The 55,157-nt window shown below is 72.0% G+C and carries 57 protein-coding genes (1 of these 57 running past the window's edge); 31 read left to right on the top strand and 26 right to left on the bottom strand.

The genetic code is table 11. From position 1 onward, the window contains the following. On the top strand, positions 1-37 hold the 3' end of the coding sequence (locus ACH4XV_RS33900; RefSeq protein ID WP_395796162.1) for an MFS transporter. 1,388 nt of this gene lie to the left of the window's left edge; the window shows 37 of its 1,425 coding nt (coding positions 1,389-1,425); its start codon lies off the left edge, out of view; it ends in the stop codon at positions 35-37. Between the two features lie 18 nt (positions 38-55). On the opposite strand, the gene ACH4XV_RS33895 is transcribed toward ACH4XV_RS33900, so the two are convergent. Next, the gene (locus ACH4XV_RS33895) at positions 56-724 is read right to left on the bottom strand and encodes a tetratricopeptide repeat protein (RefSeq protein WP_395796161.1); all 669 of its coding nucleotides are present in this window, start codon (positions 722-724) and stop codon (positions 56-58) included. Between the two features lie 314 nt (positions 725-1,038). Between ACH4XV_RS33895 and ACH4XV_RS33890 the strand changes: the two genes are divergently transcribed. Beyond that, positions 1,039-1,629 (top strand): hypothetical protein, encoded by a 591-nt coding sequence (locus tag ACH4XV_RS33890; protein ID WP_395796160.1) that lies wholly within the window; start codon positions 1,039-1,041, stop codon positions 1,627-1,629. A gap of 24 nt (positions 1,630-1,653) precedes the next feature. Here the strand turns inward: ACH4XV_RS33890 and ACH4XV_RS33885 are convergent, their stop codons facing one another. From ACH4XV_RS33885 to ACH4XV_RS33875, 3 genes are all read right to left on the bottom strand, one after another. Continuing rightward, positions 1,654-2,709 carry a hypothetical protein gene (locus ACH4XV_RS33885; protein ID WP_395796159.1) on the bottom strand — a complete coding sequence of 352 codons (1,056 nt, stop codon included), beginning with the start codon at positions 2,707-2,709 and terminating at the stop codon, positions 1,654-1,656. Positions 2,710-3,063: 354 nt separating this feature from the next. Beyond that, entirely contained in the window at positions 3,064-4,470 is a 1,407-nt protein-coding gene (lpdA, locus tag ACH4XV_RS33880; RefSeq protein ID WP_395796158.1) for a dihydrolipoyl dehydrogenase, read from the bottom strand. Between the two features lie 110 nt (positions 4,471-4,580). Next, the gene (locus ACH4XV_RS33875; protein WP_395796157.1) at positions 4,581-5,267 is read right to left on the bottom strand and encodes a helix-turn-helix domain-containing protein; all 687 of its coding nucleotides are present in this window, start codon (positions 5,265-5,267) and stop codon (positions 4,581-4,583) included. 213 nt (positions 5,268-5,480) lie between these two features. On the opposite strand from ACH4XV_RS33875, the gene ACH4XV_RS33870 reads away from it, so the two are divergent. Together ACH4XV_RS33870 and ACH4XV_RS33865 are read left to right on the top strand one after the other, a co-directional pair. After that, on the top strand, positions 5,481-6,914 hold the full coding sequence (locus ACH4XV_RS33870; RefSeq protein ID WP_395796156.1) for a pyridoxal phosphate-dependent decarboxylase family protein: 1,434 nt from the start codon (positions 5,481-5,483) through the stop codon (positions 6,912-6,914). 318 nt (positions 6,915-7,232) lie between these two features. Continuing rightward, positions 7,233-7,487, top strand: coding sequence for an acyl carrier protein (locus tag ACH4XV_RS33865; protein ID WP_395796155.1), 255 nt, complete (start codon positions 7,233-7,235; stop codon positions 7,485-7,487). A 39-nt stretch (positions 7,488-7,526) separates the two neighbouring features. Here the strand turns inward: ACH4XV_RS33865 and ACH4XV_RS33860 are convergent, their stop codons facing one another. Then, the gene (locus ACH4XV_RS33860; RefSeq protein ID WP_395796154.1) at positions 7,527-8,417 is read right to left on the bottom strand and encodes an alpha/beta fold hydrolase; all 891 of its coding nucleotides are present in this window, start codon (positions 8,415-8,417) and stop codon (positions 7,527-7,529) included. Positions 8,418-8,484: 67 nt separating this feature from the next. Continuing rightward, positions 8,485-8,844 (bottom strand): transposase, encoded by a 360-nt coding sequence (locus tag ACH4XV_RS33855; protein ID WP_395796153.1) that lies wholly within the window; start codon positions 8,842-8,844, stop codon positions 8,485-8,487. A 171-nt stretch (positions 8,845-9,015) separates the two neighbouring features. On the opposite strand from ACH4XV_RS33855, the gene ACH4XV_RS33850 reads away from it, so the two are divergent. Further along, positions 9,016-9,411 (top strand): Rid family hydrolase, encoded by a 396-nt coding sequence (locus ACH4XV_RS33850; RefSeq protein ID WP_395796152.1) that lies wholly within the window; start codon positions 9,016-9,018, stop codon positions 9,409-9,411. A gap of 62 nt (positions 9,412-9,473) precedes the next feature. Here the strand turns inward: ACH4XV_RS33850 and ACH4XV_RS33845 are convergent, their stop codons facing one another. Further along, positions 9,474-10,754, bottom strand: a complete 1,281-nt coding sequence (locus ACH4XV_RS33845; RefSeq protein WP_395796151.1) for a hypothetical protein — start codon at positions 10,752-10,754, stop codon at positions 9,474-9,476. Between the two features lie 293 nt (positions 10,755-11,047). Continuing rightward, the gene (locus ACH4XV_RS33840) at positions 11,048-11,278 is read right to left on the bottom strand and encodes a hypothetical protein (protein ID WP_395796150.1); all 231 of its coding nucleotides are present in this window, start codon (positions 11,276-11,278) and stop codon (positions 11,048-11,050) included. A gap of 75 nt (positions 11,279-11,353) precedes the next feature. On the opposite strand from ACH4XV_RS33840, the gene ACH4XV_RS33835 reads away from it, so the two are divergent. Together ACH4XV_RS33835 and ACH4XV_RS33830 are read left to right on the top strand one after the other, a co-directional pair. Beyond that, a complete protein-coding gene (locus tag ACH4XV_RS33835; protein WP_395796149.1) occupies positions 11,354-11,566 on the top strand; it encodes a hypothetical protein in 213 nt (70 codons plus the stop codon). A gap of 182 nt (positions 11,567-11,748) precedes the next feature. After that, entirely contained in the window at positions 11,749-12,987 is a 1,239-nt protein-coding gene (locus ACH4XV_RS33830) for a porin PorA family protein (protein WP_395796148.1), read from the top strand. A 72-nt stretch (positions 12,988-13,059) separates the two neighbouring features. Here ACH4XV_RS33830 and ACH4XV_RS33825 read toward each other — a convergent pair whose 3' ends face one another. Then, positions 13,060-13,950 carry a LysR family transcriptional regulator gene (locus tag ACH4XV_RS33825; protein WP_395796147.1) on the bottom strand — a complete coding sequence of 297 codons (891 nt, stop codon included), beginning with the start codon at positions 13,948-13,950 and terminating at the stop codon, positions 13,060-13,062. A gap of 84 nt (positions 13,951-14,034) precedes the next feature. Here ACH4XV_RS33825 and ACH4XV_RS33820 point away from each other — a divergent pair, with 84 nt between their 5' ends. The 7 genes from ACH4XV_RS33820 to ACH4XV_RS33790 all read left to right on the top strand — a co-directional run bounded on the left by ACH4XV_RS33820 (position 14,035) and on the right by ACH4XV_RS33790 (position 21,743). After that, positions 14,035-15,057 (top strand): threonine/serine dehydratase, encoded by a 1,023-nt coding sequence (locus ACH4XV_RS33820; protein WP_395796146.1) that lies wholly within the window; start codon positions 14,035-14,037, stop codon positions 15,055-15,057. 304 nt (positions 15,058-15,361) lie between these two features. Beyond that, positions 15,362-16,033 carry a FadR/GntR family transcriptional regulator gene (locus ACH4XV_RS33815; protein WP_078979967.1) on the top strand — a complete coding sequence of 224 codons (672 nt, stop codon included), beginning with the start codon at positions 15,362-15,364 and terminating at the stop codon, positions 16,031-16,033. Between the two features lie 428 nt (positions 16,034-16,461). Continuing rightward, entirely contained in the window at positions 16,462-17,853 is a 1,392-nt protein-coding gene (locus tag ACH4XV_RS33810) for an L-fuconate dehydratase (RefSeq protein ID WP_395796145.1), read from the top strand. Next, on the top strand, positions 17,850-18,608 hold the full coding sequence (locus ACH4XV_RS33805; protein ID WP_395796144.1) for an SDR family NAD(P)-dependent oxidoreductase: 759 nt from the start codon (positions 17,850-17,852) through the stop codon (positions 18,606-18,608). The genes ACH4XV_RS33810 and ACH4XV_RS33805 overlap by 4 nt, the downstream gene beginning before the upstream one ends. Positions 18,609-18,928: 320 nt before the next feature. Beyond that, positions 18,929-19,870: an aldo/keto reductase gene (locus ACH4XV_RS33800; RefSeq protein WP_395796143.1), complete on the top strand. Its 942-nt coding sequence runs from the start codon at positions 18,929-18,931 to the stop codon at positions 19,868-19,870. A 268-nt stretch (positions 19,871-20,138) separates the two neighbouring features. After that, entirely contained in the window at positions 20,139-20,879 is a 741-nt protein-coding gene (locus tag ACH4XV_RS33795; RefSeq protein WP_395796142.1) for an SDR family NAD(P)-dependent oxidoreductase, read from the top strand. Positions 20,880-21,137: 258 nt separating this feature from the next. Next, entirely contained in the window at positions 21,138-21,743 is a 606-nt protein-coding gene (locus ACH4XV_RS33790) for a short chain dehydrogenase (protein ID WP_395796141.1), read from the top strand. Between the two features lie 154 nt (positions 21,744-21,897). On the opposite strand, the gene ACH4XV_RS33785 is transcribed toward ACH4XV_RS33790, so the two are convergent. Then, positions 21,898-22,557: a hemerythrin domain-containing protein gene (locus ACH4XV_RS33785; RefSeq protein ID WP_395796140.1), complete on the bottom strand. Its 660-nt coding sequence runs from the start codon at positions 22,555-22,557 to the stop codon at positions 21,898-21,900. Between the two features lie 290 nt (positions 22,558-22,847). Between ACH4XV_RS33785 and ACH4XV_RS33780 the strand changes: the two genes are divergently transcribed. Next, the gene (locus ACH4XV_RS33780) at positions 22,848-23,135 is read left to right on the top strand and encodes a hypothetical protein (protein WP_395796139.1); all 288 of its coding nucleotides are present in this window, start codon (positions 22,848-22,850) and stop codon (positions 23,133-23,135) included. A 62-nt stretch (positions 23,136-23,197) separates the two neighbouring features. Here ACH4XV_RS33780 and ACH4XV_RS33775 read toward each other — a convergent pair whose 3' ends face one another. From ACH4XV_RS33775 to ACH4XV_RS33755, 5 genes are all read right to left on the bottom strand, one after another. Beyond that, positions 23,198-24,541: a hypothetical protein gene (locus ACH4XV_RS33775; RefSeq protein ID WP_395796138.1), complete on the bottom strand. Its 1,344-nt coding sequence runs from the start codon at positions 24,539-24,541 to the stop codon at positions 23,198-23,200. A gap of 79 nt (positions 24,542-24,620) precedes the next feature. Beyond that, positions 24,621-25,943: a nucleotidyl transferase AbiEii/AbiGii toxin family protein gene (locus tag ACH4XV_RS33770; RefSeq protein ID WP_395796137.1), complete on the bottom strand. Its 1,323-nt coding sequence runs from the start codon at positions 25,941-25,943 to the stop codon at positions 24,621-24,623. Positions 25,944-25,990: 47 nt separating this feature from the next. Next, positions 25,991-26,536, bottom strand: a complete 546-nt coding sequence (locus tag ACH4XV_RS33765; protein ID WP_395796136.1) for a GNAT family N-acetyltransferase — start codon at positions 26,534-26,536, stop codon at positions 25,991-25,993. An 89-nt stretch (positions 26,537-26,625) separates the two neighbouring features. After that, positions 26,626-28,062 carry a GuaB1 family IMP dehydrogenase-related protein gene (locus ACH4XV_RS33760; protein ID WP_395796135.1) on the bottom strand — a complete coding sequence of 479 codons (1,437 nt, stop codon included), beginning with the start codon at positions 28,060-28,062 and terminating at the stop codon, positions 26,626-26,628. Between the two features lie 756 nt (positions 28,063-28,818). Further along, positions 28,819-29,706, bottom strand: a complete 888-nt coding sequence (locus ACH4XV_RS33755; RefSeq protein ID WP_395796134.1) for a sigma-70 family RNA polymerase sigma factor — start codon at positions 29,704-29,706, stop codon at positions 28,819-28,821. Positions 29,707-30,168: 462 nt separating this feature from the next. On the opposite strand from ACH4XV_RS33755, the gene ACH4XV_RS33750 reads away from it, so the two are divergent. Further along, entirely contained in the window at positions 30,169-31,722 is a 1,554-nt protein-coding gene (locus tag ACH4XV_RS33750; protein ID WP_395796133.1) for an MFS transporter, read from the top strand. A gap of 143 nt (positions 31,723-31,865) precedes the next feature. Here the strand turns inward: ACH4XV_RS33750 and ACH4XV_RS33745 are convergent, their stop codons facing one another. Further along, complete coding sequence (locus ACH4XV_RS33745) at positions 31,866-33,506, bottom strand: hypothetical protein (RefSeq protein WP_395796132.1); 1,641 nt, start codon at positions 33,504-33,506, stop codon at positions 31,866-31,868. Further along, positions 33,503-34,282 (bottom strand): ATP-binding cassette domain-containing protein, encoded by a 780-nt coding sequence (locus ACH4XV_RS33740; RefSeq protein ID WP_395796131.1) that lies wholly within the window; start codon positions 34,280-34,282, stop codon positions 33,503-33,505. The genes ACH4XV_RS33745 and ACH4XV_RS33740 overlap by 4 nt, the downstream gene beginning before the upstream one ends. A 228-nt stretch (positions 34,283-34,510) precedes the next feature. Here ACH4XV_RS33740 and ACH4XV_RS33735 point away from each other — a divergent pair, with 228 nt between their 5' ends. Then, complete coding sequence (locus tag ACH4XV_RS33735) at positions 34,511-34,939, top strand: OsmC family protein (protein ID WP_395796130.1); 429 nt, start codon at positions 34,511-34,513, stop codon at positions 34,937-34,939. 108 nt (positions 34,940-35,047) lie between these two features. Here ACH4XV_RS33735 and ACH4XV_RS33730 read toward each other — a convergent pair whose 3' ends face one another. After that, positions 35,048-35,725, bottom strand: coding sequence for a class I SAM-dependent DNA methyltransferase (locus ACH4XV_RS33730; RefSeq protein ID WP_395796129.1), 678 nt, complete (start codon positions 35,723-35,725; stop codon positions 35,048-35,050). A gap of 197 nt (positions 35,726-35,922) precedes the next feature. On the opposite strand from ACH4XV_RS33730, the gene ACH4XV_RS33725 reads away from it, so the two are divergent. Then, entirely contained in the window at positions 35,923-36,585 is a 663-nt protein-coding gene (locus ACH4XV_RS33725) for a hemerythrin domain-containing protein (RefSeq protein WP_395796128.1), read from the top strand. A gap of 273 nt (positions 36,586-36,858) precedes the next feature. After that, the gene (locus ACH4XV_RS33720) at positions 36,859-37,347 is read left to right on the top strand and encodes a beta-class carbonic anhydrase (protein ID WP_395796127.1); all 489 of its coding nucleotides are present in this window, start codon (positions 36,859-36,861) and stop codon (positions 37,345-37,347) included. Between the two features lie 104 nt (positions 37,348-37,451). Here ACH4XV_RS33720 and ACH4XV_RS33715 read toward each other — a convergent pair whose 3' ends face one another. Then, on the bottom strand, positions 37,452-38,492 hold the full coding sequence (locus ACH4XV_RS33715) for a hypothetical protein (RefSeq protein WP_395796126.1): 1,041 nt from the start codon (positions 38,490-38,492) through the stop codon (positions 37,452-37,454). A 210-nt stretch (positions 38,493-38,702) separates the two neighbouring features. Between ACH4XV_RS33715 and ACH4XV_RS33710 the strand changes: the two genes are divergently transcribed. The 4 genes from ACH4XV_RS33710 to ACH4XV_RS33695 all read left to right on the top strand — a co-directional run bounded on the left by ACH4XV_RS33710 (position 38,703) and on the right by ACH4XV_RS33695 (position 40,665). Continuing rightward, a complete protein-coding gene (locus ACH4XV_RS33710; protein WP_395796125.1) occupies positions 38,703-39,149 on the top strand; it encodes a DUF4267 domain-containing protein in 447 nt (148 codons plus the stop codon). Positions 39,150-39,353: 204 nt separating this feature from the next. Continuing rightward, positions 39,354-39,746, top strand: a complete 393-nt coding sequence (locus tag ACH4XV_RS33705) for a BlaI/MecI/CopY family transcriptional regulator (protein ID WP_395796124.1) — start codon at positions 39,354-39,356, stop codon at positions 39,744-39,746. A gap of 35 nt (positions 39,747-39,781) precedes the next feature. Further along, positions 39,782-40,441 carry a M48 family metalloprotease gene (locus tag ACH4XV_RS33700; RefSeq protein WP_395796123.1) on the top strand — a complete coding sequence of 220 codons (660 nt, stop codon included), beginning with the start codon at positions 39,782-39,784 and terminating at the stop codon, positions 40,439-40,441. After that, positions 40,375-40,665 carry a hypothetical protein gene (locus ACH4XV_RS33695; protein ID WP_395796122.1) on the top strand — a complete coding sequence of 97 codons (291 nt, stop codon included), beginning with the start codon at positions 40,375-40,377 and terminating at the stop codon, positions 40,663-40,665. The genes ACH4XV_RS33700 and ACH4XV_RS33695 overlap by 67 nt, the downstream gene beginning before the upstream one ends. Before the next feature lie 42 nt (positions 40,666-40,707). Here ACH4XV_RS33695 and ACH4XV_RS33690 read toward each other — a convergent pair whose 3' ends face one another. Then, on the bottom strand, positions 40,708-41,169 hold the full coding sequence (locus tag ACH4XV_RS33690) for an ATP-binding protein (RefSeq protein ID WP_395796121.1): 462 nt from the start codon (positions 41,167-41,169) through the stop codon (positions 40,708-40,710). Between the two features lie 178 nt (positions 41,170-41,347). On the opposite strand from ACH4XV_RS33690, the gene ACH4XV_RS33685 reads away from it, so the two are divergent. The 4 genes from ACH4XV_RS33685 to ACH4XV_RS33670 all read left to right on the top strand — a co-directional run bounded on the left by ACH4XV_RS33685 (position 41,348) and on the right by ACH4XV_RS33670 (position 44,414). Further along, entirely contained in the window at positions 41,348-41,548 is a 201-nt protein-coding gene (locus ACH4XV_RS33685; protein WP_395796120.1) for a DUF1918 domain-containing protein, read from the top strand. 63 nt (positions 41,549-41,611) lie between these two features. After that, positions 41,612-42,073 (top strand): universal stress protein, encoded by a 462-nt coding sequence (locus ACH4XV_RS33680; protein WP_395796119.1) that lies wholly within the window; start codon positions 41,612-41,614, stop codon positions 42,071-42,073. 222 nt (positions 42,074-42,295) lie between these two features. Further along, positions 42,296-43,075, top strand: coding sequence for a VOC family protein (locus tag ACH4XV_RS33675; protein WP_395796118.1), 780 nt, complete (start codon positions 42,296-42,298; stop codon positions 43,073-43,075). Positions 43,076-43,298: 223 nt separating this feature from the next. Beyond that, positions 43,299-44,414, top strand: coding sequence for a PP2C family protein-serine/threonine phosphatase (locus ACH4XV_RS33670; protein ID WP_395796117.1), 1,116 nt, complete (start codon positions 43,299-43,301; stop codon positions 44,412-44,414). A 92-nt stretch (positions 44,415-44,506) separates the two neighbouring features. Here the strand turns inward: ACH4XV_RS33670 and ACH4XV_RS33665 are convergent, their stop codons facing one another. The 6 genes from ACH4XV_RS33665 to ACH4XV_RS33640 form a co-directional block, all read right to left on the bottom strand. Then, positions 44,507-45,199 carry an RraA family protein gene (locus ACH4XV_RS33665; protein ID WP_395796116.1) on the bottom strand — a complete coding sequence of 231 codons (693 nt, stop codon included), beginning with the start codon at positions 45,197-45,199 and terminating at the stop codon, positions 44,507-44,509. 132 nt (positions 45,200-45,331) lie between these two features. Continuing rightward, the gene (locus tag ACH4XV_RS33660) at positions 45,332-46,000 is read right to left on the bottom strand and encodes a response regulator (protein ID WP_395796115.1); all 669 of its coding nucleotides are present in this window, start codon (positions 45,998-46,000) and stop codon (positions 45,332-45,334) included. A 1-nt stretch (position 46,001) separates the two neighbouring features. Further along, positions 46,002-47,243 carry a sensor histidine kinase gene (locus ACH4XV_RS33655; RefSeq protein ID WP_395796114.1) on the bottom strand — a complete coding sequence of 414 codons (1,242 nt, stop codon included), beginning with the start codon at positions 47,241-47,243 and terminating at the stop codon, positions 46,002-46,004. Then, on the bottom strand, positions 47,240-48,082 hold the full coding sequence (locus tag ACH4XV_RS33650; RefSeq protein WP_395796113.1) for an ABC transporter permease: 843 nt from the start codon (positions 48,080-48,082) through the stop codon (positions 47,240-47,242). Before ACH4XV_RS33650 ends, ACH4XV_RS33655 begins: the two co-directional genes overlap by 4 nt. Continuing rightward, entirely contained in the window at positions 48,082-49,017 is a 936-nt protein-coding gene (locus ACH4XV_RS33645; protein ID WP_380042634.1) for an ATP-binding cassette domain-containing protein, read from the bottom strand. Before ACH4XV_RS33645 ends, ACH4XV_RS33650 begins: the two co-directional genes overlap by 1 nt. 273 nt (positions 49,018-49,290) lie before the next feature. Beyond that, positions 49,291-49,974, bottom strand: a complete 684-nt coding sequence (locus ACH4XV_RS33640) for a TetR/AcrR family transcriptional regulator (RefSeq protein WP_395796112.1) — start codon at positions 49,972-49,974, stop codon at positions 49,291-49,293. A 162-nt stretch (positions 49,975-50,136) separates the two neighbouring features. Here ACH4XV_RS33640 and ACH4XV_RS33635 point away from each other — a divergent pair, with 162 nt between their 5' ends. From ACH4XV_RS33635 to ACH4XV_RS33620, 4 genes are read left to right on the top strand one after another with little or no spacing between them, the layout of a single operon-like run. After that, the gene (locus tag ACH4XV_RS33635) at positions 50,137-51,099 is read left to right on the top strand and encodes a metal-dependent hydrolase (protein ID WP_395796111.1); all 963 of its coding nucleotides are present in this window, start codon (positions 50,137-50,139) and stop codon (positions 51,097-51,099) included. Positions 51,100-51,159: 60 nt separating this feature from the next. Beyond that, the gene (locus tag ACH4XV_RS33630) at positions 51,160-52,368 is read left to right on the top strand and encodes a PDR/VanB family oxidoreductase (RefSeq protein ID WP_395796110.1); all 1,209 of its coding nucleotides are present in this window, start codon (positions 51,160-51,162) and stop codon (positions 52,366-52,368) included. 31 nt (positions 52,369-52,399) lie between these two features. Beyond that, on the top strand, positions 52,400-53,275 hold the full coding sequence (locus ACH4XV_RS33625) for a M24 family metallopeptidase (RefSeq protein ID WP_395796109.1): 876 nt from the start codon (positions 52,400-52,402) through the stop codon (positions 53,273-53,275). Continuing rightward, positions 53,272-55,068, top strand: coding sequence for an SDR family oxidoreductase (locus tag ACH4XV_RS33620; RefSeq protein WP_395796108.1), 1,797 nt, complete (start codon positions 53,272-53,274; stop codon positions 55,066-55,068). The genes ACH4XV_RS33625 and ACH4XV_RS33620 overlap by 4 nt, the downstream gene beginning before the upstream one ends. Positions 55,069-55,157: the final 89 nt, after the last annotated feature.

Genomic DNA, 55,157 nt, shown 5'->3' with positions numbered 1-55,157 from the left:
GTTGCCCCGCAACGCACCTGCGGAACAGGCGAGTTGACGGCCGCGCGTGGCGGTGTCAGGCGGGCGGGACGGCCTCGGTCAGGGCGGTGCGGGCCTCCTCGATCGAGGCGGTGACGCCCTTCGCGTCGGCCGCCTCGGCGAGGGCGCTCGCCTCCTCGATCAGCGCGAGCGCGTCGTCGCGGCGGTCTTGGCCGGCGGCGATGTAGGCCAGGCCGACCAGGTTGGCCGCGACCCCGGCGGGGAAGTCGAGTTCGCGGCGCAGCCGGGTCGACCACTCCAACCGCTCTCGCGCCTGATCGAGCCGGCCGGCCCGGTGCTCGGCGATGCCCAGGTGCCGGAGCGCGTACGACATCGTCCGCCGGTCGTCGGCTCCCGTGGCCAACTCCAGGGAACGTTCGAGGGCCGGCACCGCCGCGGCGTCGTCGTCGCGGATCACCTGGTGCAGCACGCCGATCCAGAACAACGCCTCGCCCTCGCCGCGTTCGTCGCCTAGATTCCGGTACAGCTCCGCGGCACGTTCGAACAGGGCCGACTCGCGCGGATCCTCCCCGTCCGACCGGCGCTCGAGAAAGCGGGCGTGCAGGACGCGACCCCGGGACAGGGCCAAGTCGGCCTCGACAGCGTTGAGTTCCCGATCTGCGGCGGGCAACGCGGCGGCGTCGGCGCCGAATACCGACCGCTCGTAGAGCAACCTCGCCCGCTCGAAACGTTCGTCGACGCTCATCAAGTGCCCCCAGGCGTGCGCGGATCGGAAGCCGCGAGTCTAGTAGCGGGCGCGGCCCGGGGGCGCGATCTCGCGTCGGATGGCGCCGGGACGCCCCTTGGTTCGTGGCGCATCCCGCCCCCGGCCGACCCTTCCGAGGATGCGACCCAGGTCGGGGGCGGCCATCCGCCATCATCCTCCGGTCGCGCGAATTCGTGCGCCACGAAGCGCACTCGGCTCAGTCCGGCGAACGATCCGCGGGGGCGCCGCCTGCTGCGATCTTGGTCGGCGAGCGAGTCGACCCAAGTCGGCCCACCGAACACGGGACCTCCCACATGCAGCCGCCGCACCACACCGAAATCCGAGACGGAACCCCGTCCACCTCCACCACCGCCCACCCGGGCCGACTTCGCGCCGCGTGGCACGCCGCCCACGAGCCCGTGCCCGGTGTGTCCCGCCGCGTACAACTCGTCGCCTACGCCGTCCCGTTCACCGTGCTACCGGCCGGCCTCTGGCGACTCGCGGCGGTCTTCGACAACGACATCGGCATCGGCGAGCGGTGCTACATCGTCTTCCTGTCCGCCTTCTCCGAGGCCGTCGCCTTCACCGCGATCGGCCTGATCGCCCGCTGGGGCGAGGTCTTCCCGCGTCGGATCCCCATCCTCGGCGGCCGTCGAGTGTCCCCGAAGCCGGTCACGATCGTCGCCGCCCTCGGCGCCACGTTCCTGACCCTCCTGTGGACGGTCCTGACCCTGGCCACCGAAATCGTGGGCACCACCATCCGCGGCGACGAACTGCCCGACGACTTCCCGGGCCGGGCGGGCGGCTGGGAAGCCACCTCCTACTACATCTGCTACGCCCCGTTGATCCTGTGGGGCCCACTACTCGCGATCCTCACCATCGCCTACCACAACCGCCGAAAGTAACCCGAACACGAGCGGCGGTAGATGTCAGTCGGCGTCCGGCCAGGCGCGGGCGGGGCCGATCTTGGCCATGTACGCCTCGGTCTCGCCCCGGGTCAGCACCGCGTCCAGGGTGAGGTCGCCGGGCAGGGCCGGGTAGAACCGGCCGGCGTTCCAAGTGCGGCCGTACGTCGGCGGATCCAGCACCAACAGGCGCTCGCCGTCGACGAGCGGGATGTCCGCCGGGCAACCCTCGTTCCAGATCCACGAGCCGTCCGCCGCGCACAGGTTGAACGCGCCGGTCGTCTGCGGTTCCCCATCGGGCACGGCGTCCCGGGACGCGGCCACCGCCTCGGCCGACGGTGCCTCACCGGCAATGTGGCCGCCTCCGACGAGGAGGTGCGCCAAAAGCGTGTGCAGTTGGAAGTTGTCACCGATCCGGGTCACCCGCATCCGGTATCCCGTCCCGGAGGGACGGTGCAGAACGACCAAGGGCTCGTCGTCGAACATCTTGAGCAGGTAGCGCAGGCACTTGAGGTCCGCGTCCCCGCGCGCGGCCTCCTCGACCAGCGCGACCAACGTCCCGTCGGCCTGCACCGCCCGGCGTATCCCGGCGTGGAGGAGCACCGCGACACCGGCCATCTCCCACAGCGGCAACTGCATCCACGCGGACACCGCGCCGAATTTCCGCCCGTCCATGCCGCCGACCGCCGCGATCCGCTCCACCACCTCACCGAGCACCAGGTGGTCGCGTTCCGGCAGTTCGCCCCCGACCGTCTCCTCCCACAACGCCGGAAACGCCATCACATCACGCATGGCCTCACCCACCCCGGCGAGGATCGGCCCCGAACAGACCTCCGGGTCGGCCCCGTGCTCCACACAGGCCCCGACCATCACGGCAAGAATCCCCTCGGCCCCCATCGGAATCCGCGGCAACAGCGCCGCCATCCGCGGCCCCGCCTCCACACAACTCGCCGGCTTCGCCCCTTGCAACGCCCCGCTCAACGCGTGAAATGCCGCATTGAGCAACGCTTCGTCCTGCTCTCCCAAGGCCCGCTCAAGCTGGTCGACCGCCTTGGACAAAGCACGCTCACGAAAGATCATGCGCGCAACATAGCCACCCCCACTGCCACTTCCCTCGCGGCAACCGATACCCGCGGCCGCCATCGCCCGCACAGCCGCGAATGAACCCCACCCGGCGGGTGATGCCTTGGCGCACGCGCCGCGGGGGCACCGGAGCGTGGTCGTGGACCAACGGTTTCGTGAGGCTTTGGCGCCGCCGCCCCGGTCGGATCGGAGGGCGCGGGGGAGGCCGTCGATCGCGCCTTCGCGGGCACGATCGACGGCCGGGGTCGATCCCGGAAGGATCCCGGACTGGTCCGGATCGCCGTCACGGAGCCTTCATCGGGTGGCTCCGGCTCCGGAGTCCTGCGGGGCGAGCCCCGAAGGTCCGCCTCGTCACATGTTGATCATGTGGCCCGCGAGGCCGTGGATGGCTTCCTTGACGGCTTCGCCGAGGGTCGGGTGGGCGTGGACGTTGCGGGCCACCTCGTGGACGGTGAGGTCCCACTGTTGGGCCAGGGTGAGTTCGGGGAGGAGTTCGGTGACCTCGGGGCCGATCAGGTGGGCGCCCAGGAGTTCGCCGTGGGTGCGGTCGCTGATCACCTTGACGAAGCCGACCGGGTCGCCCAGGCCGTGCGCCTTGCCGTTGGCAGTGAACGGGAACTTGGCGACCTGTACGTCGAAGCCCTTCTCCCGCGCCTGCGCCTCCGTCCAGCCGAAGCTGGCGATCTGCGGCTGGCAGTAGGTGGCGCGCGGGATCATCGGGAAGTCGAGTTCCATCGTCTCGGCGCCCGCGATCGTCTCGGCCGCGATGACCGCCATCGACTCGGCCGCGTGCGCGAGCATCAGCTTCGCGGTGACGTCGCCGATCGCGTAGATGTGCGGGACGTTGGTCCGGCCGCGGCCGTCCACGTCGATCGCGCCGCGCTCGGTGAGGGCGACGCCGGTGTTCTCCAGGCCGTATCCGCTCACGCGCGGCGCGAAGCCGATCGCCTGCAGGACCTTGTCCGCCTCCAGTACCTGCTGCTGCCCGTCGCGGGTCACGGTGACCCGGACCTTGGCGTTCGGGTCGCTGTCGTCGATCGACTCGACCCGCGTGGAGGTCAGGATCTCGATGCCCAACCGCCGGTAGCGCTTGGCGAGTTCGGTGGAGACGTCGACGTCCTCGAGCGGCACGACCCGGTCGAGGAACTCGACGATGGTCACCTTCACGCCGTAGTTGTGCAGGACGTACGCGAACTCCACGCCGATCGCGCCGGCGCCCGCGATGATGATGCTCTCCGGCAGTCGGTCGGTGAGGATCTGCTCCTCGTAGGTGACCACACGCTCGCTGAGCGAGGTGCCCGGCAGCAGCCGGGTGGTGGCGCCGGCCGCGATGATGCAGTGGTCGAAGGTGACGGTCTGGACGCCGCCCGCGGTGAGCGACACGTCCAGGGTGTGCGTGTCGACGAACGTGCCGAGCCCGTCGAACTCGGTGATGCCGTTCTTCTTCATCAGGTAGTGCACGCCGTTGACCCGGCCGTCGGCCACCTTGCGGCTGCGCTTGAACGCGGCCTCGTAGTCGAACGTGACCGAGCCCTCGACACGGATCCCGAAGGTCTTGGCCTCCTGCGTGAAGATGTGCGCCAGCTCCGCGTTGCGCAGCAGCGCCTTGGACGGGATGCAGCCGACGTTCAGGCAGACACCTCCCCAGTACTTCTGCTCGACGACCGCGACGCGCAGTCCGAGCTGTGCGCTGCGAACCGCCGCGGTGTATCCGCCGGGACCGGCACCCAGGACGACGACGTCAAAGTGATTGCTCATGATCCATACGATATGCGGCCGGCGTCGGGCCCGGGACGGCCGGGGCGCACTCGCGGGCACGTGTTCCGGACGCCCCGGCGGACGCCGCCGCACCCGCCCCGCCACGCCCGCTACGCCTCCCCCGCCGGCGGTCGCACCCGCCGCCCCGTCATGCGCTCGGCGCGGATCCGGATGCACACGTCACGGCGCCCGTCCGGCCACGGTCCCTCGTCCGCGCCCGGCACGTCGGCGGGGTCGTCGTCGGGCTCCGCCGTGCCCCGGATCAGGACGCTCCAGCCGATCCGCGCCGCGTCGACGATGTCGTCCACCTCGAACAGCACCGGGCCCGCGACACGGGCCAGGGACGAGTCGGCGGCGGTACAGAACACCACGTCGCGGCCGAGCAGCACGTAGTTGACCGGCAGCACGAACGGATCGGGCGCATCCAGCGCGGCCACCCGGCCGACCAGTTGCAGGGCGACCCGGGCCAGACACTCCTCCTCCGTCATCACCACCAGCTCCCGCTCCGGGGCCGGCTCCCGACCCGGCGGCGCGGGCGCAAGCAGATGCGTGAAGGCCGCGGACGAGGGGGCCAGCAGGTCGTCGACGGTGGTTTCGAGCGCGTCGGCGAGTCGGGACAGGGCCGGCGCCGACGGCGCGGTCGAACCGGACTCGACGGAGTGCACCCACCCCCCGGGCAGCCCCGTGCGGCGGGCGATGTCCGGTACGGACAACCCGAGTTCGCGTCGCCGGGCGGCCACCCGCCCGGGCAGCGCGTCGGTGGATGGACGGACGGTACCCGCAGTCTCCTCGGTCATCACCCCAGCCCACTCCCCACGACCCGGTTCGACCGGGCATTGCGCCGATCGGCGGCGCGCCCCCTCGGGAGGCGGCCGAACACCGCGCGTCGATCCCTACAGACATCCCGCACCCGTCGCGCTACCGTGCCCGAACCCCCGGTCGAAGCGCGTGGGAACACCGCCGGATCGGGTCGTGATCGGTCGCATCGAGGGAACGATCGGGAGGCACGAATGGGCACTTTCGCGGACGGGCGGCCGGCGGCCGAGGTACTGGCGGAGTTGACCTCACTGCACGCCGGTGACGAGCCCGGGCGCGGGCGGCCCGGGGTGGCCAACACCTTCGACTCGGGTTCGGCCTCGGTCGAGGACGTCGCGGTCCGCGCGTTCGAGCTGTATCTGCACGTCAACGGCCTGTACCCGACCTCCTTCCCGAGCGTGGCCACGCTGGAGCACGAGGTCGTCGCGATCGTCGGCGAGCAGCTGCACGCCCCACCGGGCGCCGCCGGGAGCTGGACCAGCGGCGGCACCGAGAGCTGCCTGCTCGCGGCGAAGGCGGCCCGGGACGCGCGCCCCGGCGTGGGCCGCCCGCGCATCGTGTTCGCCCGTTCGGCGCACGCGGCCTGGGCCAAGGCGGCCGGGTACTTCGGCCTCGACCCCGTCATCGTGGACATCGACCCCGTCACGATGACCGCCGACGTCGCCGCGATCGAGCGGGCGATCGACGACGACACCGTCCTGGTGGTCGCCTCGGCGCCCTCCTACGGCCACGGCGTCGTCGACCCCATCCCCGAGATCGCCGCGATCTGCGCCCGGCGCGGCGTGCGCTGCCACGTGGACGCGTGCATCGGCGGCTGGGTGCTGCCGTTCGCCGAACAACTCGGACACCCCGTCCCGGCCTGGGACTTCCGCGTCCCCGGCGTGGATTCGATCTCGGTGGACCTGCACAAGTACGGCTACACGCCGAAGGGTTGCTCGATCCTGCTGTACCGCACCGCGGCGCTGCGCCGGACCCAGTACTTCGTCGGGTCCGACTGGACCGGCTATCCGGTGGTCAATCCCACCATGCAGAGTTCGAAGTCGGGCGGGCTGATCGCCGCCGCGTGGGCGGTGCTGCGCCACCTCGGGGCGGACGGATACCGGGAGTTGGTCACGCGCACACTGGCCGCCATCCGCGAACTGGTCGACGGCGTCGGGGAGATCCCGGAACTGCGCGTCCTGGGCACTCCCGCCGCCAGTCTGGTCGCGGTGACCACGAACGGCGTCGACTTCTTCGCCTTCCTGGACGAACTGGAGCGCCTGGGTTGGGCCGTGCAGCCCCAGTTGTCGCAGCCGAACGTACCGCCGACGATCCATCTGACCATGACCGCGACCCACGGCCCCCACGTCCCGGATCTGCTCCACGCGCTCCGCACCGCCGCCCGCACCGCGGCAGGCCGCGAACCGCTGCCCACCGCCGAGCAGTTGCGTGCGGTAGACCGGCTCACCGCGCTCGCCGCCGCCGACGGCGGGTTGTCGCCCGACGCGCTGACCGAACTCATGGTCGAGACCGGCCTGTTGACCGACGGCCGGTTCGCCCCGGTACACGCGCTCCTGGACCACCTGCCGCCCGCGCTGCGCGAGGCCGTGTTACTCGCCTTCTTCGAGGGCCTCAACCCGCCCCTGTAGGCCCGGCCCGGCACCCGGCGCGGCACCCGTCCGGCACCCGCCCGCCACGCCCGGCCGAACCGCCCCCGGCCTGGTCGTCACGGCGATTCGCCATGCTTCGCCACCCGCGACGCGCCGATTGTGTCCTACCGCCGGAACCTGAGCGCCGACTAGCGTTTCCCCCGGTACGACAGAAGCCGATGCCGTCGATCGGCCGCCTCGGGCCCCGGTCGACGGGCCGGCCCGGAACATCCTCGCCGTCGGCCGCCACGCCCGTGTCCGTGTACCGCCCCCTCTCCCCGTCCGGGACGCATCCATGACCCGCCAAGGAGCCACGCCATGTCCGTGAACGCCGCTCTTCTGGAGGAGATCATCGATCAGACCGCCCGACTCATCTCCCTCGACGTGACCCGGATCGACCCCGACGACACCTTCGCCGAACTGGGCGTGGACGCGACCCTCGCGGTCGAGTTCGCGGACGTGCTCGGCAAGCGGTACGGCATCTCCGTCGCGCCGGCGGCGATCCTGGCACGGGTCACGCCCAGTGGCCTGGCCGAGTTCGTCGACCAGGTGCGCGCGGGCGGTACGGCCTGATCGCGGAGCGCGCGACCGGCGATCACCCGCCGCCGGCGATCACCTACCGCGCTCGGCCCGTGCGGACACGCCGTTGCGTCCGGACAGGAAGGCCCGGAGCACGGCCAGGGACCGTTCCGGCGCCTCCTGAAAGGCTCCGTGACCGGCGTCGGGCAGTACGTGCAGCCGGGTCTCGGCATTGACCAGACCGGCCGCCAGGCGCCGCGCCGCGCTCGCGGTGGTCACCGGGTCGTACTGGCCGGCCAGGACCAGCGTCGGGCAGGTGACCGCGTCGAGCCCGATCCACTCCTCGAAGTGGTCGGCGAGGTGGTACCGGAACCGCTCCACGACATCGTGGTTCCACCGGATCCGGCGCGTGCGATCCGCGGCGTCGGGGTCGCCGTCCGGACGTCGCGAGTACAGGGGTACGCAGTCCCGCTCCCAGTCCCGCCGTATCTCGTCGGAACGCTCGCCCTGCCAGTAGCGACGGGCGGTCTCCCGTACCCGCGCGCCACCGAGGCGCTCGAACACGTCGAGTCGCTCGTCGGTACGGCCGGGCAACACGCTGTCCAGTACGAGCCGGCCGATCCGCCCCGGATGCCGAATGGCCGCGGTGAGCGCAACCCGCCCGCCGCTCGCGGTACCCACCAGGATCGGCGCGGGAATGTCCACGATGTCACAGAACGCGACCACGTCGTCGGCCCAGCGTTCCCACGTCCACAACGCGGGATCGCCCCGCTCGGACCGCCCGCTGCCCCGCTGGTCGAGGTAGACGACCTGGGCGAACCGCGCGGCGGCGTACATCGCGGGCTTGAACGTGGAGTGGTCGGCGCCGGGACCACCGTGCAGCAGCACCAGGGTCGGCCGCTCGACCATGATCGGGCCGTACGGAACGACTTTCGGACCATCAACATCGAAATAGAGCCGGATGTCACCTATGGACACACGCATGTCAACATCGTGACAGAGCAGACGCACATCGGCCGGACGCCGATGCGCGCGGCCACGGCCCCGGGCATCACGACACCGCCGACTCGTCCCCCCGCGCACCGGCCGCCCGGGCCCCGAGCGCCGCGTCGACCTCGATCAGCCAGTCCAGATTGCCGTTCGGGTCGGGGCAGTGTTGGAGCCGGGTCAGGATGCGATGCCAGGTGCCGTCGTTGCCCCACACGGTGTACCGGTGATACACGGTCCGCCACGGCCCGAACCGCTCCGGCAGTTCCCACCACGCACACCGGCGCTCGTGTTTCCAGGCCACCGCGTCGATCACGGCCCGCCGATCGAGCGACCGGCCGCCCCGCCGCCGCCGCGCCCGTTCCGGCAGCAGAGGCTCCACCAGCGCCCACTGACCATCCGTCAGCCCATCCCAACGACCCACACCCCACCAACGACGCACCCACCCATCCGACACGGGACCGATGTGGGGATCTCGGACGGGGCGGCGTGTTCGGTGGGGGCGGGCAGGGAAGTTGGTTAGAGTCGATGAGGCAACTTGCGCCATTTTGCCAGCTTTTGCCAATCTCCAGGCTCATGGGCGAAGGATGATGCGATGCACAGGCAGGACATCGGACCTCGAATGTTCGGCGATCGACTCGGCTACAACCGGGCCGTCTCGGTGGACCGCCCCGATCGATGGCTGGTGTTGGCCGGTCACGAATCCCGCGGGCCCGACGGCGCGATCGTGCATGTACGGGATCTGCGCGGCCAGATCGAGACCACCTTCGACCGCATCGCCGAAACACTGGACGAGGCCGGCTTCACCTTCACGGACGTCGTGCAACTGCGCTACTTCGCGCTCGACGTCGCCGCCGTCACCAGCCACTTCGACGTGATCACCGCGCGCCTGGAACGAGAGAACTGCCGCCCGGCCACGGTCCTGGTCGGCGTCACCGCCCTCTCCCACCCGGACATGCTGATCGAAATCGAGGGCCTGGCCGTCCGGTAGCGCCGGGGTCGGCCCGGGAGCCGAACGGCTCCCGGACCGATCCCGCCCGCCGTCGTTCACCATCACCCGTACAGGACGCCCGCCTCCTCGAAGTCGGCGACACCCTCGGCCGCCCGACCCACCGTGGCCAGCAGCAGGGCATGGTCGGTGAGGGCACGGACCAGCAACGGCATGCCGGCATCCGGATCGGCGACGGCGAACGCCCGCGCGTGGTCGACTGCCTTGGCGAAGGCCGGCAACAACCGATCGATCACGTCCGCCCGGGGCATGTACGCGAACGTGGCCCGGACGTTGAGCCGACGTTCGAGCACCAGGCGTTCGGCGGCGCCGGCGGTCGGGGCGTCGAGCGCGCCACGAAGCGCGGTTTCGGCGTGGACGTACCGTTCCAGGCGCGTCGGCGACCAGTGGTCGCGAGTCGTGGCGTGCGCGACATCCGCCGGCTCGTCGGCGGCGCCGAAGACGGCCAGGTGGTGGGCGAGTTCGTCGTGGCGCAGGCCGTGCACCGAACCACGGAACGACCCACGGACAGGACCCCGGACCGGGCCCTGATCGACACCTCGGCGGTACACCTCGACGGCACGCGCGAACACCGCCCGCCCCTCCGCGCGCCGTTGCGCGGCAGCAAGGATGTGGGCGCCGTAGAGCAGGATCGGCACCCGACGGTCGTGCGGCATGGCGTCGACGGCGACGGCGAGGCCGCTGCCGTTGCCGCCGCCGTCGCTGCCGCCGAGCAGTGGGGCGTACACCTCCGCCGCCTCGGCAAAGCGGCCGCGCGTGGCGAGGTGGCCCGCGTAGGCGGTGACATACCAGTGCCGGTCGGCCGTCAACCGGTAGTCCCGCCGCAGCCCGGCGGTGACCGCGACCGCCTCGGCGAACAACGGCTCGGCCTCGTCGTCCCGTCCGTCCTCGACCAGTCCGACGGCGAGTGCCAGGATCGCCTCGGCCAGGGCCCAGCGGTCACCCCCTCCGGCACGGGCGAGCGCGACGAGTTCGCGTCGGACGGCAAGTGCCTCCCGCCGCCGCCCGTAGCGGTACAGCGCCCATTGGTGGGTGGCCTGCATCCCCCGCAACACCGCATCCCGGTCCCGGTGTTCGGCCGGGTCCAGCCCCCGGCACAACTCGATCGCCTCGGTCAGCCGCCCGAGGGTGAGACCCATGTCGGCCCCGTGCCGGGCGAAGACGTGCCCGGTCGTGTGCAACGCCACGGCCAACCGTCGCGCGTAGTGCCGCGGCCCGTCGACCTCCCCCAACACCCGGTAGATCCCGACCAATCGCTCCGCCGACAACCGCCCGACGTCGAACAGCGCGACTCGCGCACGAGCCACCACATCGGCATTCGCCACATGCACCCCTGTAATTCGTGTCCACCCCGTCGCGCCACTCGGCACGACGCCACAACGCACCCCGGACACGCGCATGCCGTCGGAACCCCCGGACTCCCCCGGCGGCTCGATCGATCCGACATGTACGCACACCCGATGCCGCGCCCGTCCCCGGCGGCCCGTTGTCGCGGAACCGTACAGCGAGCGATGCGCCTTCAGGCTGTACGCAAATTCCCATAAGGTAAGGGCGTATCAACCTCCAGGCCCCGGTCCCGAGACTCCGGTCCTCGGCTCTCGACCGGTAGCCGGCGGCGTCAGGGCACCTGGCGGAGATAGAGAGCGCCGCACGTGTGGCAGACGGGGTGGATGGTGCCCCATTCGAGATCCGACCTGGTTTCTGCGTGCGGTCGGAGGGCGCGACCACACAGGGCGTCGGTGCCGGCGTTGCGGATCATGTGCCAGAGCTTGACCGGAGCGGCGGTGTCATCCCCGGCGGCCCCGACGGATTCGACGTATTCGGCGCACAGTTCGTAGACCACGAGCATGATCGCATCACCTCTGCTGGGCTCGGTCGGATGAGACATCACGCCCTTTCGTCCACTTTTGCACACAGTGACCCGGTGGACGACCAAGAGCTGTTCATGTTTCCGATGGGGTGTCAAAAAAGGCCCCTGACCTGGGACTTGCATGGCGAGCTGCAACAGAAGCTGCATGAAGGCATGTTCGGGGAATTGCAGCGACACTCACAACGCACACTGCGACGACACACGCAGCGGCACTCGCAACGCCGCCCGCAACGGCAACGGCGGCTCGACGACCGCCGGTTCAAGTGAGACGCAACAGCTCGTACGCCCGATATACCACGAACCAACCGTACTGAGGTGGGAATCGTGGTATCTGGCGCAATCCGTTGCGAATCCTGGTGGGGTACGGGCCAACAGGTCGCGTGCGCCGACGCGACGGGGGGACATCCGGCCCTCCCGGGGCCATCTGGCGACCTGCGGAGGCTGGTCTGATGAGAAAGACGTCCTGGTATCTCGGTGCCGCCGCCACATTGCTGGTGACGGCGAGTGCGGTGACCCGGTTCGCCGTGCTGCCCGCCGTACACCAGGTGCCCGACGACGCCGACTTCACGATGCACTTCGCCGGCAGCATGACCATGTTGGATCCCCAGGCACTGCAGGCGGGCAATCTGTCCGGGGCCATCGTGCGCGACCTGCCGGTGAAGGTGGACCGGCACGTGCACGCCGTGCACACCTCCGGTTCGACGATCGTGCTGAGCGACCGGACCACGGTGTCCGGTCCGCGGAAGCAGATCCTGACCGACGTGGACAACCGCTGGGCGGTGGACCGCAAGACGCTGCTGGAGCGGTCCATCCCCAAGGGTGTCCGCGCCAATCCGCACAAGGGTCTGACCGCGGGCTTCCCGTTGGAGCCGAAGAAGAAGAACTATCCGTTCTGGGACTCGCCGACCCAGACGACCGTCCCGGCCACGTACATCCGCACCGAACAACGCGCCGGCCGCGAGACGTACGTGTTCTCGATCCGCACGAGCGGTCCGCTCGCCGATCCGGACACGCTGCGCTCGCTGCCGCCCGCGATGCCCAAGGCGGCCGTGCAGGGCCTGGCCGGCGTCGCGTTCCCGAATCGGCCCGCCGATCCGACCGGCGGGGCCGATCCCACACCCCTCGCGTACACGTCGACCACCGACCTCACCGGCTGGGTCGACAGCGAAACGGGCACCACGGTGGACCTCGAATCCACCCAGTCGGTCACCGCGACCGCCGTGACCGCGAATGGCACCCCGACCGAGGTCTTCCCGGTGGTGCGGCTCAACATGACCACCACGCCGGCCTCGCGCGCGGAGTTGGCCGACACAGCCGCCGACGGCGCGCAGGCCCTGTGGCTGCTCGGCGTCGTGGGTCCGCTGGTCGCGCTGCTCCTCGGCCTGGCGCTGCTCGGCTTGGCCGTGTACCTCGAATTCCGGGCCCGGCGGTCGCAGCCCGACCCGGCCGTCCCGGGGCCGCGCACCGAGGCCGACGCCGCTCCCGAGCCGTCACCGGATCCGGCGCCGATTGGGGCCGCATCCGGGACCGCGGCCGGGACCGCAGCCGGAACCACGGAGTCGATCACGAAGGCGGACACCAACACCGCCTCGTCCGTCCCGGCTGCCGGTTCCCATGCCGATGCGGATGCCGATTCCGGCTCGGATGCCGAAACCAACCACAAAACCAACAACGCCTCGACCACCTGAACCACGCCCCCCGCAAGCGGCCCGACCTCGGGGAACCCCACCCCGGCGGCCGGGCCGCCCCCGTCCCATCCATCACCCCTCGGCCAACGCCCCCGCCGCCGCGCGGCCAAGCTCCGCAAGCAACGCGGCCGTGGGCGCCGGGTCGGGCGCGGCGCCGTGTACCGCCGCGTCCACCAGGCGTACCTGATCGGCCAGCCGCACCGTCCGCACCGCCGCGTTGCGCTGCGCGGCCAGGGCCAGGCCCGGCAGCGTGGTGACCCCGAGGCCGGCGGCGACCAGGGCTTGGACGGCGACGTAGTCGTCGGTGGTGAACGCGATGTCGGGGACGAATCCGGCCGCCGCGCACGAGCGGACCAGCTGCGTACGGCAACATTCGCAGCCCGTGATCCAGCGCCGCTCGGCGTGGTCCGCGACCCGGTCACCGGCCACGTCGAGCGGCGTGACCAAATGAATCGGCTCGACCAGCAGCCGAGTGCGGCGCAGCCCGTCGTCGTCCGCCGACACCGTGCCCGGATGCGTGAACAGCACCGCCACGTCCACCTCGCCGGCCCGCAACAGCCGTACCGCGTCCGGCGGTTCGGCCTCGATGAGGCGCAGTTCGACACCCGGGTGGGCGGCGTCGAACGCGGCGGCGGCGCGCGGGACGAAGGTGCCGAGCGCGGAGGGGAACGCGGCCAGGCGCACCCGGCCCGCGCGCAGCCCGGTGTGGGCGGCCAACTCCGCCTCGGCCGCGTCGAGCCGTCCCAGGATCTCCTCGGCCCGCTCGGCCAGCATGTGCCCGGCGTCGGTCAACCGGATTCCGCGCCCGACCCGCTGGATCAGCCGACTGCCGGTCTCCGCCTCCAGGCGCGACAGGTGATGGCTGATCGAGGGCTGCGCGTATCCGAGCGCCCGAGCCGCGTCGGTGACCGACCCGTACCGGGCGACGGCGGCGAGCACACGCAGTCGGGTGACGTCGAGCATGCGGCCAATATATCGATGCCATCGATGGATGACCCATAAAAATGGCATTGGACCAATGAATCGGCAGCACCGGAGGATGGCCCCATGACAGCCGACCCGACCGCTCCCCCTCCGGCCCTCACTCCCCAGCCCAGGCCCACACCCGCGCCCACGCCGTCCTTCGCCGACATCCTCAGCGCCCGCGATCTCCTCGCCGGCCATCTCCCACCGACCCCGATGTGGTCCTATCCCGCGCTCGACGCGGCCACCGGCGCCGAGGTGTACGTCAAACACGAGAACGTGCAGCCGGTCGGCGCCTTCAAGGTGCGGGGCGGCCTGACCCTGCTCGCCGGCCTGGACGCGGCCGAACGGGCCCGCGGCCTCGTCACCTACTCGACGGGCAATCACGCGCAGTCGATCGCGTACGCGTGTGCCGCCTTCGGCGTGACCGGCACCGTGGTGATGCCCGCCGGCGCGAACCCGGCCAAGGTGCGGGCGGTGCGCGCGCTCGGGGCGAGCGTGGTGCTGCACGGCGCGGACATGGCCGGCGCACAGGGGCGGGCCGAGCAGTACGCGGACGAGACCGGCGCCCTCCTCGTCAGCCCCGGCGACACCCCGGCCCTGGTCGCCGGTGTCGGCACCGCGTACCTGGAGATCTGTACCGCCCGGCCAGACCTGGATGCGATCGTGGTCCCGATCGGCAGTGGCACCGGTGCCGCGGCCGCCGTCCTCGTGGCCGCCGAACTCGCCCCGAACTGCCGGGTGATCGGCGTACAGTCCGCCGCCGCGCCGGCCGCGCACGACTCCTGGCGCGCCGGCACGTGCGTCACGCGCGCCAACACCACCGTTGTGGACGGGTTGGCCACGGGCCGCGGATTCGCCCTGCCACAAAGGCTGTTGCGGCAGGGTCTGGCCGACTTCCTCCTGGTCTCCGACGCGGATATCGCCGTCGCCCAGCGGCTGTTCGCCACCCACGCCCACACCCTGGCCGAGGGCGCGGGGGCTGCGGCGCTGGCCGCCGTACTGACCCATCCGGCCGAGTTCGCGGGGCGTCGGATCGCGGTGATGTGCTCCGGGGGCAATGCGTCGCCGGCAGAGATAGCGGCGCTCGGCGAACGGCACGATTGAGCGGTCCCGGACGCCGGGATTACGGCGACGCGATCTACGGGACCCGCCTGCGGAGTACGCCGGAAGATCGGACGGCTGACGGGGTCCCCGCGCGGTACACCCTCCCGGATGGCGACCGGATCGCGACGCTGCCGCCCATAGCACCCGGTTTCCCCGCTTCGGTGATGCCGCGGATCAGCCCCGCACCCCACCCAATTCGACCCTCCCCGGTCCCGCTCCCGCGCGTGCCGGCGGGCGGCCCTGTCCATGTACGGGCCGACCCGCCATACTGGGGAGTCATCGGATCTCTGGAAGGGTCATCGGCGTGGCGGTCACAGACGAAGCCATCGACAAGATCAAGGGCATGATCGTCTCCGGAGAGCTTCAGCCGGGCGAGAAGCTGCCCAAGGAGGCCGACCTGGCCGCGAAGCTCGGCCTGTCCCGGAATTCGCTGCGCGAGGCGGTCAAGGCGCTGTCGCTGATCCAGATCCTCGACGTGCGCCAGGGCGACGGCACCTACGTGACGAGCCTGGAGCCCAATCTGCTCCTCGGCGCGATCTCCTTCGTGGTCGACTTCCACCACGACAAGAGCGTGCTCGACTTTCTCCAGGTACGCCGGATCCTGGAACCGGCGGCGACCGCGCTGGCCGCCGAGCGGATCGACGCGGAGGGCATCGCGAAGCTGCGGGCGCTCGCGGACGCGCCGAGTCCGGACGCGGGGCACGAGGCGCTGATCGAGCAGGATCTGCGCTTCCATCACGAAATCGCCGTGTTCAGCGGCAACCAGGTGTTGTGCTCGCTCCTCGAGACGTTGTCGAGCCCTACCACACGTGCCCGGATCTGGCGCGGACTGACCGAGGACGACTCGTGGCTGCGCACGATCCGTGAGCACCACTCGATCGTGGACGCCCTGGAGAACCACGACGCGGCGGCGGCGCACGCGTGGTCGACGGTGCACACGAGCGGGGTCGAGCAGTGGTTGCGGCGCATGGCCTGAGTTCCGGAGGCGCGGACATCCTGCGGGCGGTCGGCGGGGCGGTCGGTCGGTCGGCGAAGCAGCGGGACGAGGTGGCCGGGTTCGGGGTGCGCCGGGCGGGCCGGATGCGCCGGGGCCGCGTCGAGCCGTGTCCGGCCGGGTGTCGGCCGGGCGCCGACCAGGCGTCGATGCGGGAGGTGGCGGGTCATTCGGAGCGATCGGCACGTTTGCCCTCCCGACGAGCACCATTGACCCGATGTATCAGACCACTTCAAGGATAATTGCAGCGTAAACCCGGCATTTCTCGGCCAGCCCTCCGATGAATCGTAGACGAGCGACCGGAAACGGGGTATACATCGGATGTCTGATCGTCCTTCACCCCGCTCGGGCGCATTCCCGTTCCCGTGTTCGGCGATCGGGTCGCACGGTCGAGAACCGAGGAGTCGCACGTGATCCCGCACCACTCCGATGATCCGCCCCGGCGGGTCGCCGGCGCCGTCCCCCGCGTCACCGAACTCGTCACCGCGGACATCCGCTTTCCCACCTCGCGGGAACTGGACGGCTCCGATGCGATGAACCCCGACCCGGACTACTCGGCCGCGTACGTGATCCTGCGTACCGACGCGGGCGACGGGCACGAGGGCCACGGGTTCGCGTTCACCATCGGGCGTGGCAACGATGTGCAGGTCGCCGCGATCGAGACGCTGCGTCCGTATGTGGTCGGCCGGCCCCTCGACGAACTCCTGGACGATCTGGGTGAGTTCTCGCGCGGTCTGATCGGTGACAGCCAACTGCGGTGGCTCGGACCGGAGAAGGGCGTCATGCACATGGCCATCTCGGCCGTGGTCAACGCCGCCTGGGATCTCAAGGCCAAGCGCGCCGGGCAACCGCTGTGGCAGCTGCTGGCCGAGATGAGCCCGGAACGGATCGTCGATCTGGTCGACTTCCGCTACCTGGGCGACGCGCTCACGCGCGAGGAGGCGCTGGAGATCCTGCGCCGTGCCGTGCCCGGTCGGGCCGAGCGGGCCGAGACGTTGCGGGCGCAGGGCTATCCCGCCTACACCACGTCGCCCGGCTGGCTGGGCTACGACGATGACAAGCTCGCCCGGCTGTGCCGCGAGGCGGTGGCCGACGGCTTCGGTCAGATCAAGCTGAAGGTCGGCGCGGACGTCGAGGACGACGTCCGTCGGTTGCGGATCGCCCGTGCGACGGTGGGGCCGGACATCCGTATCGCGGTGGACGCCAACCAGCGCTGGGAGGTGGCGGAGGCGATCTCCTGGATGAGCCGGCTCGCCGAGTTCGACCCGCACTGGATCGAGGAGCCCACCAGTCCCGACGAGGTCCTCGGCCATGCCGCGATCCGCGCGGCGATCGCCCCGGTCAAGGTCGCCACCGGTGAACACGTACAGAACCGGATCGTGTTCAAGCAGTTGCTCCAGGCCGGGGCGATCGACTTCCTGCAGCTCGACGCGTGTCGGGTCGGCGGGGTCAACGAGAACATCGCCATCCTGCTGCTGGCCGCCAAGTTCGGCGTGCCGGTCTGCCCGCACGCGGGCGGGGTGGGGCTGTGCGAACTGGTCCGGCACCTCTCGATGTTCGACTACGTCGCGGTCAGCGGCACGCTCCAGGACCGGGTCATCGAGTACGTCGACCACCTGCACGAGCACTTCGTCGACCCGGTGGTGATCGAGCGCGGGGCCTACCGCGCGCCCACCGCGCCCGGCTTCTCCGCGACGATGCACCCCGCGTCGATCGACACCTACCGCTACCCGGACGGCCTGTTCTGGATCGCCGACCGGGCGGCCGAACTCGCCGAAACCCATGTCGGAGCCGCCTCGTGAGCACCCATCGGGAATTCGCCGGCCTGCGGGCCCTGGTCACGGGCGGCGCGTCCGGCATCGGCCTGGCCACCGCGCGCCTGCTCGCCGCGCGCGGGGCGGCCGTCGCCGTCCTGGATCGCGACCTCACCGGCCTGCCGGGCGAACTCGCGGGCCACACCGCCGACGTCACCGACGACGCGTCGGTGGTCCGCGCCGTCGAGGCGGTCGGCGTGGCGCTCGGCGGGCTGGACATCCTGGTCAACAACGCCGGCATCGGCGCAGCGGGGACCGTCGCGGACAACGACGACGCGGAATGGCACCGGGTCCTGGACGTCAACGTGCTCGGCCTGGTGCGGGTCACGCGCGCGTGCCTGCCGTATCTGCGGGCTTCCGCGCATGCGGCGATCGTCAACACGTGCTCGATCGCGGCGACGGCGGGGTTGCCGCAGCGGGCGCTGTACTCGGCGTCCAAGGGCGCGGTACAGGCGCTGACGCTGGCGATGGCGGCCGACCACGTGCGGGAGGGCATTCGGGTCAACTGCGTCAATCCCGGTACGGCCGACACGCCGTGGGTGGGGCGGTTGTTGTCCGCCGCGGCGGACCCCGACGGGGAGCGGGCGGCGCTCAACGCCCGGCAGCCGCTGGGGCGGTTGGTCAGCGCGGAGGAGGTCGCCTACGCGATCTGCACGCTGGCCAGCCCACTCGCTTCCGCGACGACCGGGGCGGCGGTGGCGGTGGATGGCGGTATGCAAGGTTTGCGGTTGCGGCCGTCGTGAACTCGGCCTGTGGTCGGGGGTTGTCCTCAAACGCCGGACGGGCTGTCGCCGCGCTCGGAACGGGCGAGGATCCCGCACGGGCCTGCGGCCGGCTTTTTGTCCTCAAACGCCGGACGGGCTGAAATGGTTGCCTCACCCCCGGCGCGAGGCGAGGCATCCGGCAGCTGAAGTGATTGGCTCGCTCTCGGAGCCGGGCGAGGCGCGCGGCACCGGCCTGCGGACTGGGCTTCGGCCGGCGCAGGTTTGCGGGGTGGTTTGGGCTCGGGTGGTGTGGGTGGATTGGGTTGGCGGGGGTGGGTTTGGAACGGGAGGTGATGGTTGTGAAGTGGCGTGTGGTTGGTGGGACCGATGTGTTGGTGAGTGAAGTGGGGCTCGGGGCGGCGCCGTTGGGGAATCTTGGGGCGCCGATCGACGATGAGACGGCCGGCGCGGTCGTGGATGCCGCCTGGCGGGACGGGATTCGGTACTTCGATACCGCGCCGCATTACGGCGTCGGATTGTCCGAGTCCCGACTCGGGGACGCGTTGCGTGGGCGGCCGCGTGGTGAGTTCACCGTCTCGACCAAGGTTGGTCGGCTCCTTGTGGACGACCCCGACGCGCCCACCGCCGGAGAGGGGTTCGTCGACACGCCCGCGCGGCGTCGAGTACGCGACTACTCGGCGGACGGTGTGCGGCGCAGCATCGAGGCGAGCCTGGACCGGCTCGGGCTGGACCGGATCGACATCGTGCTGATCCACGATCCGGACGAGCACTGGGCCGAGGCCGTCGGCGCGGCGTATCCCGCCCTCGCCGAACTGCGCACCCAGGGCGTGATCGGCGCGATCGGCGTCGGCATGAACCAGAGCGCGATGCCCGCCCGGTTCGTGGCCGAGACCGACCTCGACTGCGTCATGCTCGCCGGCCGCTACACCCTCCTCGACCGCACCGGCGCCGACCTGCTCGACCTGTGCGCCCGCCGAGGCGTCTCCGTGCTGGGCGCCGGCGTCTACAACAGCGGCCTCCTCGCCAACCCTCGCCCGGGTGCCACCTACGACTACGCGCCCGCCGACGCCGAGCTGCTGGCGCGGGCGTTGCGGCTGCGCGACCTCTGCGAGGCGTACGACGTACCGCTGCGCGCCGCGGCCCTGCGCTTCGTCGCGGCACACCCGGCGGTGGCCACCATCGTGGTCGGCGCCCGGAGCGCGGCCCAGATCACGGACACCGTCGCCCTCGCCGCCGAACGTATCCCCGACGAACTGTGGGAGGAACTGGCCGTCGTGTGAGGGAAGTTCGGATCGTCAGCGGACCTACCAACGGCGGACCGAGCTTCGATGGAGGCCCCTCGGACACAGATGGCGGCTCTCTCGACACGGCCTCGACACCGAGGCTGGTCAACGGCGTCACCCACCGGCCGCCTCGCCGCCGCAGAGGAGATGGCGCAGCTCATCGATGGGGGCGTGATCAAACACGTCTGACCCCGGTCGTCGCGGGCGAAATGCCAGGGCGGTTTTCCGCCGGCTCCGCGGAGGGGGGTCGGCCAGGCTTGGGGACATGAACGAGATCCAAGGAAAAATCGCATTGGTCACCGGTGGCAGCCGAGGCATCGGGGCCGCGTCGGTGCGGGCGCTGGCCGCGCACGGAGCCGACGTGGCGTTCACCTACCGGTCCGATGTCGACGCGGCGGCCGGTGTGGTGGAGCAGGTGAAGGCGCTGGGACGACGGGCGTTGGCGATCCGCGCCGACGGCGTGGACACGGACGCGGTGGTCGCGGCCGTGGACGAGACGGCCGCCACGTTCGGCCGGTTGGACATCCTCCTGAACAACGCGGCGGTGTTCCGGCTCGGCCCGATCGAGGAGTTGGGCGCGGCCGAGCTGAACGAGACGCTCGCGGCCAACGTGAGTGCCCCGTACCTGGCTTCGCGTGCGGCGGCCGGACACATGGTCGACGGCGGCCGGATCATCACCATCGGCAGCAACGTCGCCGGGCGCACCCTCTTCCCGGGCTTCACCCTGTACACGCTGAGCAAGGCCGCGGTGGTCGGCATGACCAAGGGCCTGGCCCGGGACCTGGGTCCGCGCGGGATCACGGTCAATGTCATCCAGCCCGGCCCGACCGACACCGACCTCAACCCCGCCGACGGCCCGAACGCCGAGGGCGTGCGCGGCCACACCGCACTCGGGCGCTTCGCGTCCACGGACGAGATAGCCCGCACCGTCGTGTACCTGGCCGGTCCGGGTGGCGACTACATCACCGGCACCGCGATCGAAGTGGACGGGGGGTTCAACATCTGAGCGATGCCTCGTGACAGCCGGCCCGGGCCGCGCCCGGGCCGGCGTCGGTGAGCGCGTGCCGGAGGTGCGGGCAGTGGGTCAGGTCGTCGTGGGTGGACGCGGACCGCTCGTTCGTGGCCGTCCCGATGTTCGTCGCGGCCGGCACCCGCCCCTGAACCCTCGGACCTCCCGGGCCGGTCGTATCCGTCGTTTGCCCATCCCCGGCGAACCGGCGAGGATCACAGCGGTATTCGTTCGTATCCCACGTCGGAGGTCGTCGTGAAGGTCCTCGTGGTCGGTGCCACCGGCACTCTCGGTGCCGCAGTCACCACATTGCTCGCCACCCGACACGACGTGGTCACCGCGTCGCGGACGGGGCGCACCGACGTGGCGGTGGACATCACCGACCCGGCGTCGATCGCGGCGATGTACGAACGGGTCGGCCGCGTCGACGCGGTCGCCTGTACCGCCGGCAGTGTGCCGTTCAAGGAGATCGGCGACCTCTCGCGGGAGGACACCGTGAGCGCGGCGCTGGACAAGCTGCTCGGACAGATCGAACTGGTCCGTCGCGGCCTCGACGCGGTCGCGGACAACGGCTCGTTCACGCTGATCACCGGCATCCTGGCGGGCGAGCCGGTCCGCACCGGATCGATGTCCTCGATGGCCAACGGCGGCGTCGACGCGTTCGTTCGGGGCGCGGCCGTCGAACTCCCGCGCGAGTTGCGGATCAACTCGGTCAGCCCGACGGTGTTCACCGAATCCGCCGAGGCATACGACGCGATCTTTCCCGGTTTTCCGCCGGTCGACGTGTCCGCCGCAGCACTCGCCTACCGACGCTCGATCGAGGGCGTACAGACGGGGCAGACGTTCCGCGTGGGCTGGTAGCCGACGGGCGCGGCGCGTACGACGGTCCGGGGACCGCTGGGGTTGGTGTACCGCACTGGACGGGTGGGGTCCGGATCGCCGCCGTGATCCGGACCGCACCCGGCCGGGGCGGTATGGGTCTCGGGGGGGCTGCGGCACCGGTGCGGGGTCTGGGTCATGCGGCGGTGGAGCCGTTCTTCGGGCCCCAGATGTCGCGGGCGGCGTAGGCCGGCTTCCATTCGGCGTGGTAGGCGGCGCGGACCGGTTCGGGCAGCACGCCGAGGGCGATCGCGATGTGTTCGTCGCTCGCACCCTGGAGGAGCCAGGGGAGGTATTCGGGGGTACCCGGCCCGATCCGTACCTGGTGCTCGGCGCCGAATCGCTGGAGCAGTTCGGGTGTGCAGTGCTCGTCGACGATCGCCAGGGCCTCGTCCTCCTCGTGCGTGAGGTGTCCGCCGAGGCCGCCGACCAGGCGCTCGACGATCATCGCCAGGCGTTCCGGACCGCCCTCACGGTCGGCCAGCGCGGCGTCGACGGCGTTCAGACCTGGGTCGACGATCGCGTGCTCCGCCTCCATCGCTTCGATCACCGCGAGCTGGTTCGGCAGGTTCTGGGTGGCCGGCCGGATCGCGGGCCACAACACGTCGTCCTCGGCGCCGTGGTGCACGTGCAGGTACCGCTTGAACAGCTCCCAGCCGACCGACGCCTGGAGGATCACCCGGGGATCGTCCGTGGCCTCGGCGGTGATCCGCGCGATCTGTTCCAGTTGGCGACGAAGCGCATCGTGGAAGATGAACATCATCGACATATCGTTCTTGAAGGACTTGCCGGTCATGCTGTGCTCCGATTCGCGATCTGCCGACCTCGGCTGCGGCGCGCGGCGATGCACGGTCCCGCGGCGTTGCCGCCGGGTGCCGTCGCCGGTCCGATCGGCTCGTTGTCGTCGGCTCGTGGTCGGCGGCTCGTTGCCGCCCGACACCTCACTGACGGATGCGAATCGGGGAATGTGACCGATCACGGCCGGATATTTTCCGGGGTCTCGGACAGGGCAGGAGGCGGGGGGCCGGACGGGGCAGTGGGCCGGTCGGGGCGGGTGGTGTCCGTCCTGTCGGACATCATGGGGGGATGAACACACACCGCCCACGAGGCACCTGCGGAGTGTGCGGGCGTCGGGTCGCGGTGACCGAGACGCACGCGGTCTGGCGCCACGACGATCCCGGACACGTGCGGGCCGGCGACGCGCCGATCTCCTGCCGGGGGTCCTGGACGCCCGCCGCCGAGCGGGCGCACGGCCTGCTCGACGGGCACGAGCAGCTCGTCCTGCTCGGCGCCGAGACGGAAGCGGAGCGGGATCGGGAGGAGTCGGACGGCGAGCCGACGGCCGTCTCCGCCGGGCACTCGTCCGGTCGGTGAGACGATGCGGGCCGGACGCCGGTGGGCGGTCGGCGGCCCACCCGAGCCGGGCCGGTCGTCGATCAGCCGACCGCCCCCGCCCGATCCCCGGTCACCGCGCCTGCGGTGGCCAGGAGTTCCGGGATGGTGCCGGCGAAGTCCGGGAACAGCCGCAGCGCGACGATCCACGCCTCCACGTCCGCCCCCAGATAGCGGTCGGCCAGCAGGTACGCCCGGGCACGTGGCGCGCCGGATGCCCAACGGGCAGGGGACGTACGTCCGTCGGTGCCGGCGAGGATCGACAACGCCACCGCCGCCGGGCGGGCGTGGTCCAGTACGTCGGCGCCCGTCAGTCGGCCGGCGACCAGTGCCGCGTGCAGCCACGGTCGGTCGTCGCGGCTCGACCGCGGCAGCCCCTCGGCCAGCAGCGCGATCAGCAACTCGCGGGGGCAGTCGGGTAGTTCGGCCAGCCGCGCATGCAGCGCGGCGGGCAGCGGGGTGGTTCGGTGCGCCCGGATCAGCTCCGGCCACGGGATCGTGCCGCCGTCGTCGAGGATCCCGTCGACCCGGTCGGGCTGCTCGGAGTCGTCGCCGGCGCACAGGAACTCCACGATGCGCTCCGGGACTTCCGACTCGGCCAAGCGCGCGTCGAGGACGGCGCGGCCGTCATGGCGACCCAGGGCCTGCTCGATCTCGGCTCGCGCCTCGGTCGGGAAGTGGGCCTCGGCGAGTATCCGGCGCACCTCGTCCCGGCCGTGCCGCGCCCAGACCCCGAGGATCAGCCGCAGTCGGCCCGCCTCGGTGCGCAGCGGCAGGCGGTTGACCACGATCCGGGCCACCTCGGCGTCGCCCGAGGCCATCCCGGCGGCGAGCCACCGGGCGCAGCGGCCCAGTTCGGCCGCCCACAGCAGGTCGGTGAGCGCCGTGGGCACCGGGCCGACCGTACCGTCGCGACGCACACCCGCGAGCAGCCGGGCGCGTTCCGTGCGGTCCAGGACCGGTCCGGCGAACAGGCGGGCGTCGACGAGCGGGTCGTCCAGGTCGAGGAGCGCGTTCAGTTCCTCGGCGGTGAGGTCGGTCCGGGCGGCCCGAGCGAGGGGATCGTGCGACGCGGGGTCGGCGGGGGCGGGGATGGATGGGGCGGCCGGGTCGGCTGGAGCGGCCGGGTCGGCGAAGCCCGTCGGCGCGAACAGGCGCACGACGGCCGGATCCGACCGGCTCGCGCGCGCCTCGACGGCTTCGACGGCCTCCATCAACACCGGATCGTCCCCGGCCCGGACCGCGTCGGCCAACGCCCCGGGAACACTGGGCAAGGAGCGCAGTGCCGCGCCCAGTTCGTCCCCGAGCCGATCGACGAGCACGGGCACGATGGCGGCATCCGCCAGCGTGAAGACGGCCTTGACCACGGATGGTTCGATGGTACTCACCGATGGTCCTTCCTGAACGGTGACCCGAGCGATTCGACAATCGGACGGGCGGACGGGCAGCCTGGGGATACTCGGCCGGTCAGACCCCTTCCCGCAGTGCCTCCAACGCGTTGCGCACGACGTCCGGATTACGCTCGTAGTAGCCGAGTTGGCTCGACCCGTACGGCAGTTCCGCCACATACGCGGCCGCCGCCTGTTCCGGTGTGCAGCGCTCGGGGCCGACCACCTCGCGGATCACCACGATGCTCTCGGTCAGGCCGAGGGCGCGGCTGCGCAGCCACCCGGCCAGCGCCGGCATCCCGCCGTGTGCCGCCTCGCGCCGGCCGTCCGGGAGCAGCGGCGCGAGCCACCGCAGTCGCCAGGCGTAGCCGTCGACGGCCGGCCCGTCCGCCTCCTCGGCGAAGACCGGGGCCAGCGCGGTGAGCAGGCGCTCCATGAACTCCTCGGTCGAGCCGCCGAGATGCGGGTATTCCTTGGCGAACTCGCTCCAGTCGGGGTCCTGGTCGACCAGCGCGCCGCGCCCCACCCGCCGGCCGGCCCAGTGCGGTTCCGCCGCGACCAGGGTGGTGTGCAGCAGTTCGGCGCGCAGCGGCGTCGACTCGGCGAGCAGGACCGCGTCGTACAGGTCCTTGCCCTGCGGATAGGCGTCGGCGATCAGCCACAACAACTTCCAGGCCAGGGACTGCTCGCGGGTGGCGGCCAAAAGCCGGTGCCCGCCCGTGCCGTCGTGCCGGGGCACCTCGGTGTACGCGGCCGGCGAGGGCAGCGTCTCGGAGAAGACGAAGTCGAGTTGCACCGTCCCGGACGGCAGGCCGTCGGCCTGCCAGGGCAGCACCAGCCGTCGGCCCGGGACACGGTCGTAGGTCCAGATCTCGTCGTCGACCGCGCCGGCCGCGTCGATCCGCACCTCGCCCGCCGCGCGCGCGTGCGCCTCGGCGGCGCGCCCGATCCCGGCCAACATCCGCTCCGTGCGCGGCTCGGCCAGTTCCCAGGTGGCCGGGGCCACCACGAAGTCCAGGTCGCCGGGTTCCCGGGCGGCGTCGCCGTACCAGGCGCGGAGCAGCATGCTGCCGCGCAGCACCAGGTGTTCGGCCCACCGGGATTCCGCGATCGCGGCGAGCACGTGGTCGATCGCGCGGCGGCGTGCGGTGTGCCAGCGTTCGGCGGCCTCGGGCGCGGTGAACTGCGGCTCCCCGGCCCGCATCGCGCTGGCGTACTGCTTCAACGCCGGGTCGAACACGGCGCGTTGCACCAGGCCGGGGCCGGTCGCCGCCAGCAGTGTGCGGGGCAACTCCTGTTGTTCCCGATCCTGTTCGCTCGGCGGCCCCTGCGGGAGCGCCAACCGCTCGTCCCACGGCCCCCACCCGAGGTTGTACCAGTTGTCGTCCCGGTCGCTGGTCATGCCCGCTCCCCCTCGTCGTCTCCGCCGCCGCGCCCCCGTCCGTGTACTCAGGCCGGATCGGCCGGCTCCGGCACCCCGTCGACGGTGAGGTTTTTGGCGTACCAGATCTCCGCGTATCGGCAATTGTTGTGCGCCGGCACCTCGACGTAGCCGGTCCTGGTGTACAGGGTGCGCGCCTCGATCAGGTCCAGCCGGGTGTCGAGCATGATGCGTTCGGCGCCCAGCGCCCGCGCGGCGTCGTCCACGGCGGCCATCAGGCGTCGGCCGCCGCCGGTGCCGCGCACGTCGGGGCGGACGAAGACGCGGGTGAGTTCGGCGGCGCCGTCGGCGCGCAGCCGCACTCCGGCGCAGGCGGCCGGTTCGTCGCCGTACCGGCCGACCAGGAACACTCCGGCGGGCGGCACGAGATCGTCGTGCGTGGTCTCGGCGAGGCCCGCCTCGATCTCGGCGGGGGTGGAGTCGCGGCCCTCGTGCAACCGGTAGTAGCGGTCGCTGACCTCGACGTAGTACGCGCGATGCAGCGCGAGTGCCTCGGGCGCGTCGACCGGGGTGGGCACGATCGTCCAGGTTCCGGTGCGGGTGGCGTGCGTCATGACAAGAGTGTCACCCGGCCGTCAATCCGTTTCGTACGGAGGGTGCCTCGGCGGCGCGCTCCCGGGCGGAGGTTCGCGCCGCCGACGGCTCACCAGCTCTCGGGCAGCGGTTTGCCCTCCGCGTAGCCCGCCGGGCTCTGCACGCCCAGGATCGCGCGCTCGTGGAATTCGGCGAGGTTGCGGGCGCCCGCGTAGGTGCAGGCGCTGCGCACGCCCGCGCCGATCGAGTCCATCAGGTCCTCGACGCCCGGGCGGACCGGGTCCAGGTACATCCGCGAGGACGAGATGCCCTCCTCGAACAGCGCCTTGCGGGCCCGGTCGAAGGCGGATTCGGTGGCGGTGCGCAGGCGGACCGCGCGGGCCGAGGCCATGCCGAAGCTCTCCTTGTACAGCCGACCCTCGCCGTCGCGGTACGCGTCCCCTGGTGATTCGTAGGTGGCCGCGAACCACGAGCCGACCATCACGTTCGAGGCCCCGGCGGCCAGCGCCAGGGCCACGTCGCGCGGATACCGGACGCCGCCGTCGGCCCACACGTGTCGCCCCGACCGCGCCGCCTCGGCGGCACATTCGGCGACGGCGGAGAACTGCGGGCGGCCGACGCCGGTCATCATCCGCGTGGTGCACATCGCGCCGGGCCCGACGCCGACCTTGACGATGTCGGCGCCCGCGTCGATCAGGTCGCGCACGCCCGCCACGGTGACCACGTTGCCCGCGACGATCGGTACGGGCGGGTCGAGCGCCCGTACCGCGCGCAGCGCCTTGAGCATCTGCTCCTGGTGACCGTGTGCGGTGTCCAGGACGAGCGTGTCCACGCCCGCCTCGATCAGGCTCGCCGCCTTGTGCGCCACGTCGTTGGTGATGCCGATCGCGGCGGCCACCCGCAGCCGGCCCGCGGCGTCCACGGCCGGCGTGTACAAGGTCGAGCGCAGCGCGCCGGTGCGGGTGAGTACGGCGACCAGTCGGCCGTCGACATCCACGATCGGCGCGAGCTTGTGCCGGCCCTCGTGCAGCCGGTCGAACGCCTCGCGCGGGTCGACCCCGTCGGGCAGCGTGAGCAGTTCGGTGGACATCACCCGCGCGAGCTGCGCGAAGCGGTCCACCCCCAGGCAGTCCGCCTCGGCCACGATCCCCACCGGCCGACCGCCCTCGGTCACCACGACCGCCCCGTGCGCCCGCTTGGGAAGCAGGTTCATCGCCTCGCCGACGGTGTCGGTGGGCGACATCGTGATGGGGGTGTCGTACACGAGGTGGCGTTGCTTGACCCAGCCGGTCACCTCGGCGACCACGTCGACCGGGATGTCCTGCGGAATCACCGCGAGCCCACCACGCCGCGCAATGGTCTCGGCCATCCGCCGCCCGGCCACGGCGGTCATATTGGCCACCACCACGGGAATGGTGGTCCCGGTCCCATCGGAGGTGGTCAGGTCCACATCGAGCCGCGACCCCACACCGGATCGCGACGGAACGAGGAAGACGTCACTGTAGGTGAGGTCATGGGGCGGAAGCTGATCGTGGAGAAATCTCATGCCGCGGAACGTACCCACCCCGACGACGGATATCGATCTTCACAACGGACTGCCGTTGACCACTGGGGGGTTGGGGGGTGGGGGCGGGCATTGAGGGTTTGGCCGCGGGGGGCTCCTGGGGCGGGGCCGGTCCGGGTCGGCGAATTGGCCGCCGCCGGCGTGCGGGGCTCCGAGACGGACAGCCCCGCACCGGCCCACGTCACCGAAAGCGCAACGCCCGCCGGAAACGCCCGACCCACTCGGCAAGACCACCCGGCGGACTCGACCCGAGCGCCCTCCTGCTCCCCGCTGCCGGCCGGTTTTCCGCCGACCAACATGCCCGCTTCGTCGGGAACTTCGAGTCTCGGAGCCCCGCACGCCGGCGGCGGCCCACCCGCCGACTCAGACCAGCCCCGCACCAGCCACCCGCAACCAACAGCGCAACGCCCGCCGGAAACACCCGACTCAGTCGGAAAGGCCACCCGGGGAACCCGACCCGACAGCCTCCCTGCCCCTGCTGCCGGCCGGTTTTCGATGAGCAACACACCCGCCTCGTCGGGAACCCTCCGCCTCGGAGCCCCGCACGCCGGCGGCGGTCCACCACCGACTCTGACCAGCCCCGCACCGGGCCACGTAACCAAACGCGCAACGCCCGCCGGAAACGCCCGGCCCACTCGGGAAAGCCGGCAGGGAACCCAACCCAACCACCCTCCCGTCCCCCGCCGCCGGCCCCGCCCCCGCCGCCCTCCCCGCAACCCCGTCCGTGTCGGTCTTCGTTCAGCTTGCCGGGACCGTCAGGTCCAAGTGGCTGAGGCGGGCCGGGTCGGCCAGGATGTCCAGGCTGGCGATTCGGCCGGCCGCGAAGCCGAAGGCCAGTACCGACATCGGCCGGCCGGCGGAGATGGCCACCACCCCGGCCATGCCGTTGACCAGTGCGGGGCGGGCGCTGTCGGCGATTTGGGCGAAGGCGAGCGCCTGGCCGGCCACCGCCGCCGCGCCGCGCACGATCGAGCCGCCGGGGCGCAGGGGGCCGCCGTCGGCGCGGGCCACCACGTCCGGGTCGAGCACGGCGACCAGCGCGTCGAAGTCGCCGCCGCGGACGGCCGCCAGGAACGCGTCGACGATCTCGCGCTGGACGGCGAGGTCGACGTCGGGGGATGGGGCCGCGCCCTGGACCCGACGCCGGGCCCGGCTGGCGAGTTGGCGGGCCGCGGCCGGTGTGCGGTCCACGATCGGCGCGATCTCGTCGAACGGGACGGCGAACAGGTCGTGCAGGACGAAGGCCAGCCGTTCGGCGGGGGCGAGTGTCTCCAGGACCACCATGAGGGCGAGGCCGATCGAGTCGGCGATCAGGACCGATTCCTCGGGGTCGCCGGCGCCCATCCCGGTGATGATCGGGTCGGGCACGTGTACCTGCGGGTCCAGCGGCTCCTCGCCGCGGGAGCGACGCGAGCGCAGCATGTCCAGGCAGACCCGGCCGACCACGGTGGTCAGCCAGCCGGCCAGGTTGTCCACGTCGTCCGGGTCGGACCGGCTGAGCTTGAGCCAGGTCTCCTGGAGCGCGTCGTCGGCCTCGGTCAGCGAGCCGAGCATGCGATAGGCCACCGCCAGCAGGTGGCCGCGGTGCGTCTCGAAGCGCTCGGCCAGAAAGTCGTGCTCGTTCATCCGCATCACCATCACCGTGACCATCCCCGTCCTGCGGTCGCGTCCTCGGTTCTCGTCGCGACCCTCACAGCCATGACGTTGCGATCAGGGCCGATGTGACAGCGCAGGGACGGCGGGGACGGAAGCACGGACCGAAGCGCCGGCCGAGGACGCGGCCCGAGGGCCGCGTCCTCGGGACGACCCCGGGCGCGTTCGGAAATTGCCCTTCGCCCCGCTGTCACATTCGCCGTCGGCGATCCGTCAAGGCGGTGACGAACGAGTCCCGGCCCCTGCGGCCGGGGGCGGAACCGACGCGAACGTACGACGCGGCCGGTTCGGCGGATCCCCGCGACGACGCTCGGCCGGTTGCCTCCCGCGACCGCCCGGCGTGGGTGGGACCTGCCCTCGAACACCCGACACCGCGATCGCCACGGACGTCCGATCGCTCGATCACCCGATTCCGCATGGTTTAGGAGAAATGTGATGTCTGCCACCGATTCGGCGACGAGCCGATCCGGACCCGGCGTCGGCACCGGAGCGATCCTGGCGTTCCTGTGCCTGGGCCAGTTCATGGTGTTCCTCGACGTGTCGATCGTGAACCTGGCGCTGCCGTCGATCAAGACCGGCCTGGACATGTCGGAGGTGAGCCAGAACTACATCGTCACCGCCTACGGCACCGTCCTCGGCGGCTTCCTGCTGCTCGGCGGACGACTCGCGGACACCTTCGGCCGTCGCCGGGTACTGCAGGCGGGCTTCGTGCTGTTCGCGCTCGCGTCGCTGGTCTCGGGCCTGGCGCAGAACGGCACGATGCTGATCACCGCGCGCGGCTTCCAGGGCCTGGGCTCGTCGATGATCGCGCCGTCGGCGCTGTCCATCCTGACCAACACCTTCCCCGAGGGCGCCGAGCGCAACAAGGCGCTGGGCATCTGGGGTTCGCTCGCCGGCATCGCGTCGATCGTCGGCGTGATCATGGGCGGCCTGCTCGCGGACGGACCCGGCTGGGAGTGGATCTTCTGGATCAACGTGCCGATCGGACTCGGCGTCGCGCTCCTCGCCCCTAAGGTGCTGCCGGAGAGCGTGGCCGAAGAGCGTGGACACAGGTTCGACGTGGCCGGCGCAGCCACCCTCACCGCCGGTCTGCTGCTGCTGATCTTCACCCTCGGCGAGGCCACCACGGTGGGCTGGGCCACCACACGGACCATCGGCAGCCTGAGTGGCGTGGCCGTCCTGCTCGGCGCGTTCGTGGCGATCGAGGCGCGGGCGGCGGCACCGATCCTGCCCCTGCGGGTCTTCCGGTTGAAGACGATGCGGACCGCGAACCTGTCGGCGATCCTGGTGTTCGGCATGTTCGGCGCGCTGTTCTTCTTCGCCAGCCTGTTCATGCAGGACGTGTACGACTACTCGCCGATGAAGGCCGGCTTCGCCTACGTGCCGCTGGCCGTCGCGGTCGCGGTCGGTGCGGGTGTCGCGTCGGGTCTGATCACCAAGGTGGCCGCGCGACCGGTGCTGATCGCCGGACTCGCGGTGACCACCACGGGACTGCTCCTGCTGTGGCGGGCCCCGCTGGACGGTCGGTACGCGGTCGACATCCTGCCCGCGTTCATCGCCCTCGGCCTCGGTTGCGGCATGTGCTTCGTCACCCTCCAGATCGCCGCGTTCGTCGGCATCAGCGAGGAGGAGGCGGGCATGGGCGCCGGTCTGATCAACACCAGCCAGGAGGCGGGCGGCGCGCTCGGCCTCGCGGTCATCGCCACCATCGCCTACAGCGGCTTCGCCGGCGACATGACCCGGGCCGCGGGCAACGTGCACAAGGTGCACGAGGCCCAACTGTCGGTCAACCACGACGCGTTCCTGTCCGCCGCGATCCTGGGCGTGGTCGCGTTGCTCTTCGCGGCGCTGCTGATGCCCCGGGGCCAGGCGGCGATGAGCTCCGGCCCGGCACCGGCGGCCGGCGCGGCTCCGGCCGACGCGGCGGGCGGCGTGGACGTCACCTCCGCGATGACGGAGGCCGAGGTCGAGATCGACGCGCGGAAGTAGCCCGCCGGTAGCCCGGAGTTCCCATCGAGGCGTCGCCCCGCACCGAGTTCGGCCCGGAGCGACGCCTCGACGTGTCGAACGACCGCGCCGAGTACGGGTGTTCGAGCGATACCCCGGGTGTTCGACCGATACCCGGACAGCCCTCAGCCCGCGCGCAGCCGGCGGCCCGTGTAGTGGACCCACCACCCCATCGGGCCGGCCGCCGCGAGGACGCAGGCGAGCGGGATCGGAGCGAGCCCGTCGTGTGCGCCGGCCGCGGCCAGCGCGGGTACCCCGACCGCCAGTGCGGCCAGCGGCCCTCGCAGGTACCACAGCGCGGTCTGGGCCAAGGCGGTGTTGCCCATCGGGGTGTCCGCGCCGAACAGCACGGACGTGGGGACCGGCCCCCGGTACGCGCTGACCAATGCCGCACCGGTCAACACCGGCACCGCGGCGGGAAGCAACAGCAGCGCCGGATGCCAGCGCCCGACCACCGCACAGACCCCGAGGCCCACACCCGTCGCCGTGATCGCCGACAGCGCTGGCACGACGCCGTGCCACAGTGCCAACACCCCGGCGGAGAAAGGGAGATTGCCGGCGCGCCGGACGTCGTCGGTCTCCACGCGGGCGGGTTCGGCGAGCCGGCTCACCGCCAGGTAGGCGCCGGTCAGCGCGAGCGCGCAGAGCAACACCCGAGGTCGGGTGGCCGGTTCGGGCGCGGCGGCGGTCAGCGTCACCGCGATCGTGGTCCACAGGCCCGCCCATCCCAGCAGGCGCGGCGCGCGCAGCAGGGCCGTCGCGTCGCGCCACGGGATCGTCAACCGGCGATCGTGCGGGATCGGCAGTCGCCACACCGGGCGCGGCCGTCGGGTCGTCCGGGCGCCGCGCACGACGGTGCCGGCCTGGCGCAGGTCCAGGGTGAGTACGGACGCGGTCACCCGCGCGACCAGCGCGGTCCGGGTCCGCAGGCCCTCGGCGGGGATTGCGCCCGACGCGCGCCACGCGAGGCCGAGCAGGGCGGCGGTTCCGAGCAGGGCCAGGACGCCGGCCGGGGCCCATCCCGGCGCTCGGGTCGCGGTCGCGGCCAGGAGCGGTTGGGTCGCCCACCCCCATGGGCCGCTCCAGGACACCACCGTGCCGATCCACCCCGTGCCGGAGCCGAGCAGCGCGGGTACGGACAGGGCGACCAGGACGAGCAGCACGAGGCGTACGCCGAGCAGGGTCCGCCCCGCGTACCGGAGCGGAACGCGGTCGTGGCGTTGCACGAGCACGCCGGCCCCGACCGCGCCGAGCCCGGTGAGCAGCCCGGCGAACGCGCCGCCGGCGGTCGGCCCGGGCCAGGAATCGGCGCCCAGGACGTACAACACGAAGCCCGCCGCGCCACCGGCCGCCGTACCCGCCGCGCCCGAGACCAGCATCGCCCCGAGCAGCCGGGGCCGGAACAACCGCCGGCGCAGCACCGGAAGCGGCAGCAGCCAACTCGCGGCCGGCCCGTCGAGCCGGATCGGGCCACGCCAGAGCGCGTCACGCGCGGCCGCGTACAGGACCAGCGCGACCAGGGTCGGCGCGGTCACCGGCAGCGACGCGAGCACGTGCCGGGCCGCCGGGCCGTCCCAACCGCCGGCCCGCGCGGTGTGCAGGCCGGCCACCAGATACGGCACGCCCCAGATCGCGACCAGCAACCCGATCGTGTACAGCGCGAACGCGGTTCGGCCGCGCCGCCGTTCGCGCTCGGCGCGGCGAACGCGGTGGAGGTGGGCCAGGGTTCGCGAGGTGGCGGCCGCGAAGTCGGGTTCGGCGCTCATCGCGCGGACTGCGGCGTGGGCCCGCCGACACCCCCGTGCGGCCGAGGCGCCGGACACGACGCGTCGACCGGTTGCGCGGTACCGGAACCGGCCGACTCGCCGCCCCCGCCGTCCCCGGGCGTCCCCGCCTCGTACCGGTCCAGCACCAGGATACGATCGGCCACCGCCCGGGCCAGGTCGTCGCGGTGCGTGGCCAGCAGAATCGCCACACCGTCCGCCTTGTGTGCGAGCAGTCGTTCGATCAACTCGGCCCGCGCCCGCGCGTCCAACCGCTGTTCGGGCTCGTCCAGGACCAGCAGGTCGTGCGGCCGGACGAACGCGGCGGCCAGCGACATCGCCTGGGTCTGCCCGGAGGACAGGCCGCCGGGGAAGACGTCGGCGTGGTCGCCGAGCCGGTGTTCGACGAGCATGTCGTCCACCACGTCGTCGGCGTCGCGGCCGAGCCCGTGCGCGACGGCGACCAGCATCAGGTGCTCACGTACCGTCAGGTCCGGGTAGTGGGCGCCGACATCCATCACGGTCGCGATCCGGGCGCGGGTGGCCGGGTCGTCCTCGTCCACGGGAACGCCGGCGAAGCGCACCTCGCCCGAGGCGGGCCGTTCGCGGCCGACGGCCAGGCGCAGCAGCGTCGATTTGCCGGACCCGTTGTCGCCCATCAGCGCCAGGCACTCCCCGGGGCGGATCGACGCGCTGATCCCGTCGAGCACGGGCCGGTCCCCGTAGCGGTGGCCGACCTCGTCGAGGACGAGGAGCGCGGCGTCGTGGTCGGCGCTCACTGCGCTTCCCCTCCGTTCGAGGTGTTCGTTCCGGCGACCGGATACCCGGCGGCACGACCCTCAGCCTACGCGGGACGTCCACGCCGCCCGGGCGCCCTCCATCGGACACCACGCCAGGTCGGGGAAGCCGGGAGGCCGGGAGGAAACCGGGGTTCGAAGCGGTGCGAGGCGCGGCGGGCCGCCGCCACGTCCACGGGAACGAATACCGTCACGCGCTAGGGTCGTCCCATGACTATTCGTAGCGCGACCGCACACTGGCAGGGCACCATCCTCGAGGGTGCCGGCACCATGCGCACCGGTAAGGGCGGCCTGGAAGGCGCCTATTCGTTCAAGTCCCGCTTCGAGGAGGGCGAGGGCACCAACCCGGAGGAACTGATCGGCGCGGCGCTCGCGGGCTGCTTCTCGATGGCCCTGGCCAAGGGCCTGGGCGACGCGGGCTTCCCGGCCACGAGCGTGGTCACCACCGCCAAGGTGCACCTGGACAAGGTCGACGGCGCCCCGACCGTGACCCGGATCGACCTGGAGAACACCGTCGTGGCCGCCGGGATCGACGAGGCCGAGTTCCTCAAGATCGCCGATGTCACCAAGCGGAACTGCCCCATCTCACGGCTGCTGGCACCCGGTACGGAGATCACCCTGACCGCGTCGCTGGGCTGACCCGAAGCACGATCCCCCAACCGCCGTCCGGGCTCACATCCCGGACGGCGGCCGGGGCGACCGAACCCGGCACCACGCGATCCCGACCCGACCGGCTCGGCGACCGGCTCACGCGCCCGGATCGAGTCCGGGCTTTCGGGCCGACAGATACGCATGCCTGGTGGGACGTACACCCTCGCCGGGGTCGGGCTCACGAACCGTCCGCGCGTGCATGACCAGACCCGACGCGGTGAGCAGGGCGGCGATCGTGTCCGGGTGCCGACGATGGCAGTCCAGGGACACCTCGTGGCCGAACGCCTCGGTCAGGCGCAGCGGTTCGTCGCCGGCCTGGAAGGCAAGCAACAACCGGCCGCCCGGAGCCAGGACCCGATGGAACTCGGCGAACACGCGCGGGAGTTCCTCGTCCGGTACATGAATGATCGAATACCAGGCGACCAGCCCGCCCAGGCTGTCGTCCGCCAGGTCGAGGTCGAGCATCGAGCCCACCTCGAAGCGCAGTTCGGGATGCTCCCGCCGGGCCGCCGCGATCATCCCCGGCGACAGGTCGAGGCCGAACACGCGCAGTCCCAGGCCGTGCAGATGCGCCGCGATCCGACCCGGGCCGCAGCCGATGTCGGCGACCGGCCCGACCTGGGGGCCGGTCGAGAGCACCGATTCGGCGAAGACGGCCAACTGGGCCCGATCCATCGGCTTGCGCGCGAGTTCGTCGCGGGCGAGGTCGGTGTACGCGGCGGCGATCGTGTCGTAGGACGCTCGGGTGGCGTGAAGGAAACCGGGTTCGCTCACGCCGCGACACCCTAACCGTCGGGTCGGACAACGCCGATCGACGGAGTCGGCTGCGCCGGCGACCGGATCGCGGACACATCGCCGGTCACATCACCCCGTCGCCGCGCGTCAAAGAGGTACACGAGCGCGGAGTCACGGAGATCGAGGGCCGACTCCCCACGCCACTCGACCCGACCCGGCCACAAGCGAGGAATCCCGTGCGCAACAGAGCCTTTCGCCACGACATGTCGACCACGTTCGCCATCCACGACGCGCTGCGCCGCGACCTGGAGCGGATCGCCCGCCTGGCCGCGCGCGGCGAGGACGAGACGTGGCGCGTGTTGCGGTCCGCGGGCGGGTGGGAGATGTTCGAGCGCTACCTGCGTGTGCATCACGACGCCGAGGACGCGGCCCTGTGGCCGCTCCTGCGCCGCAGGCTCGCACACCGGCCGGACGAGTTGGCCCTGATCGCGGTGATGGAGGCGGAACACGCCACCTTCGACCCGCTCCTGGACGCGATCGACGCGGCACTCGCCGACCCGGCGTGGGGACCCACCCGGCTCGGCGACCTCCTTGACGGCCTGGTCACCGGGCTGCGCGGACACCTCGCCCACGAGGAGGACGAGGTCCTGCCGCTCCTGGACGCGGTCGCCGACGCCGAACAGGCGCACCGACTCGATGTGGAACACGGCCGCCGCATCGGCTCCGGCACCTGCCGCTACCTGCCCTGGCTGCTGGATCGGGCGGATCCCGAGACGGTCACCACCATCCTCGGCCGACTCCCGGAATCCATCCGCCCGACCTACCTGAACCTGTGGCAACCGGCCTACGCGACCCGAGACCTGTGGGGCACCCACAACCAATCGACCCTGGCCTCCTGAGCGGCCCCACCCCGAACGGGTGTGCGCTTGCGCCACACGGGCACGTTCAGTTCACTGTCCTCATGGGGAACGGGCCCGGTGTGGCGGCGACTTCGCTCGAAGGCTTCTGGCCGACGCGCCGCGTCCGCCTGTTCGACGAGTGGTGTCCGTGGGCCACGCCGCGTGTCGTCACCGCCCGCGTGGCCGCTTCGCGTCCGAACCCGCCCGGTTCGCACGACACTTCGGGCGCCGGGATCGGGTGAGTCCCGCAACTCCCCAGCCGAAGGACCCCACATGTCCGTCACCGACGAACTCCTGGCCAACAACGTGGCCTATGTCGAGAACTTCACCGGTCCCCTCCCGCTCCCGCCCGCCCGGCACCTCGCCGTGGTCGCGTGCATGGACGCGCGGTTGAACGTGTACGCGATCCTCGGGCTGGCCGAGGGCGACGCACACGTGATCCGCAACGCCGGCGGGGTGATCACCGCCGACGAACTGCGGTCGCTGACGATCAGTCAACGGCTGCTCGGCACCGAGGAGATCATCCTCATCCACCACACCGATTGCGGCATGCTGACCTTCGACGACGACGGGTTCAAGGCCGACATCGCGGCCGACACCGGCCTCAAGCCCGCCTGGGCGAGCGAGGCGTTCACGGATGTGGAAACCGACGTACGCCAGTCGATCGGCCGGATCAAGGCCGACCCGTTCATCGTGCACAAGGACCGTGTGCGCGGCTTCGTCTTCGACGTGGCCACCGGGAAGCTCAACGAGGTCGTCTGACCCACGACGCCACCCCGGCCCGAGGGCCCGAGGAGTACACGCGGGCCCTCGGGCCGGGGGGAGTCGTACGAATCACCCGAGGGTTCGACGCGGCGTTTCGACGCTCAGCAGGCGAACGGATCGGTCGGGTCGGTGGCGTCGCTCGGATGGGCGGGATACGAAGGCCCGTTCGGCGGCGCCGCGCCGCGCCGAGGACCCACACCGGCGGGCGTGACCGCAGCAGACGCCGAGGCCGTGCCCGTCGTCGAACCGGCCACCGCACCCGGCCCCGCTCCCGCACCGCCGGCCGACCCGTCGCCGATCCCCCGCGCCGCCTCCACCCCGTCCGGCTCCTCTTCGCCGTCGGCCACCACCGCTTCGGCCTGTTCGCTCTGGGCGCGGAGCTTCGTGGCGATCGTGTCGGTACGGGCACGCAGCACCCGGGTACGCTCGGCCACCGCCGCGTCGTCCGAGCCGCCCGCCGAGGCGGCCTCGACCACCTCGACGCCGTGCGCCCGCGCGGTGGCCACCAGGCTCTCCGCGACGGCGGTCTGCCGAGCCAGCAGCGCGGTCGCGAACAGGCTTGCCCGCAGCGTGCGTTCCCGGCCCAGCAGGCCGCGGTAGGTGATCTCGCAGGCCACCGGGACCCGGTCGATGCGCCGGTCGTCGGCCTGTTCCAGCGAGGCCAGGACGACGGTGAGCAACCCCTCCACGACCTTGGTGACCGCCCACTTGCGCCCCGGCAACGGCGGCAACACCTCGCGGATCCGGTCCACCTCGGTGTCCAGCGCCGCCGTGGTCATCGACTCGAACGCGTCGTGCGTGGTCAGCCGGACGACCTTCTCCCACGGGATGTCCTCCCCGTCGAAGCCGACCGTCTCGGGGCCGAAGCGCACGGCACCGAGGCCGTCCAGCAACCGCAGCGGCCGGGCGGTGATCGCGGGTACCTTCGGGTGCCGACACACCAGCGCGCCGAGGGAGAACTCCCAGGCCACGAAGGTGGGCGCGGCCGGCGCGGGCAGTGCGTCCAGCGTCGCGTGCACCCACTCGCCCGACGCGACCCGGGCCCGACCGGCCCCGATCCGACTCCCCACCGCGGCCCGCCCGGACGCCGCCGCGGAGCCCACCGCGCCGCCGATGCCCCGCAGTTGGTCCCGTATCGCCACGTCCCCGCTCCCCTCGCCGAACCACCCCGCGAACCCCTTCATGATCACCTTAATCGCACCCACCCCCACCGACCGGCCCCGGCGGCTCCCCGCACACCCTCCGGGCCGCCTCCAAGTCGCTTCCATGTGCCTTCCAGGACCACCCGACGAGTGTTTTCCCCACAAGGCGACGACAGCCGGTCCCACCGGCCCGACACTCGGGAGAACACCATGAAGCTCAGGACCCTCACCACCATCCTGGCCGCCCTCGGTGGCGGCTTCATCATCTACGTGGGCCTCGCCTACCTGCTCGACCCGCAGGCGACCGCGTCCGGTTTCGGCCTGCCCAGTTGGCCCGAACACCAAGGCACCGGCTTCCTCGCCGTCAAGGGTGTCCGCGACATCGGCACCGGGCTGGTCATACTCGCCCTGCTGCTGACCGGACACCGGCGGGCGCTCGGCTGGACGATGCTCGCCATGACCTTCATCCCGGCCGGCGACATGACGGTCGTGCTGAGCAACGACGGCTCCACCGCCACGGCCTTCGGCGTCCACGGCCTGACCGCCTCGCTGGTGGCGCTCACCGCCGGCCTGCTGTTGCGCGAACGCCCGGTCGCGGCAACCGCCCCCGCGCCCACGTCGACCACCCCGCGCGTGAGCGTCCCGACCACGCGTTGACCCGTCGGGCCATGCCGGCGACCGTGCCCCGACGCGCCTACGACGGCGTTGCGGGATGACCGGACACCCCGCACGAGCGGGTACGGTCTAGTGCCGTCACCGTTCGCCGGCATGGCGCCACCGAGCGTGGCGCGGACGGATGCGGGGTACGGGTACGGGATTACGGGGCCGGGAGAGCGAAGCCGGGGACGGAGGGACACGGGCATGCGCGAATCACCGCGGGTGCAGGGCGAGTTGCAGGCCGAGATCATGGCCGTGTTGTGGCGGATCGAGGCCGGCACCGTCGAGCGGATCAGATCCGAACTGCCCGAGTCCTCGCGCGGGGCCTATACGACCGTTCAGACCGTGTGCAACCGCCTCGCCGAGCGGGGGTTGCTGGCCAGGGCGCGGGACGGTCAGGCGTTCGTGTACCGGCCGACGGTGACCGAGGCCGACTATGTGGCGTCGTCGGTGTCCTCGGCGCTCGCCGCGGCCTCCGAGCCGGCCCGCCGGGTGGCGCTGGCCCAACTCGTCGGCGGTCTGGACGCGTCGGAGTTGGCCGACCTGCGTGCGCTGGCCCGCCGAATCGAGATCGCACGCGGGCCCGACGGCCGATGAGTTCGCTCGCCGTCTGAGCCGCGCTGCCGGGCGCGGTGATCGTACTGCCACACCTCGCGCCGCTGGACCGGGTCCGTCCCGTGGGCGCGGCGGCGATCTGGGCCTTGGCTCTCGCGGCCCGCGCGGCGGTGGCGATCGGCCTCGTCCTCACCGCGGTGATCTGCCTGCCGGACACCCCACGCTTCGCGCACTGGGTACGGGAGTTGCCGCACCAGGTGGTCACCGGCGTCGGTGACACCGAACTCGCCCTCGGCGGCCTGGCGTTCCTGACCCTGGCCGCGATCGCCCGCCGTCTCCGGGCCTGCCTGCGCGGCGCCCGCACCCCGCTGCGCCCACTGCCGCTGACCGGCCCGGGCGGCAGCATCGTGGTCGGCGACCGCGAGGTGCTGATGGCGGCCGTCGGCCGGCGGCGGCGCTCGATCGTGGTCAGCGCCGGCGCGTTGGCGGCGCTCGACGACGACGAGTTGGCGGCCGGTCTCGCACACGAGCAGGGCCACATCTCCCGCGCCCACCACTGGTGGCAGGCCGGCGCCGAGGTGTGCCGCTTGCTCGGCTGCCCGGCACCACGCGGGCCGCCGACGTATGGGCGATCGAGCACGACCACGACCCGGTCGTCCTGGCGAGCGCGGTGTGCAAGGCGGCACTCGCCGGGCCGATCCGCGAACCCGACCCGAGCGGCGGGGCGCACCACCTGATCGGCCGCTCCCCGACCTACGCGGGACGCCGGATCCGCCTGCTCCTGGAGGGCTGCCCGACCGGCACCCACCGACGCAACCCAGCGGTCCGGGCGAGCGCGCCGGCCATGACCGTCCTGATCACCGGCGCGACCCCGACCGGCACCACCCACTTCGGCACGACCCTGCTCCGCTGCCACATCACCACCACATGCCCCCACCCGATCCAGTCGGCACACCGCTGACGCCGCCGCCACGCCGTCCGCCCACACCTGCCCAACCGCCCGTCACCCGCCCGCCCCCGCCTCGGTCCGCGCGATCGTGGCCCACACCAGCAACTCGCCCGCCACCGGCCGGCTCCCCCACTCCACCGCCAACGCCTCGACCAGGCGCAGCCCCCGGCCGCATTCGCTGTCCTCCGGTGGGCCGTTCGGCCGGGGCAGCCGTCGCGGCCGGGCGTGCCGACTGCGTACCGCCAGGTGGATCCGCGTCGGCTCGATCCGCACGTCGAGGTCCATCGTCGGCCCATTCCCGTGCCGAATCGCGTTGCTCAGCAACTCGCAGACGATCAGCTGCGCGGTATGCACGTCGTCCTCGTGCACGTGCCGCCGACGCAGCGCCGAGGCCAGCACCCGACGGGCCCGAGGCACCTCGGCCGCCACCGCGTCGAAGACCGCACCGCCCCGAAGCGCGGGCTGCTCCGCGGGACCCGCCGGGGTGGCCGACCCACCGCCTGCACGCTGCGCCATCCGACACATCCCCTCACCGGGCGAAGCACGTAAGTCCTACGAACTGTAGGAGAGATCGGCTCGGGACTCCAGCCACCATCGACGACGGCTCGTTCCCGAACTTCACCCACCGTGATCATCCTGTTACGATCTGATGGCTGAATCGACTCCCCACCCCACCCCAGAGGAGCCAGTCGACATGCACGCAACCAAGGGCGATCGCCTTCTCATCCACGGCCGGGTCGTCGGCCAACAGGACCACGTCGTCGAGATCGTCGAGGTGCTGGGGCCGGACGGTACCCCGCCCTTCCGGATCCGCGCCGCGGACGGCCACGAATCGATCATGTCCCCGGGCCCGGACTGCGTGGTCGAACACCGCCAGTCCCCCGACCGGGGGTAGCCTCGGAAGCCGTCGCCCGCCCCTCGAACGCGTGCGCACAACCCCCATGTCCGAGGAGCACCCGTGACCGACCCCGCGTCGCCGCCCGTCTTCGAACTCGGCACGGACGGACCGCGCGCCGTGCTCGTCGGCGTGGACGGCAGCCGCACCTCGCTCCGCGCCGCCGACTACGCCCTCGGGCAGGCCCGCCGCGGCGACGCGGAGTTGGTCTCCGTCTACGTCCGCGCCCCCATGGGCATCGCCGCCACCACCCCCGAGGGGGCCGGGGTGATGGAGCAGGCGCACGAGTCGGCCGTCCACGAGGTCGCCGACTACATCACGAAGCGGGCCGCCGAGTTGCGGGTACGCCACCGCTTCGTCGAGGCGTACGGCGACGTGGCGCACGAGATCGCCAAACTCGCCGACCAGGTCTGCGCGGACGCGGTGGTCGTCGGCGCCTCGGAACGCTTCGGCCACCGCCTCGTCGGCTCGCTCGCGATCCGCCTGGTCCGCTCGGCCCGTTGGCCGGTCACGGTCATCCCCTGAAGCCTTGAGCCCCCGCTCCCCCATACCTCGCGCCCGCCCTGATCGCCTGGCGGATCGCTCACCCATTCGGCACGACCACAGCGCGACCGCAGTGCGACCGCAGCCCACCACCCACGCGTGCGCAGGCGCGGAACGGGTGTCCGGAGTCAGACTTGTCGAGTCCGTGCAATTCATGACACCTGCGGCAATTCGGACCGAAGCGAGGTCCGGCGAAGGAGCGACATGCTCAGCACCGACTACGCGACCGGCGCGCCGAACTGGCTCGACCTGGGCAGCCCCGACACCGACGCGGCGGCGCGTTTCTACACCACGATCTTCGGCTGGGACTTCCAGTCGGCCGGCGAGGATGCCGGCGGCTACGGCCTCTTCCAGCAGGACGGCAAGCCTGTCGCCGGACTCGGGCCGCTGACCGAGGAGGGCGCCTCGTCCGCCTGGACCGTCTACTTCAAGAGCCCCGACGCCGACGCGACCGCCCGCGCCGTGACCGACGGCGGCGGCCGGGTCCGGGTGGACCCGTTCGACGTGATGGAGATGGGTCGGATGTCGCCGCTCAGCGACCCGGCGGGCGCCGATTTCGCGATCTGGCAGCCCGGCACCTTCCAGGGCGCGGAGCTGGTCGGCAGGCCGACCTCACTTGCCTGGGTCGAACTGCACGGCGTGGAACCCACCGCGGCGCTCGCCTTCTACGGCAAGTTGTTCGGCTGGCGCACGCAGCAGTTCGAGATGCCCGACATGACATACAACGTGCTGTCCACGGCCGAGGGCGACCAGCAGGCGACCTCCTTCGGCGGCATCGTGCCCGACCCGCACGGGCAGGACGCGCACTGGATCGCCTACTTCGAGGTCGCCGACCCCGACGACGTGATCGCCAAGGCGGAGCGCAACGGCGGCACCGTGACGATGCCCGCCGCCGACGTCCCGGACGTGGGCCGACTGGCGTGGCTGACCGACCCGTTCGGCGCACCGTTCGCCATCATCAAGAGCGTGGACCAGACCGCGTAGACCGCGTGGCGCCGACGGCCGGGATCGCCCGGCCCGGCGGCGCCGCGATCGGCGTCCCGGGTCCGACGGGTGCGGGACGCCGGCGTTCGGCCCGGATCCCGCTTCTCCCCGCCGCGCCCCCCGCTCCCACCTCGCCGGGCCGCCCGTTCGGGTGTCGTCACCTGTTCAGCGGGCGCCGCGCATGCGGCATACCACTACATTCTGGGCGACCATGGACGCACCGATGAGCAGCAGGGAGCCGCAGCAGCCCGTGGCCGGAACCGCGACACAGTCGCTGTTTCGTCAGATCGCGCTGCCCGTCGGCATCCTCGTCGTGGTCACCGTCGTGGACCTGGCGACGGGTTCGTCGATGGTGTTCTATCCGTTCCTGCTGCTCGCGCCGACGCTCGCCGCCGCCACCGCGCCGCCCCTGGCGATTCTCGTCATCGGCGGCGTCTCGCTGCCGCTGCGCTACTGGCTGGCGTCGGTGGACGGCTATCTCGGGCCCGAGTACCACGAGCTGTTCAACATCAGCACGTGGATGTACGTGATGGCCACGGCGCTGGCGATGTACCTGTCCGCCGCACGGATACGGCACGAGCGGGCCCTGGTCGCGGTCTCCGAGGTGGCCCTCGCGGCGCAGCGCGCGATCCTGATGCCGCCCACCGACGGCCTCGGCGGCCTGCGGTTGGCGGTGCGCTACTTCGCGGTGGCCGAGGGGGCGGAGCTGGGCGGGGATCTGTACATCGCGCTCGACACCCCGTTCGGGGTGCGGCTGATCATCGGCGACGTCCTCGGGAAGGGGCTGGGGGCGGTGCGGACCGCCGCGATCACGATCGGCGCGTTTCGCGAGGCGGCGTACGACGAGCCGGAACTGAGCGCGGTGGCCCGCCGGGTGGACGCCAGTGTGACCCGCAACGCGCCGGCCGACCGCTTCGTGACCGCGCTGCTCGTCGAGGTGCGGGCCGAGCAGGTGGCGTTCGTACACCGCGGCCACGAGCAGCCGGTGGCGATCCGGGCGGACGGCACCGTGCATGTGCTGGAACCGCCCGATCCCGGCCTGCCGCTGGGTCTGGGCGAGCTGGACCCGGGCACGCCACCCGAGTGGGAGGTGCCGTTCGGCGCGGGCGACCTGCTGCTGATGATGACGGACGGCTTCGCCGACGCGCGGGACGCGGGGGGCCGGCACTATCCGCTGGTCGAGCGAATCGAGGCGCTGCTCGGCGGAGAGCGACCGATCGCGGCGGATCCGGTGGCCGCGGTCGAGCGGCTGGGCGACGACCTGCGGCGGCACGTCGGCACGCTGCGCCTGACCGACGACGCGCTGGTGCTGGCGCTGTGCCGCCCGCCGGCCTGCTGACCGCGTGGCGACCGTGGCCCGACCGCGTGCCGATCCCCGCGGCGTCGCGCCCCGCCGCCGAAGGTCGGCGCGCGCCTACCGCCGCCCCTCGGCTACTCCTCGATCGCGCCGCCCGTGCGGCGCAGGTGTTGCCGGAAGGTGTACGACGGGTCGGCGGCGCGGCGGGACAGGTAGTCGGCGAAGGTCGTCTGCTCGCGCAGGGTGTCGCCGGAGCGGATGCGGCGGGCCTGTTCGCGTTCGGTGTCGTGGATGCGGTGGGCGGTGGCCAGGACCTCCTCGACCCGGTCGGCGGCGACGAACAGCACGCCGTCCTCGTCGCCGAACACCACGTCCTCGACGCCCACCGTGTGCGGCCCGACCCGGGCCGAGGTCAGCGCCTCGGGCTCACGCTCGTCCAGCCGAGTCGGTCCCGGCGGATAGGCGCCGTAGCTGAACACCGGCAGCCCGATCTCGACCAGTTCCGGCGTATCGCGGTGCAGCCCCCACACCACCAGCGCCGCCACCCCCGCCGCCTCGGCCTCCAACACCGCCAGGTCGCCCACACACGCCTCGTCGAGGCGACCACCGTTGTCGATCACCAGTACGTCACCCGGCTCGGCCGCGCCGAACGCCTCGAGGAACACGTCCACGCTCCCGTAGTGCCGAACCGGCAACACCCGCCCGGCGATCCGCTGCCCGGGAACCACCGCCCGAATCCCGGGCGGCGCGATCCGCAGCGGCGCGTCGACCCGGACGCAGGCGTCGGCCACCAGAGGCGTGGACAGGTCCGCGAATGCCTTGAGCATGTGCGTTCTCCGTGGCTCGGCACCGTCGCCGTCGACGGCGCGCCCGAATACGACGAGTCAGTCTCCTGAGGCTACCCACCCGCCCATCCGCCGTCGACGCCATCGGCTGCGGCGATCGCGCGGGAGCGCGGTTCACAGGGGTTGCACGAGGCGGCTTTCGTAGGCGACCACCACCGCCTGGACTCGGTCGCGGACGCCGAGTTTGGCCAGGACTCGGCTGACGTGGGTTTTGATCGTGGCGTCGGACAGTTGGAGGCGGGCGGCGATCTCGGCGTTGGACAGGCCCCGGGCCATCTCGACCAGGACGCCGCGTTCGCGTTCGGTCAGGCCGCCCAGGCGCGGGTCCTCGGCGCCGGGTGCGGCGTCGTGTTCGGGCAGGCGGTGGGCGAAGGTCTCCAGGAGGCGGCGGGTGATCCGGGGCGCGACCACCGCGTCGCCGGCCGCGACCGAGCGGATCGCGGCGAGCAGTTCGGCGGGCAACGCGTTCTTGAGCAGGAAGCCGGAGGCGCCGGCGCGCAGTCCGGCGAACGCGTACTCGTCCAGGTCGAACGTGGTCAGGATGAGCACCCTGGTGTCGGGGCAGCGCTCGGTGATCAGCCGGGTGGCCTCGATGCCGTCCATGCCGGGCATCCGCACGTCCATCAACACCACGTCGGGGCGGGTGAGTTCGGCCAGTCGTACAGCCTCCTCGCCGCAGTCGGCCTCGCCGGCCACGCTCATGTCGTCCTGGGCGCCCAGGACCATCGTGAACGCCATCCGCAGCAGCGGCTGGTCGTCCACCACCAGTACGTCGATGGCCACGTCAGGATCCTCCCGGGTCGGTCAGGTGCAGTACGGCCGACACGCGCCAGCCGCCGCCGGGCAGCGGTCCGGCCGCCACTTCGCCACCGTAGACGGCGGCGCGCTCGCGCATGCCGGCGATGCCGCTGCCGGTGCCGGTGGTGCTGGTAGCCGCGGTGCCGCCGGCGGCGGCGAACGCGCGCGGGCGGCCGTCGTCGACCACGCTCAACTCCAGGCGCTCGGGCGAACTCCAGACCCGGATCCGGGCGTTCGCGCCGGGTTCGGCGTGCTTGAGGGTGTTGGTCAGGGCCTCCTGGGCGAGCCGGTACACGGCGAGCTGGGCCCCCTGCGGCACCTCGCGGGTGTCGCCCTGGATGGTCAGCGTGGTCGGCAGGCCCGCCGCGCGGACCTGTTCGGCCAGCGCGCCGAGCCGGGCCAGGTCGGGCTGCGGGTGCCGAGCCGCGTCCGGTTCGTCCTCGCGCAGCACGCCCAGGAAGCGACGCATCTCGGTGAGCGCCTGCCGGCCGGTGCCGGAGACCTGCTCCATCGCCGTCGCGGATCGGTCGGGCGTACTGCGCACGGTCATCGCGGCGGCGTCGGCGAGGGCGACCATCACCGACAGGTTGTGCGTGACAATGTCGTGCATCTCCCGGGCGATCCGCGCGCGTTCGGCCGCGACGGCGAGTTGCGCCTGCTGTTCCTGGTCGCGCTCCAAGCGGTGGGCGCGGTCCTCCAGGGCGGCCAGGTACCGCCGTCGGGTGCGCAGGTTCGCGCCGAGCACCACCGCCGTGACGGCCATCGCGCTCAGCCCGACGAAGGCGCCGAAGCGGTAGCCGTCCAGGGTCCAGCGCCCGACGGCCAGCAGGATGCCGGTCTCGACCACGGCCAGCGCGTACACCGTTCGGCGCCGGTCCTGGGTGGCGGCCACCGTGTACAGCGCGATCAGCAGGCTCGCGTCCGCGCCGGTGCGCGCGTCGACGATCCACTGGACCAGGGCCACGGTCGCGATCACCGCGAACACCGCCACCGGGGCCCGGCGGCGCAGCGCGAGCGGCAGGATCAGGGCCAGCCCGACCACCGACCAGGCGGACAGCCGCATCAGGTTGCCGGACTCGAAGATGAGCACCAGGCCCACCGCCACGATGGTGTCGGCCCAGATCGGATGTCTGCTGGTGAAGGCCATCACGCGCGCCGGAACGGCGGCGAGCCCATGCCCGCCGCCGTCCCGGCGCAGCGCCGTTTCGATGCGCCGTGCCGTACTCATGCGTCGCGCCTGCGCAACAACACCGCCGCTGCCGCGAGGGTCGCCGCGGCGTAGAGCGCGAAGACCGTGATGCCCGTGTTCGGGGACAGCGCGTCGGCCGACGGATGCCAGCGGGTGAACGCCTGACCGGCCTCGCTGGGCAGGTACCTGGTGATGTGGTCCTGCCACGCGGTCGGCAGGGCCTGCACCACCTGGGGCAGCACGAGCAGCAGGCCGAACACGATCGCGATGCCGCCGGCGGCGTTGCGCACGATGGCGCCGACGCCGATCGCCAGGATGCCGGTGATCGCGAGGTAGAGGGCCACACCGATCACCACGCGGGGCACGCCCGGGTCACCGAGCGCGACGTCGATGTGCTCCTTGCTCAGCACCGCCTGCCCGGCCAGGAACGCGATCAGGGAGGTGACCAGCATCAGTACGAAGGTGACCGCGCCGAAGACGGCGGCCTTGGCCCACAACACGGGCAGGCGGTGCGGCACCGCGGACATCGTGGCCCGGATCGAGCCGGTGGCGTACTCCCCGGTGATCACCAGCACACCGAGTACGCCGATGGCCAACTGGGCGAGGTAGAGGCCGGTCAGGCTCGCGTTGGGCGCGGAGAACCGCGCGCGCTCGGCGGCACCGGTGTCCGGCCAGCGGTCGACCGTGCCGGAGGTCACCAGCAGGCCGAGCGCGATCACCACGAAGACCGCGGCGACCAGGACCCAGAACGTCGAGCGCAGGCTGCGCAGTTTGATCCATTCGGCGTGGAGCACGCGGACGAAGGTGACCCGGCCGCGCCCGGCGGCGCGGGAGACGAAGTCGGGGGCGGGGGCGCCGGGGGTGATCGTGGTCGACATCAGGCGGCCCTGCCCCGTGTCCCGCCCGACGGGTCGCCGACCCGATACTCGACCGCGTCGCGTGTCGACTCCATGAACGCCTCCTCCAGGGACACCCGATGCGGGACCAGTTCGAACAGGGTGATGCCGTGCGCCGCCGCGATCCGGCCGATGTCGTCGCTGGAGACCCCGCTGACCTCCAACACGTCGCGCTCCTCGGTCGCGATCCGCACCTCGGGCCCGAACAGCAGCGCCCGCAGGCGGTCGGCGTCGGGAGTGCGTACGCGGACCTGGTCGGGCGCGGCGCCCGCGATGAAGTCCGCGACCGACGTGTCGGCGATCAGCCGGCCCCGACCGACCACGATCAGGTGCTCGGCGGTGAGCGCCATCTCGCTCATCAGGTGTGAGGACAGGAAGACCGTACGTCCCTCGGCGGCGAGCGACTTGAGCAGGGTACGGATCCACAACACGCCCTCGGGGTCGAGGCCGTTGACCGGTTCGTCCAGGACCAGCGTCGCCGGGTCGCCGAGCAGCGCGGTGGCGATGCCGAGCCGCTGGCCCATGCCGAGCGAGAAGCCGCCGACCCGCTTGCGGGCCACCTCGTCCAGGCCGACCATCCGGATCACCTGGTGCACTCGACGGGTGGGGATGCCGGTGGTGGCGGCCATGGACAGCAGGTGGTGGTACGCCGAGCGGCCGGTGTGTACCGCCTTCGCCTCCAGGAGCGCGCCGACTTCGTGCAGCGGGGCCGGATGGTCGGCGTAGCGGCGGCCGTTGACGGTGACCGAGCCGGAGGTGGGGCGGTCCAGGCCCAGGATCATCCGCATGGTGGTGGACTTGCCGGCGCCGTTGGGACCCAGGAAGCCGGTGACCACGCCGGGACGGACGGTGAAGCTCAACCCCTCCACGGCGGTCTTGGGACCGTAGCGTTTGGTCAGTGCTTCGGCTGTGATCATCGCTGGATCTCCGCGGCTCCGGTGCGTCGACGCCTCCTCGGGGGAGGGCCGCCGGGCGGGTGCCCGGTATGCCCTCGACGGTAGGGAATCGGTACGGCGGTGACGATCGCCGTGCGGACGAACCTTGCGGGCGTGGACGTGCGCCCGGAGGGTGAGCGGGTAGGCCCCGGGGATGACCCGGGCGGGTGGGGGTCGGTGGCGATCCGGCGCGGGGCGGGTGGCGATCCGGCGCGGGGCGGGTGCCGGTCGGATGCTGCCGGTGGTCGACCCTTGCTACTCCGGCCGCGTCCGCGCGCGCCGCAGGGCGAGGGCGGCCTCGGGTGGTTGCCACGCCGGGTCGAGGTCGGCGATGGTGACGAACGTGTCCATCAGCAGCATCACCAGCAGGTGGTGGACCTCCTCGCGGGCCAACTCCCGCCGGGCCAGCCAGTCCAGCGTGACCCCCTCGACGCAGTACAGCCAACCCACCAGCGCGGCGCGGGCGATCGGCGACAGGTCGACGCGGCCGTAGGCGCCGTCGGCGAGCGAGGTGAGCATCTCCTCGCGGACCCGTTCGCGGATCGTGAGCACGTCGGTATCGAAGCCGACGCCGCCGCTGACCACGGTGCGATAGGCGGCCTCGTTGCCCTGGGCGAAGCGCAGATAGCCGTCCAGCACCTTGCGCAACCGGTCGGCCGCGGGTTGGTCGGCGTCGCTGCGGGCGCGGGCGACCAGGTCGGCGACGGAGTCCTCGATCACCGCGACGTAGAAGCCGCGCTTGTTCCGGAAGTAGTAGTAGAGCAGGCCCTTGGCGACGTTGGCCCGGGTCGCGATCTCGTCCACGGACAGTGCGTCGTAGGAGGTGTTGGCGAACAACTGGCGCCCGATGGCGACGAGTTCGGTGCGACGGGCCTGCGAGCGCTCGGAGTCGGGCGGGGTCCGGCGACCCTTCGTGCGGGATCGTTGACTCTTGTTCAAATCGGGGCCTGGTTTCGGTCGCGGCGACGGCGGCGGGTACGCGCAGAGTATCGAAACCGACCGGCACTCGAAGTATTGACTTTTATTCAACACTCCCTACTGTGAGGTAACAAGACAGGTGACCAGAGAGGCAGCAAGAGTTCCCCACGAAGGAGCACCGTCATGTCCTCGGCTCCCCCCGGCCCACCGCTCCCCCGCCGCGACCGCCTCGACCGCCGCTCCACCCGAACCCCGGCCAGGGGTCCGGCCGTTCGCGCCGACGAGCACCACGACCTCGCGCTCAACCCGCGCGACGTGCGCTTCGACTGGTCGCGCCTGCCGATGCACTGGGTCCCGCAGGAGCCGATGGCCACGCACACGATGAATGTGCTGCACCTGCTGCTGCCCGAGGGCGAGCGCTGGTTCGTGCGCACCTTCCGGGAGGCGTTGCCGCTGGTCACCGACGAGCGGCTGCGCGAGGACGTGATCGGCTTCATCGGCCAGGAGTCCGTACACGCCGAGGCCCACCAGGGCGTGCTCGACCTGCTGCTCGCCAAGGGCCTGGACCCCGCGCCGTTCGTGCGCCAGGTGGAATGGCTCTTCCACCGCGTGCTCGCCGGCCGGGAGGACCTCACCGGCTCGGCCGGGCGCGAGCACCTGATCGAGCGGGTCGCGATCATCGCCGCGATCGAGCACTTCACCGCGTTCCTCGGTGACTGGGTGCTCAACGCGCCGGGCCTGGACCGGGCCGGGGTCGACCCGGTGATGCTGGACCTGCTCCGCTGGCACGGCGCCGAAGAGGTGGAACACCGCAGCGTGGCCTACGACTTGCTGGTCCACCTCGACCCGAGCTATCTGCGCCGGATGCGCACGATGGCGGTCACCGGACCTGTCCTCACCTGGATGTGGGTGCGCGGCGTGCGCTTCCTGATGCTGGCCGACCCCGGCTTGGAGGGCCGGGTACGGCCGACGTGGCGCGGGTACGTACAGGCGTCGCGGCGCGGGTTGTTGCCGGGACTGACCGGCGCGGCCCGCTCCGCCGCGCAATACGTCAAGCCGCGCTACCACCCGACCCAGGAGGGCTCGACCGGTCAGGCGGTGGCGTATCTGGCCCGATCTCCGGCGGCGCGGGCGGCTGCGCGGTAGTTCGCTGCGATACCTGTTTCGATCCGGATGCCGAGGACACCGACGATGCCGAGGATGCCGATGAGTCCGTCCATACCGCCGACCTCCGCACCGTCGGAGCACATCAGCCCGCCGCCGACCTCCGCACCGTCGGAGCACATCAGCCCGCCGCCGACCTCCGCACCGTCGGAGCACATCAGCCCGCCGCCGCCGGATCTGTATGGCCGCGAGCGCGGCGACCGGATGATGCGGGCGCTGGCCGTCCTGGGCCGCGTCCACACCGAGGCGATCGCCCGGCGCGGCCGGCGGCCGGCCCGGGTGGGCGCGCCGAACACCGCCGCCGTCCGCTCCGACGCGCTCGAACTGGTGGTGCGCGAACGGGTCGTCGAGGCCGAGGACGTGGTCTCCCTGCGGCTGACCACGCCGGCCGGCGGCCGACTGCCCCGCTGGCAGCCGGGCGCGCACCTGCTCCTGTCGCTGCCGTCCGGACGTCGCCGGCACTACTCGCTGTGCGGCGACCCCGAGGACCGCTACACGTATCGGATCGCGGTGCGCCGGCTGGCCGAGGGCGGCGGCGGATCGATCGAGATGCACGACGCGTTGCCGGTGGGCGCCACGCTGCGAACCGCCTGGCCGCGCAACGCGTTTCCGTTCGCCGCCGAACCCTCCGTGTTCTTCCTGGCCGGCGGCATCGGCATCACGCCGATCCTGCCGATGGTGCGTCGTGCCGCGCGGCTCGGATCGGACTGGCGGCTGATCCACCTCGGCCGCACCCGCGAATCGCTGCCGTTCGGCGCCGAATTGGCGGAACTGGGCGGCGCCGAGGGCCGGTTCGAAGTGCGTGCGGACGACGAGGAGGGCCCGCCGGACTGCGCCGAGCTGCTCGGCCGGGCGCCCGTCGGGGCGGCGGTGTACTGCTGCGGGCCGGCGCCGATGCCGGCCGCCGTACGCAAGGCCGTCGAGGCAAGTCCGGTCGGGGGCCTGCACTTCGAGCGTTTCGCGCCGGCGCCCGTGGTCGACGGCCACCCGTTCACCCTCCGTCTGCGGCGCAGCGGCATCGAACTGCCGATACCGGCCGACCGGCCGGCGCTCGACGTGCTGCGCGAGGCCGATCCCGACACCGCCTACTCCTGCCGACAGGGCTTTTGCGGCGTGTGTCGGGTCAACGTGGTGGCCGGCACCGTGCAGCACCGCGACCTGCGCCTGACCGACGACGAACGCGCGGCCGGCGCCATGCTGATCTGCGTCTCCCGCGCCGCCGAGGGCGAGCGGTTGGTCCTCGACCTGTGACGCGCATGATCTCGCTTGGAAGGCGGCGTAGATGAGCACACGGCTCAAGGTCCCGTCGGCGCGCGCGCCCGGGGGCATGCCGGCGTTCCGGTACGACGAGGACGACCTGGATCGATTCCGCAACGTGCAGCGGTTGGCGTATCGGTGCGCCGAGCGGGTCGCGGCCTGGATCGAACCGGGCGTCACCGAGCGGCAGGCCGCCGCGCGGCTCGGGCGGGAGTTGGCGGCGGAGGGTGTCCGGGATTGCTTCCACATCCCGTTCGTGTGGTTCGGCGACCGCACCGCGTTCCGCAACTTCCGTACTCCGTTGCAGTTCTTCCCGAGCGGCCGGGTCCTGACCGACGGCATGCCGTACGTGCTGGACTGCGCGCCGATCGTGGACGGGTATACCGGCGACATCGGCTACGCGGGCAAGGTCGGCGAAAATCCGGTGTGGGAACGGGTCGTGGCCGATCTCGGTGCCTACCGTGAGCTGATCGTGGCCGAGGTGCGCCGGCGCAGGCCGCTGGACGACGTGTACCGGGCGGTCGACGCACTGACGGTCGCGCACGGCTACGACAACCGGCATCAGGTCTATCCGGGGCGGGTGATCGCCCATCAGGTCACCCGGGTCACCCTGCGCAGACCGATCGGGGTGCATGTGCTCGGCTTCGGTGTGCGCACGATTCGCACCCTCGGCCGGGAGCTGATCGCCGAGCGGCTGCAGGGGCGTTCGCCGCTGTGGGCGGACGGTCGGGCGTCGCGACATGCGCCGACTCCGGGCCTGTGGGCGGTGGAACCGCACATCGCGCTGCGCGCGGTGGGCGCCAAATTCGAGGAGCTGCTGGTGGTCACCGACGATGACGCGTACTGGCTGGACGACGACGTGCCGCATGTGCGGCGGTTGCGCGAAGTGGGGTCGCGATGACGGCGGGGACAGTCGGAGAGGCCGGCGAAGTCGGCGTCGTGCGCGCTCGGACCGTCGTGTCGGGTGGTGTTCGGCTCGCGGTGTACGAACAGGGGCCGGTGGACGGCCCATTGGTGCTGCTGGTGCACGGCTATCCGGACACCCACCACGTGTGGGACGACGTCGCCGCCGATCTGGCTCACGACCACCGGGTGGTGCGCTACGACGTGCGTGGCGCGGGGGCGTCGGGGGCGCCCGGAAGTCGATACGGCTATCGGCTGGAGCAGTTGGCCGCCGACCTGTTCGCCGTGCTGGACGCGGTGAGCCCGGATCGGCCGGCGCACGTGCTCGCCCACGACTGGGGTTCGATCCAGGCGTGGGAGGCGGTCACCGACCGGGCCGGGCCGCGCCGGATCGCCTCGTACACCTCGGTCTCCGGGCCGTGCCTGGACCACGTCGGACACTGGGCCAGGCACCGACTGGCCCGGCCCACGCCACGGCATCTGCGCCAACTCGCTGCCCAGTCGGCGCGTTCGTGGTATATCGCGGTGTTCCACCTGCCGATGCTCGCGCCCGCGGCCTGGCGGTCGGGGCTGGCGGCGCGGTGGGGCGGGCTGTTGGCCCGGGCCGAGGGGGTGCGGCCGCGCGCGGGTCACCCGCAGGCCACGCTCGCCGACGACGCGGTGCGCGGCATCGCGCTGTACCGGGCCAACATGCTGCCCCGAATGTTGCTTCCGGGGCGGCGCGAGACGACCGTGCCGGTGCAGCTGATCACCCTCGCCGACGATCCGTATGTCGGTGCGGCGCTGTCCGAGGACCTGGACCGCTGGGTGCCCCGGTTGTGGCGGCGCACGGTCGCGGCCGGCCACTGGTCCGCCCTTCTGGAGAAAGGCCCGACCGTGGCCCGGATGACCCGCGAATTCGCCGCACACATCGACCACGGCACCACGACGCCCGACCTCGACGCGGCCAGGCACGGCGAACGGCGGCCCGGAAAGGACCCGTTCGCGGGTCACCTCGCCCTGATCACCGGCGCGGGCGGCGGAATCGGCCGAGCCACCGCGGTCGCGTTCGCCGAACAGGGCGCCGACATCGTGGTGTGCGACGTCGACTCGGCCGGAGCCGAACGCACCGCCGAACTGGCCCGCCTGTACGGGCGTTCGGCGCACGTGTACCGCGTCGACGTATCCGACGGTGCGGCCATGGACGCCTTCGCGGCCAAGGTCGCGGCGGCACACGGCGTCCCGGACATCGTGGTCAACAACGCGGGCGTCGGCCACGCCGGCACGTTCCTGGCCACCACCGACGCCGAGTGGAAGCGCGTGTTGGACGTCAACCTGTGGGGCGTCATCCACGGCTGCCGGGCCTTCGGCACGCTGTTGGCCGAACGCGGCGAGGGCGGACACATCGTCAACATCGCGTCGGCGGCGGCGTACACCCCCTCCAAGTTGCTGGCGGCCTACGCGACCACCAAGGCGGCGGTGGCCATGCTGTCGGACTGCCTACGAGCCGAACTGGCCGACTCCGGCGTGCGAGTGACCACGATCCACCCGGGCATCGTCAACACCGGAATCACCCGAAGCACCACCTTCTCCGGAATGAACACCACCGACCAGGCCGCACAGCGAGAACGAGCATCCAGACTCTACGCCCGCCGCAACTACCCCCCGGAAAAGGTGGCGGACCACATCATCCGAGCAATCCGCCGCCGCCAAGCGGTGGCCCCAATAACCCCGGAAGCGCGAGCCGCCTGGTGGCTGAGCCGCCTATCTCCCACAACAATGCGAAGACTGGCCCGCGCAGGAATCGCCTAGTACTGCAACCGTGCTTGATCTGATGAGGTCACGGCCTATGGGCTGTGGCCTCGTCGTTTGTAGTGGCTGACGCGTGCTCGATATTGGGC

This window comes from Embleya sp. NPDC020630 (assembly GCF_044334985.1).
GTDB lineage: Bacteria > Actinomycetota > Actinomycetes > Streptomycetales > Streptomycetaceae > Embleya.
Note: the sequence above shows the minus strand (reverse complement) of the source record. Positions and strands in the feature narration are given on the sequence as shown.

What these genes read in the sequence shown, in the direction of transcription:
- ACH4XV_RS33895 (WP_395796161.1), bottom strand. Translation starts at nt 724, where the DNA reads ATGAGCGTCGACGAACGTTTCGAGCGGGCGAGGTTGCTCTACGAGCGG.
- ACH4XV_RS33890 (WP_395796160.1), top strand. Translation starts at nt 1,039, where the DNA reads ATGCAGCCGCCGCACCACACCGAAATCCGAGACGGAACCCCGTCCACC.
- ACH4XV_RS33885 (WP_395796159.1), bottom strand. Translation starts at nt 2,709, where the DNA reads ATGATCTTTCGTGAGCGTGCTTTGTCCAAGGCGGTCGACCAGCTTGAG.
- lpdA (WP_395796158.1), bottom strand. Translation starts at nt 4,470, where the DNA reads ATGAGCAATCACTTTGACGTCGTCGTCCTGGGTGCCGGTCCCGGCGGA.
- ACH4XV_RS33875 (WP_395796157.1), bottom strand. Translation starts at nt 5,267, where the DNA reads ATGACCGAGGAGACTGCGGGTACCGTCCGTCCATCCACCGACGCGCTG.
- ACH4XV_RS33870 (WP_395796156.1), top strand. Translation starts at nt 5,481, where the DNA reads ATGGGCACTTTCGCGGACGGGCGGCCGGCGGCCGAGGTACTGGCGGAG.
- ACH4XV_RS33865 (WP_395796155.1), top strand. Translation starts at nt 7,233, where the DNA reads ATGTCCGTGAACGCCGCTCTTCTGGAGGAGATCATCGATCAGACCGCC.
- ACH4XV_RS33860 (WP_395796154.1), bottom strand. Translation starts at nt 8,417, where the DNA reads ATGCGTGTGTCCATAGGTGACATCCGGCTCTATTTCGATGTTGATGGT.
- ACH4XV_RS33850 (WP_395796152.1), top strand. Translation starts at nt 9,016, where the DNA reads ATGCACAGGCAGGACATCGGACCTCGAATGTTCGGCGATCGACTCGGC.
- ACH4XV_RS33840 (WP_395796150.1), bottom strand. Translation starts at nt 11,278, where the DNA reads ATGCTCGTGGTCTACGAACTGTGCGCCGAATACGTCGAATCCGTCGGG.
- ACH4XV_RS33830 (WP_395796148.1), top strand. Translation starts at nt 11,749, where the DNA reads ATGAGAAAGACGTCCTGGTATCTCGGTGCCGCCGCCACATTGCTGGTG.
- ACH4XV_RS33825 (WP_395796147.1), bottom strand. Translation starts at nt 13,950, where the DNA reads ATGCTCGACGTCACCCGACTGCGTGTGCTCGCCGCCGTCGCCCGGTAC.
- ACH4XV_RS33820 (WP_395796146.1), top strand. Translation starts at nt 14,035, where the DNA reads ATGACAGCCGACCCGACCGCTCCCCCTCCGGCCCTCACTCCCCAGCCC.
- ACH4XV_RS33795 (WP_395796142.1), top strand. Translation starts at nt 20,139, where the DNA reads ATGAACGAGATCCAAGGAAAAATCGCATTGGTCACCGGTGGCAGCCGA.
- ACH4XV_RS33785 (WP_395796140.1), bottom strand. Translation starts at nt 22,557, where the DNA reads ATGACCGGCAAGTCCTTCAAGAACGATATGTCGATGATGTTCATCTTC.
- ACH4XV_RS33780 (WP_395796139.1), top strand. Translation starts at nt 22,848, where the DNA reads ATGAACACACACCGCCCACGAGGCACCTGCGGAGTGTGCGGGCGTCGG.
- ACH4XV_RS33770 (WP_395796137.1), bottom strand. Translation starts at nt 25,943, where the DNA reads ATGACCAGCGACCGGGACGACAACTGGTACAACCTCGGGTGGGGGCCG.
- ACH4XV_RS33765 (WP_395796136.1), bottom strand. Translation starts at nt 26,536, where the DNA reads ATGACGCACGCCACCCGCACCGGAACCTGGACGATCGTGCCCACCCCG.
- ACH4XV_RS33760 (WP_395796135.1), bottom strand. Translation starts at nt 28,062, where the DNA reads ATGAGATTTCTCCACGATCAGCTTCCGCCCCATGACCTCACCTACAGT.
- ACH4XV_RS33755 (WP_395796134.1), bottom strand. Translation starts at nt 29,706, where the DNA reads ATGAACGAGCACGACTTTCTGGCCGAGCGCTTCGAGACGCACCGCGGC.
- ACH4XV_RS33750 (WP_395796133.1), top strand. Translation starts at nt 30,169, where the DNA reads ATGTCTGCCACCGATTCGGCGACGAGCCGATCCGGACCCGGCGTCGGC.
- ACH4XV_RS33745 (WP_395796132.1), bottom strand. Translation starts at nt 33,506, where the DNA reads ATGAGCGCCGAACCCGACTTCGCGGCCGCCACCTCGCGAACCCTGGCC.
- ACH4XV_RS33735 (WP_395796130.1), top strand. Translation starts at nt 34,511, where the DNA reads ATGACTATTCGTAGCGCGACCGCACACTGGCAGGGCACCATCCTCGAG.
- ACH4XV_RS33720 (WP_395796127.1), top strand. Translation starts at nt 36,859, where the DNA reads ATGTCCGTCACCGACGAACTCCTGGCCAACAACGTGGCCTATGTCGAG.
- ACH4XV_RS33710 (WP_395796125.1), top strand. Translation starts at nt 38,703, where the DNA reads ATGAAGCTCAGGACCCTCACCACCATCCTGGCCGCCCTCGGTGGCGGC.
- ACH4XV_RS33705 (WP_395796124.1), top strand. Translation starts at nt 39,354, where the DNA reads ATGCGCGAATCACCGCGGGTGCAGGGCGAGTTGCAGGCCGAGATCATG.
- ACH4XV_RS33690 (WP_395796121.1), bottom strand. Translation starts at nt 41,169, where the DNA reads ATGGCGCAGCGTGCAGGCGGTGGGTCGGCCACCCCGGCGGGTCCCGCG.
- ACH4XV_RS33685 (WP_395796120.1), top strand. Translation starts at nt 41,348, where the DNA reads ATGCACGCAACCAAGGGCGATCGCCTTCTCATCCACGGCCGGGTCGTC.
- ACH4XV_RS33675 (WP_395796118.1), top strand. Translation starts at nt 42,296, where the DNA reads ATGCTCAGCACCGACTACGCGACCGGCGCGCCGAACTGGCTCGACCTG.
- ACH4XV_RS33670 (WP_395796117.1), top strand. Translation starts at nt 43,299, where the DNA reads ATGAGCAGCAGGGAGCCGCAGCAGCCCGTGGCCGGAACCGCGACACAG.
- ACH4XV_RS33665 (WP_395796116.1), bottom strand. Translation starts at nt 45,199, where the DNA reads ATGCTCAAGGCATTCGCGGACCTGTCCACGCCTCTGGTGGCCGACGCC.
- ACH4XV_RS33655 (WP_395796114.1), bottom strand. Translation starts at nt 47,243, where the DNA reads ATGAGTACGGCACGGCGCATCGAAACGGCGCTGCGCCGGGACGGCGGC.
- ACH4XV_RS33650 (WP_395796113.1), bottom strand. Translation starts at nt 48,082, where the DNA reads ATGTCGACCACGATCACCCCCGGCGCCCCCGCCCCCGACTTCGTCTCC.
- ACH4XV_RS33645 (WP_380042634.1), bottom strand. Translation starts at nt 49,017, where the DNA reads ATGATCACAGCCGAAGCACTGACCAAACGCTACGGTCCCAAGACCGCC.
- ACH4XV_RS33635 (WP_395796111.1), top strand. Translation starts at nt 50,137, where the DNA reads ATGTCCTCGGCTCCCCCCGGCCCACCGCTCCCCCGCCGCGACCGCCTC.
- ACH4XV_RS33630 (WP_395796110.1), top strand. Translation starts at nt 51,160, where the DNA reads ATGAGTCCGTCCATACCGCCGACCTCCGCACCGTCGGAGCACATCAGC.
- ACH4XV_RS33625 (WP_395796109.1), top strand. Translation starts at nt 52,400, where the DNA reads ATGAGCACACGGCTCAAGGTCCCGTCGGCGCGCGCGCCCGGGGGCATG.
- ACH4XV_RS33620 (WP_395796108.1), top strand. Translation starts at nt 53,272, where the DNA reads ATGACGGCGGGGACAGTCGGAGAGGCCGGCGAAGTCGGCGTCGTGCGC.